At 29.3% G+C, this 53,711-nt stretch carries 35 protein-coding genes (1 of these 35 running past the window's edge); 15 read left to right on the forward strand and 20 right to left on the reverse strand.

Annotation, left to right across the window (positions count from 1 at the left end; genetic code table 11):
- From QMD25_01380 to QMD25_01395, 4 genes are all read right to left on the reverse strand, one after another.
- On the reverse strand, window positions 1-1,461 hold the 5' portion of the coding sequence (locus QMD25_01380; protein MDI6860654.1) for a hypothetical protein. 624 nt of this gene lie to the left of the window's left edge; only the first 1,461 of its 2,085 coding nucleotides appear in the window; it begins with the start codon at window positions 1,459-1,461; its stop codon lies beyond the left edge, outside the window.
- Window positions 1,462-1,534: 73 nt separating this feature from the next.
- On the reverse strand, window positions 1,535-8,155 hold the full coding sequence (locus QMD25_01385) for a stalk domain-containing protein (GenBank protein MDI6860655.1): 6,621 nt from the start codon (window positions 8,153-8,155) through the stop codon (window positions 1,535-1,537).
- Between the two features lie 76 nt (window positions 8,156-8,231).
- A complete protein-coding gene (locus tag QMD25_01390) occupies window positions 8,232-16,409 on the reverse strand; it encodes a stalk domain-containing protein (GenBank protein ID MDI6860656.1) in 8,178 nt (2,725 codons plus the stop codon).
- Window positions 16,410-16,499: 90 nt separating this feature from the next.
- Entirely contained in the window at window positions 16,500-20,060 is a 3,561-nt protein-coding gene (locus QMD25_01395; GenBank protein MDI6860657.1) for a stalk domain-containing protein, read from the reverse strand.
- Window positions 20,061-20,157: 97 nt separating this feature from the next.
- Here QMD25_01395 and QMD25_01400 point away from each other — a divergent pair, with 97 nt between their 5' ends.
- From QMD25_01400 to QMD25_01445, 10 genes are read left to right on the forward strand one after another with little or no spacing between them, the layout of a single operon-like run.
- Complete coding sequence (locus QMD25_01400) at window positions 20,158-21,705, forward strand: DnaB-like helicase C-terminal domain-containing protein (GenBank protein ID MDI6860658.1); 1,548 nt, start codon at window positions 20,158-20,160, stop codon at window positions 21,703-21,705.
- A gap of 14 nt (window positions 21,706-21,719) precedes the next feature.
- Window positions 21,720-22,997, forward strand: a complete 1,278-nt coding sequence (gene serS, locus QMD25_01405) for a serine--tRNA ligase (GenBank protein MDI6860659.1) — start codon at window positions 21,720-21,722, stop codon at window positions 22,995-22,997.
- Window positions 22,998-23,006: 9 nt separating this feature from the next.
- A complete protein-coding gene (gene scfA / locus QMD25_01410) occupies window positions 23,007-23,162 on the forward strand; it encodes a six-cysteine ranthipeptide SCIFF (GenBank protein ID MDI6860660.1) in 156 nt (51 codons plus the stop codon).
- Window positions 23,125-24,414: an SPASM domain-containing protein gene (locus tag QMD25_01415; GenBank protein ID MDI6860661.1), complete on the forward strand. Its 1,290-nt coding sequence runs from the start codon at window positions 23,125-23,127 to the stop codon at window positions 24,412-24,414. Before scfA ends, QMD25_01415 begins: the two co-directional genes overlap by 38 nt.
- A 37-nt stretch (window positions 24,415-24,451) precedes the next feature.
- A complete protein-coding gene (locus tag QMD25_01420) occupies window positions 24,452-25,714 on the forward strand; it encodes an FAD-dependent oxidoreductase (protein MDI6860662.1) in 1,263 nt (420 codons plus the stop codon).
- Between the two features lies 1 nt (window position 25,715).
- Window positions 25,716-26,951: an NAD-dependent dihydropyrimidine dehydrogenase subunit PreA gene (preA, locus tag QMD25_01425; protein MDI6860663.1), complete on the forward strand. Its 1,236-nt coding sequence runs from the start codon at window positions 25,716-25,718 to the stop codon at window positions 26,949-26,951.
- Window positions 26,948-27,427 carry a (2Fe-2S)-binding protein gene (locus QMD25_01430; GenBank protein MDI6860664.1) on the forward strand — a complete coding sequence of 160 codons (480 nt, stop codon included), beginning with the start codon at window positions 26,948-26,950 and terminating at the stop codon, window positions 27,425-27,427. The genes preA and QMD25_01430 overlap by 4 nt, the downstream gene beginning before the upstream one ends.
- On the forward strand, window positions 27,414-28,271 hold the full coding sequence (locus QMD25_01435; protein MDI6860665.1) for a xanthine dehydrogenase family protein subunit M: 858 nt from the start codon (window positions 27,414-27,416) through the stop codon (window positions 28,269-28,271). The genes QMD25_01430 and QMD25_01435 overlap by 14 nt, the downstream gene beginning before the upstream one ends.
- Window positions 28,272-28,278: 7 nt before the next feature.
- Window positions 28,279-30,600 carry a molybdopterin-dependent oxidoreductase gene (locus QMD25_01440; protein ID MDI6860666.1) on the forward strand — a complete coding sequence of 774 codons (2,322 nt, stop codon included), beginning with the start codon at window positions 28,279-28,281 and terminating at the stop codon, window positions 30,598-30,600.
- Window positions 30,597-31,952 (forward strand): 8-oxoguanine deaminase, encoded by a 1,356-nt coding sequence (locus QMD25_01445; GenBank protein ID MDI6860667.1) that lies wholly within the window; start codon window positions 30,597-30,599, stop codon window positions 31,950-31,952. The genes QMD25_01440 and QMD25_01445 overlap by 4 nt, the downstream gene beginning before the upstream one ends.
- A 9-nt stretch (window positions 31,953-31,961) precedes the next feature.
- Here QMD25_01445 and dcd read toward each other — a convergent pair whose 3' ends face one another.
- The 13 genes from dcd to QMD25_01510 form a co-directional block, all read right to left on the reverse strand.
- Entirely contained in the window at window positions 31,962-32,519 is a 558-nt protein-coding gene (gene dcd, locus QMD25_01450; protein ID MDI6860668.1) for a dCTP deaminase, read from the reverse strand.
- Window positions 32,506-33,129, reverse strand: a complete 624-nt coding sequence (thyX, locus tag QMD25_01455; GenBank protein MDI6860669.1) for an FAD-dependent thymidylate synthase — start codon at window positions 33,127-33,129, stop codon at window positions 32,506-32,508. Before thyX ends, dcd begins: the two co-directional genes overlap by 14 nt.
- A gap of 3 nt (window positions 33,130-33,132) precedes the next feature.
- Window positions 33,133-34,479, reverse strand: coding sequence for an acetate kinase (locus QMD25_01460; GenBank protein ID MDI6860670.1), 1,347 nt, complete (start codon window positions 34,477-34,479; stop codon window positions 33,133-33,135).
- Between the two features lie 22 nt (window positions 34,480-34,501).
- Complete coding sequence (locus tag QMD25_01465; protein MDI6860671.1) at window positions 34,502-34,918, reverse strand: archease; 417 nt, start codon at window positions 34,916-34,918, stop codon at window positions 34,502-34,504.
- Window positions 34,905-37,319, reverse strand: a complete 2,415-nt coding sequence (gene gyrA, locus QMD25_01470) for a DNA gyrase subunit A (protein ID MDI6860672.1) — start codon at window positions 37,317-37,319, stop codon at window positions 34,905-34,907. The genes QMD25_01465 and gyrA overlap by 14 nt, the downstream gene beginning before the upstream one ends.
- The gene (locus tag QMD25_01475) at window positions 37,309-39,210 is read right to left on the reverse strand and encodes a DNA topoisomerase subunit B (protein MDI6860673.1); all 1,902 of its coding nucleotides are present in this window, start codon (window positions 39,208-39,210) and stop codon (window positions 37,309-37,311) included. The genes gyrA and QMD25_01475 overlap by 11 nt, the downstream gene beginning before the upstream one ends.
- A complete protein-coding gene (locus QMD25_01480) occupies window positions 39,194-39,502 on the reverse strand; it encodes a DUF721 domain-containing protein (GenBank protein ID MDI6860674.1) in 309 nt (102 codons plus the stop codon). The genes QMD25_01475 and QMD25_01480 overlap by 17 nt, the downstream gene beginning before the upstream one ends.
- The gene (gene recF, locus QMD25_01485) at window positions 39,499-40,560 is read right to left on the reverse strand and encodes a DNA replication and repair protein RecF (protein ID MDI6860675.1); all 1,062 of its coding nucleotides are present in this window, start codon (window positions 40,558-40,560) and stop codon (window positions 39,499-39,501) included. Before recF ends, QMD25_01480 begins: the two co-directional genes overlap by 4 nt.
- Window positions 40,557-41,648 (reverse strand): DNA polymerase III subunit beta, encoded by a 1,092-nt coding sequence (dnaN, locus tag QMD25_01490; protein ID MDI6860676.1) that lies wholly within the window; start codon window positions 41,646-41,648, stop codon window positions 40,557-40,559. The genes recF and dnaN overlap by 4 nt, the downstream gene beginning before the upstream one ends.
- 115 nt (window positions 41,649-41,763) lie before the next feature.
- A complete protein-coding gene (dnaA, locus tag QMD25_01495) occupies window positions 41,764-43,068 on the reverse strand; it encodes a chromosomal replication initiator protein DnaA (protein ID MDI6860677.1) in 1,305 nt (434 codons plus the stop codon).
- 192 nt (window positions 43,069-43,260) lie between these two features.
- Entirely contained in the window at window positions 43,261-43,866 is a 606-nt protein-coding gene (gene recR, locus QMD25_01500; GenBank protein ID MDI6860678.1) for a recombination mediator RecR, read from the reverse strand.
- Window positions 43,850-44,908, reverse strand: coding sequence for an Mrp/NBP35 family ATP-binding protein (locus QMD25_01505; GenBank protein MDI6860679.1), 1,059 nt, complete (start codon window positions 44,906-44,908; stop codon window positions 43,850-43,852). The genes recR and QMD25_01505 overlap by 17 nt, the downstream gene beginning before the upstream one ends.
- 12 nt (window positions 44,909-44,920) lie before the next feature.
- Entirely contained in the window at window positions 44,921-46,300 is a 1,380-nt protein-coding gene (locus tag QMD25_01510; protein MDI6860680.1) for an MATE family efflux transporter, read from the reverse strand.
- A gap of 107 nt (window positions 46,301-46,407) precedes the next feature.
- Between QMD25_01510 and rplS the strand changes: the two genes are divergently transcribed.
- From rplS to QMD25_01530, 4 genes are read left to right on the forward strand one after another with little or no spacing between them, the layout of a single operon-like run.
- Window positions 46,408-46,827, forward strand: a complete 420-nt coding sequence (gene rplS, locus QMD25_01515; GenBank protein MDI6860681.1) for a 50S ribosomal protein L19 — start codon at window positions 46,408-46,410, stop codon at window positions 46,825-46,827.
- 3 nt (window positions 46,828-46,830) lie between these two features.
- Window positions 46,831-47,355: a signal peptidase I gene (gene lepB, locus QMD25_01520; protein MDI6860682.1), complete on the forward strand. Its 525-nt coding sequence runs from the start codon at window positions 46,831-46,833 to the stop codon at window positions 47,353-47,355.
- Entirely contained in the window at window positions 47,342-48,010 is a 669-nt protein-coding gene (locus QMD25_01525; GenBank protein MDI6860683.1) for a ribonuclease HII, read from the forward strand. Before lepB ends, QMD25_01525 begins: the two co-directional genes overlap by 14 nt.
- Window positions 48,007-49,239 carry a hypothetical protein gene (locus tag QMD25_01530; GenBank protein MDI6860684.1) on the forward strand — a complete coding sequence of 411 codons (1,233 nt, stop codon included), beginning with the start codon at window positions 48,007-48,009 and terminating at the stop codon, window positions 49,237-49,239. The genes QMD25_01525 and QMD25_01530 overlap by 4 nt, the downstream gene beginning before the upstream one ends.
- Here QMD25_01530 and QMD25_01535 read toward each other — a convergent pair.
- Both QMD25_01535 and QMD25_01540 read right to left on the reverse strand, forming a co-directional pair.
- The gene (locus tag QMD25_01535) at window positions 49,211-50,092 is read right to left on the reverse strand and encodes a DMT family transporter (protein ID MDI6860685.1); all 882 of its coding nucleotides are present in this window, start codon (window positions 50,090-50,092) and stop codon (window positions 49,211-49,213) included. The two genes, QMD25_01530 and QMD25_01535, sit on opposite strands and share 29 nt — an antisense overlap.
- 39 nt (window positions 50,093-50,131) lie before the next feature.
- Window positions 50,132-50,974, reverse strand: a complete 843-nt coding sequence (locus tag QMD25_01540) for an EamA family transporter (GenBank protein MDI6860686.1) — start codon at window positions 50,972-50,974, stop codon at window positions 50,132-50,134.
- Window positions 50,975-51,008: 34 nt separating this feature from the next.
- Here QMD25_01540 and mnmG point away from each other — a divergent pair, with 34 nt between their 5' ends.
- A complete protein-coding gene (gene mnmG / locus QMD25_01545; protein ID MDI6860687.1) occupies window positions 51,009-52,895 on the forward strand; it encodes a tRNA uridine-5-carboxymethylaminomethyl(34) synthesis enzyme MnmG in 1,887 nt (628 codons plus the stop codon).
- Here mnmG and QMD25_01550 read toward each other — a convergent pair.
- The coding region (locus QMD25_01550; GenBank protein ID MDI6860688.1) for a hypothetical protein at window positions 52,892-53,711 on the reverse strand (820 nt) is incomplete at its 5' end. The two genes, mnmG and QMD25_01550, sit on opposite strands and share 4 nt — an antisense overlap.

Here is a 53,711-nt window from a genome sequence, read left to right on the forward strand (position 1 = left end):
ACCAACTGACATTGTAGTAGTTTGAGGAGTAATTACTATTGTATTTATATATGGATAATAAGGTGGATATGGTTGTTGAATTGTTGATATTGTTGCATAACCATAAATTATTTTAGGAGGAGATCCATAACTTGTAGAACATGAAACTATTGCAGTTCCAGAAAATGAGGAATTTAAATAAAATGTTGCAAGAGATGTATCAGAAGAAGAGATAGTTAAATTACCTGCAACAGATGGGTTTAAACTCCAACTAAATGTAACTCCTGATAAAACATTACCACTTGAATCATAGGCAACTGCTTTAAAAGTTTGAATTGGATTTGAATAAGAAAGATATACATTGGATGGTGTAATGATAATTTTATCAATAAAATTTGGCTGTATAGAATTTATATAAGCAAAATTATAAACATTTGTTCCTAAAACCTCACATTTTATAGTTACAACACCATAATAAGATCCTAAAGTGAAACTTAAATTTTTTGTATCAGGGGAAACAGTAAAGGTGCCAGAAGATATTGGAAAAACTGTCCATATATATGTTAAATTTGGTATAGGATTTCCAAGAGAATCAAATGCTTGTGCTGAGAAAATTTGAGTTGCTCCTTGTGATAAATTTACATTATTTGGTGTAATAATTAAATTACTTATATAATATGGATAGTATGGATAAGGATAAGTGTAATATGAATTTACATATGCTAAGCCAAAAATATTTGTTCCTAAAACCTCACATTTTATAGTTACAGAACCAAAAGAAGTTAAAGTAAAATATCCATTCTGATTTATAATTCCGTTTCCAGTCCCGGGAAGTACGCTCCAATAAAAGTTAACATTTGTTAAAATGTTTCCATAAATATCATAAGCTCTTGCAATAAAAAGTTGAGATGAACCAACATTTAAATTAACTAAATTTGGAATTATTTCAACTTTTGAAATAGTAGATTGAGGTGGTTGAGTAGCAGAAACAATTAAAATTGATTGAGAATAAGTTGGTCCATCAAGAATAATTCCTGTTGAAGTGGTTGTCCAAACCCTACCCATATATGTTCCTGAGGGTGTTGAAGGATTCCTTACACCACCAATTCTCACTTTAAAACTACCAAGTGATGTCTGATTAGAAGTTATTGGTATAATAATTTGTGATCCACCTATGATGACTCCACTACCTGTTGCAGAAATTCCACTTGCAGTTATTGGAATCAAAGAAACAAAATTACTATATGTTAAATCAAAACCAGAAGGAAATTCAATGTAAATTCTATCACCAGATATTAATAAGTTTCCTCCTGTATTATCAATCAAAATCTCCCAATTTGCGTTATTGTTATTTATTAAATTATCAACTTGAGGATTAACGGGTATAAATTTAACCTCTCTTAAGTTATTGGCAGAAACTGTAAGAATATTAATTGAGAATAGCAAGATAAAAATAATTGAGAAAATTAAAAATTTTTTCATTATCTCCTCCTTTAGGTCAATTATAACATAAAAGGGGGAGAGACCTCCCCCTTTTAATTTTTACTCTCCAAAACTAAAGAGTTATAGTTATCTTTCTTTCAGTTGCGTCCCATTTAACATCTGCACCAAATGCTTCAGAAATGAATCTAATTGGAACAAAAGTTCTACCTTCTCTTATAATTGGAGCAACATCAAGTTTTACATCCTTTCCATCAACTTTTGCTATGTAAACTCCAATTGTAAGTTTTATAGTTTTACTACCCCATGTAATTGTTACTGTTTTTGTTGTCCCATCCCATTCAACTTTTGCACCAAATGCTTCAGATATAAATCTTAAAGGAACCATTGTTCTACCTGGTGGCAAAATAAATGGAGTTACTGCTTTATTATCAGGGTCAACATACGTCTGTTCATTATCAATTTGTGCTTCAGGTTTTCCAACCCAAAGGAGTATTGTTTGCTTGTGTATGAAATTAAGAGTACCTTTTCCAATATTACCTGCTTGATCTGTAACCTCAACTGTAACTCCAATAAAACCTGGTGGAAGATTTTTAATTTCAATTTCAAATGCACCTTTTGAATCAGAAATTAACTCCTCTTCTTTAAATGTTCCAATTACTCCACTGACTTTAACTTTCATTTTAGAATTTGGTTCTGTTTCTCCAGTCACCTTTATACTTCTTGTAGTTATAATTTGACCTGATGTAGGAGATGTAAATTTGACTTGAGGTGGTGTTTTATCAAGATAAATTTTAAATGTAATCTCTTGAGTGTTACCTGCAAGATCTCTACCTTTTATAACAAGAATATTTTCACCCTCTTTTACTGTTATTGTTATTGAGTATCTAAATCCGGTTTGCTTAACCATTTTATTATTGTTTAATGTAATATCTAAAAGTTCTTCTTTTGATTCAACAACAACAGTAACTTGTTCTATTTTTACAAAACCACCTTCCTTTGGTTCAATAAGAGAAAGTACCGGAGGTGTTGTATCAACTTTTATTTCAATTGTTCTTTCGTCTTCTTTATTTCCAAATTTATCTTCAGCATAAAAGTAAAGTTTATTAATTCCCTCTGGTGCTGTTAATGGCCCTGTGTAAAGTTTATATTGTTCGTTTCCCCATTTATAGTATATTTTTGGAGTTGGATCATAGTTTGACACAGCACTTAAAGTTATTACAGGTTTTGTTATGTAAAATCCTGATAAGCCATTTGGATTTGCTGGATCAATTTTGTATGAGGATGAGGGTGGTTGATAAATTGTAAATGGATCTGATTCAACAGGAGTTTGTTCTGCTGTTGTTGAAAGTTTTATTTTATATGTTGAAGATGGAGAACTTGGATTTTTAATTCCTGCATCCTCGGTTATAACAATATTCACTGTAGAATTTGGAAGAATTTCTTTTGGAGTTGTAATTTCAATTTTAAGTGAAAGTATTTTTTGTGTTATTGCTGTAAGTCCATCAATAGTAACAGAACCAGAAGGAATTGTTCCAGGAATAGTTGTTCCAGATGGAAATTCAATCCAAATTTTTCCACCTATTCCTAAACCACCTAGGGTTCCAGTTTTAAATGAAATTTCCCATCTTGAAATTTTATTAACAGTTGGAGGTGAAACTACACATTTAACATCTTTAATTTGAGATTCAGTTAAAATATCAAATAAAGGAGAGTCAACAGGATTACTATCTTGAGATGTATAAACTGTTAATTTATATTTACCTGCTTTACTTGGATTTTTAATTTTTGCATCTTTACTTATAACTATTTCAACAGTGCCAGCCTTTGCAAAATCTCTTGGAGTTATCATAGTAATTGTCCTTGTGCCAGAATCAATTGTAGGTGCTTCAGATAAGGGTGTTCCACCAACTGTTATTAAATTTGGAGAAATGTTGGGTGGAACATCAAAGCCGGATGGGAAAATAATTGTTATTGTATGAACATCCTTAACAAGAGCGTTTGCTATTTTAAATCCAACTGTTATATCTCCATATGAATTTGCCCCTGGTGGATTAATTGATACAGTTACATTTACAACACTTGTTTTTGATGTAATTGAGTATGCAGTAGACAATTTATGAGTTGGATCTTTATCTGTCCATAATTCAACTTGATAATTTGTACTAGTTGATGATGGGTTTTTAATTTTTGCCTTATGTGTAAACTTAATTGTAACATCTGAATTTGCACCAATATCAACAGGAGTTATAAGTGTTACTTCTCTTTTTGGAACATCAATTGATGGTGGAGAATTTAATGAAACTGTATTAATTAAAATATTCTGAGCATCTATTACTCCTGGAACTTCTGTTCCACTTGGGAATTTAATATAAATTTTATCTACATTTGATAATAATTGACCAACAGTTGATGTTTTAAATGTAATTGTGTATTCTGAATAAGCAGATGCAGATGTTGGATCAAGAGAAACTTTAACATCTGAAACACTTGTTAAGGTTATTGTAACTTTTGGCATTGTTGCGATTGGAGTTAAAGTACCACCTGGACCTCTTGTTTTTACATCAAATGTATAATCGCCAGTAGAAGATGGACAAGTTACTTTCTTATAATTTATTGTTATTGTTCTATCTTTGGGCATAACATTTATTGGAATATTTATTGTGTATCCCGAAATTGTCCAATCTCCAATTGTAACTCCTGTCCCTGGTGTTATAGAAATATATCCCTCACCTGCAGGTGATGTTTTTTGTGGTTGAGAAAAAGCGTTAGGGACTATTATCTGTATTTCTCCTCCATCCATTGTTGCTTTTGATGTGAAGGTTAGAGTAAAATCTTTATTTGTCTCTCTTACAAATGCAGAATCTGGAGAAATTTTACACTCACCACTTCCATCAACAGATACTCTTATTGTTTGATTACCATCTCTTAAACCTGTCGCTTTTGCAGTGAGGGTATGAACGCCTGGAGTAGTATCTTTATAATAAAATGTTACTTGATTTTGGCCAGATTGAATTGTTACTGTAAATGTATTAGATGTACTCCATGTGTTTTTATCAGAAGAAAACCTTCCAGTTGTTGAACTTGAAGAGAGATTAACACTAACATTCGTTGTTGCATTAACTGGATTTCCATCTTGATCTTGAATCTGCACCTTTATATCACCTGATGCTGTATCTATAGGAATAACCTGTTCTCCTGAAATAAATACAAGTTTATTTCCTTCCTTAACTTCAAAAGTGTTACTTGTTCCTGAAATTGTTGTTCCATAAATTGTTGCCTGAACTGTAAGTGTTACTCCAGTTGCTCTTTGTGAAATTTTAATGTTTTCTGTGGCTATTCCATTTGTCATTGTTAAACTTGTTTTATCTATTTTATCATTTCCAATTGAACAAGAAAGCGACAAAGTCCCGCTCCATGTTGCTTGTGTTCCAGAAGGTGTCTTTGCTTTAACTGTTATTGAAAATGGCACATCAACATATTGAGGAGAAGAAATATTAGGTTCAAATATAAGTTGAGAGAAGGGAAGTATTGTAAATGGATCTGAAAAACCAGTTTTACTTCCATAAGTTGCTTGAATTCTTATATTTTGACCTTCTGCATTTATCTTTACATTTCCACTCCACATCCCACCAACAAAATTAACAGATGTTGGTGTTATGGTTCCTGCGGTTGATGAAAGATTTACTGTTCCATTAAATCCTGTAACTATATCTCCATTAACATCAATTGCTTGTATGGAAATATAAATATTTTCATTTTTATATTGTGGTGATGCTATTGTTGAAAATTTAAAACTTTCAACTCCACCTGTTACTTGAAATGAATTTGAAGTACCCATTGCAGAAGTAGATGGATCATAACATGTTATAACAACAGATGGATTTGGTGTTGTTAAGGTTACATTTCCTGTCCAAACACCATTTGTGAAGGTAATATTTGTTGGTGATATAGTACCAGGCCCAGTCGATGCTGAAAGTATTGCATTTCCATTATAATTTATAACTGGTGAATTATAATAATCAACTGCTCTTATTGTTATTTGAAATGGAGTTCCAGCAATTTTTGGCGAAGTTATTGTATCAAAAATAAACTTAGTTGGTGCATTATCAGCAACTGAAAACCAATTTGATAAACCATATTGTGGATTTCCTCCAGTCCTTTGACCTCTAATTCTAACTTGAGGGTTTGGAGTATTTATTGCAACATTTCCTTGCCAAACACCGTTTACAAGTTGAATTGGGTTTCCTCCAGACACAGTTAAGGTTATTGGGGTTCCATCGTTAGCTTCTGCAGAAAGTTGTACCCATTCATTATTATTAATTAGAGTATTACCCACCATATCTTTTGCATATACTTTTATAGAAAATTGTAAATTTTTTACTTGAGGACCTATTGTATCAAATTCATAATGATCAATTGATCCAAAAACAGGAAATGAATTTGATGTACCTGTTTTATTTAGAGTTGTATCAGTTGCAGTAATTGTTACAGATGTTCCTGGATAGGTTATAGTAATAGAGGGTGCTACCATACCATCGGTTGGGGTTGCATCATTAAAACTTACAGTTGTGGGAGTAATTTTATCAATTCCTAATGAACATGTAAGATTAACTGTTCCTGTATACGGTGTTGCACCTGCAGTATTATCAATTAAATTTCCCCATTGATCTTCTGCATAAATTGTTACTGAAAAAGGCACATTTTGTTCTACATAAGGTGAAATTGTACTAAATCTAAAATGGTGTAAATCTCCATGCCAAATATCTATTGCAGAAGAGTATCCAATTTGTGTTCCATCATGATTTTGTGCTTTAATATAAGCATCATCATAAGATTTATAAATTGTAACCTGAACTGTTTTTGATGTTTCATTATTAAAAGTAACTGAAGTGGGAGACATCAAAGGAGATGGAGGAGGTGAGATTGGAATACCTCCTGAATCAACTAATGACAAATCAACAGTACCCGAAAATTTAGTTGGATTTTGATATTGATCATAACAACCTATAATTAGAGGAAAAGATTGCCCTGCAATTTTTGTTCCAACAACAGGGAATTGCATCGCAAAGTAATTTAATGAACCACCATTAACTATTAAATTTGATGAATCACCAGAATAGGTTAAATCTGTTACATGAATTATTGTAGTTTCTGCTTTATATAATGTCACATTAATCGCTCCAGACACACCATTTGTAAAATTTATAGTAGGTTGATACGGTGATGAATTATCTCCATGAAAATTTGGTGTTGTTCCATCTGGTGCGGGGTTAGGTCCACTAAATGTTAGAGTTATGGCACCATTCCAAGAAGGTACAACATTAAAATATGCATCGCAATATCTAACCCTAATTTGAAATTGAACTCCTGCGGTTTGTGAAGTTGGTGTTCCTGTATTGCCCTTTCCATTTTCAAAAGTCTCACCAGGTAAAGTTATAACTAACTGAGTTGTTGTACTTGGATTAACAGTTATATTTTGTGTTGCAGAAGTTAAACCAGTTGCAGATGCTGTAATTGTCCAAACACCTGCTGTTTCATCATAATAATAAAAGTTTACTGTACTACTACCATCTGGAATTGTAACTTGAGTTACTGTAGGTCCACCACTTGTTAAACTAAATTTTCCTTTACCATATGGTGAGTTTGTGGATAAATTAACTGTTAAATTTCCACTTGTTACAGGATTACCTGATGAATCTTGCCTTTGAACAGTTAAAGGACCAGCCCAATTTCCAGCAGTTAAACTCCAAGGGGGTGGGGGAGAAGTAAAAACTAATTTTGTTGCTGGAGGTGGTGCAATTACATTAACAGTTGGTTGAACTGAAATATTTGTTAAAGTTTGACCAGATTCAACTCTTGATTTAGTAGTAAATGTTTTAGCCCCAGTCGTTGATGGCGCAGTAACATTTTCGTATTTTATCTTAATCCAACCACCTGTTGTTATAGAAAGAAACCTTACTCTAATATCCATTCCAGAAATAAATACATTTCCTGGTGAAATTAATAAATCATCAATCCATATTGTTCCTAAAGATGTTCCGAAATAATCTGAATTATAAATAAATCCATATGTTTTAACGTTCGCAATACCTACAATTGGAATTTTTACATAAGTCCATGTATTTGCGGAGATTGATCCAATTGAATAAGTTGTTGCTCCTGATAAATCATTTGAAGTTGCAAAAGCGAACTGAAGTGCTCCAGACGGTACATAGGTGGATGATCTTATCCAGAATCCAACAGCAGTATAAGGACTCCAGTTTTCTGTAGACAGAAGTTGATAATAAACTCTTTCATTTGTTGCATTGGCATTAGCAGCAACACTAATTTTTAAAGAAGATCCCTCTTTTTTAGTTGTAGAGTCAGTAGAAATTGTTAAATCTGGATCAGATGAAAACCAACTTGATGATGAATCCATATTATTGATTAATCTCGCAACATAAACATCTGAAGATTTGGAATCAATAGTAACATACCCTGATCCAGCAGGATTAGTTGTTTGTGGTAAACTAAAACCAGTTGGAACTGTTATAGAAATTTCACCACTTTCCATGGGTTCTGCTGCTGTAAATGTAAAATAAAGTGTATTTCCTGTTGAATTTTGTATAACTTGAGTTGGATCAACAATACAAGTTCCTGAACCTGCAGCACTCAAAGAGAGTTTCAATGGATAAGAAAATATCAATACAAATAGTAGAGGTAGAATAAAACATAATTTAATTTTTTTGTTCATAAAATATCCTCCTTTTATCAATTTTATAAATTAATTCTTTATATAAAAATCCAAACAAAATTTCATCTACTTCAAATTATGGTGCAGGATATGTAATTGTTATTTCGCTTGAAAATGGATCCCAATCAACTTTTGCACCAAATGTTTCCATAATAAATCTTATTGGAACAAAGGTTCTTCCATTTATAATAACAGGAGGAGCATCAAGTCTTACTGGTAATCCCTCTACATATGCAATATTTGACCCAATTCTTAAATCTATTCTCTTTAACTTAAATATAATTGAAACTCTTTCATCTCCAAAAGAAATATATCTATATTCTACTGTTGCACCAAAGGCTTCAACTATAACCCTTAGAGGCACCATTGCTCTACCAGATTTTTTATCTATCCAGGGAGCCGCTTCTATTTGAACAGGTTTATCATTTACATAAACTGTTTTTGAACCAATTTTTATTTTTAAAACTGTTCTTTTAATGTATTTAATTGGTAAATAAATTGAATTTTCATTTCCTGCTCTATCAACTGCTACAATTGAAATTGAATTATTTCCTTCCTGTAATCTCACACTATAAGAAAAGTTTCCTTGTAAATCATATGAAACTTCAATACCATTAATTGAAAGTTTTGCACCCACTTCAACTTTTCCCTTTACTTCAAAGGTTTCTGTAAAAACTTCCATCCATTTTGTTATTGAGGGATCAAGTTCAAGATATGGCGGAGTTGTATCAAGTGTAATACTTAATGTAACCTCACTAATATTACCAGCAGAATCAATTGCTTGAACTTTTATTGTATTTAAACCAGGCACAAGTTTAATTAGTAAATTAAATTGACCTTTTGTATTTGATGTTGTTCTTGAAGTTTGTGCTGAAACCAGAATTGTTGGTTCTGTTATTCCTGAAATAACTAAATCTTGTCTGTTTGTATATTCAAATTTTGGTTCTAAAATTGTAATTTTTGGTGGAGTTGTATCTACTTTAAATGTTCTTGATCTAACTTGTTCTGCATTATCTAATCCTTTCGTCTTTGAATAGAAGTATAAAATGTGCTCTCCCTCTTTTGCATAAAACTCTTGTGTGTAAAGTTGAGGTTCTTCGTCGTCCCAGTAGTAATAAGTTTCAATAACTCCTTCTCCCTTTCCCTCAAGTTTTATTTTTGGTTTTGTTACATACCAACCGTTTATACCATCAGGTAATTCAGGAGTTACTGTTATTATTGTATATGGAGTTCCAACTATCTCATAAGGTTTTGATGGAACTTCATTAAGATCTCTTGAGGTGTAAAGATATAAAATATATTTATCTGGAATTTCAGGATTTTTTATTTTCGCACTTTTTGATATTATAATTGAATTTTCACCTTTTACAATTGGTGCTGAAAGGGTTAAAACAAGTAATCTTCCTATAACAAGCGGTTCATATCTTATTGGAACTCCTGAAACTTGAATTGCTGTTGGAAGAATTGATTGAGGTATATTTGTACCCAATGGGAATTTAATATAAATTTTATCTCCCTCAAGTAAGTTTATATTTATTCTAAATAAAATATTATATTCAGCTTCTTTTCCAGCGCTTTGTGGCTTTACATTTACCTCAATATCACTAATCGGTGGTGCTGGAGATAAAACAAAGTTATAAGTTGCAGGTTTTGTTTCTTTATTTGTAGTAACTTCAATTGTATAATTACCTGCTTGTGGTGGATTAATTATTCCTGCTTGAGGAGAAATTTCAATTTTTGCTGTTGTTTCTTTTGGAAGTGGAATTGGGGTTTTAATTGTAATTGTATTTGCAGATTGATTAACAATCGGTGAAGTTGTAATTTGAGTGTCATTTAGTTTTATTAAATTAGTATTTATAGTGGCGGGAATAAATGTTCCTATTGGGAATTTTATATTTATTTCATCAGAAACAGATAGTTCTCCTTTAGTTCCAACTCTAATTATAATTGTATAACCTGCGTTAGTTGATGCAGTTTGAGGAGATACTGTTAAAGATAATATCTCCAAACTGAATCCTTTATCAACTCTAAATTGAGGCTGATTTGCAATAGGTGTAAATGTTCCTCCTTGACCCATTGTGAAGAATGAGAATGTATAATTTCCTTCTATAGAAGGCAATGTAACATTATTTAATTTTATTGTGAGTTTATTACCAGAAGCCATTGTTTGAATATTAATTATTAAATTATTTAATTGAGTTTGTATTGTTCCAAGAGAAACTCCTGTATCAGGAGTTACTGAAACAAAACAATCTCCGTTGGGGTCAGTAAGTTGAGGATTTGGAAAACCTACTGGCATAGTTAATTTAATCGCACCCCCAGATAAACTAAATGTCGCTGTAAATGTAAAAGTTATATTTATTTTTTCATTTGTTAATCCTGATGAAGGATTAATAGATACTTGACCTGAACCATTTGCAATTTTTCCAGAAACAACTATTCTTTGAGTTGCACTTTCATAATTTGTTGCTGAAACAGTAATATCCCAAGCACCAGGAGTAGAGTCTTTGTAATAAAATGATTTTTCTGAACTTCCAGATGTAAATATTATTGATGTTATTCCCCAATTAACTCCATCTTCAGAAAATTTTCCAGTAGGAGAATTAGTTGTAAGATTGACTGTAATATTTGTAGGAGCAATTAATGGGTTCCCTTGAGGGTCAACTAAACCTATAACAATTGCTGAAGATTTTTGTTCAAGATCTATTGTTTGAGGTGATGATTTGAAAATAATTTTATCCCCAAAAACTTTAAATGCATTTGAGGTTCCAGTTTTTCCTGAAACAGGATCTGTGACAGTAATTGTTACATTATCTCCGGCTCTATTTATTTTTATATTTCCAGTATATGTTCCATTCACAAATGGACCTAAAGTAATAGGTTCTATAGTTCCAACACCAAGAGAACATGTCAAATTAACTGTTCCATTAAAACTTGAAACAGTTGAATTATCTTCATCTTTTGCAGTAACAGTTATCTCAAATGGTATTCCTTTGTTTTGATTTCCAATTGTTGATATTAAGAAGTGGTGAAGTCCTTTTGCAACAGTAAATTTATTTGATAGTGATGTTACAGATGGGGTTGTAAGTATAACTTTAAGTTGAACATCTGTTCCATGAGTTCCAAGTTTTACATTACCTGTCCAAACACCGCTTATAAAAGTAATTGATGTTGGCTCTAAAACCGTTGAATTTACAGCAGATAAAGTAGCAGAACCATTAAAGTTTGTACACAAATTTCCAAACTCATCATAAGCCTTAATTGTTACACTAAAAGGAACATTTACTGTTTGTGCACCAATAGTTGAAAATACAAAATTGTTAACTGGTGCTGGAAGTAGAGTTATAGCATTTGACTCTCCTATTTTACCATCTTTTTCAGCAATTAATTTTATATTTGTTCCAGCCTTTGTTAGTGTTACACTTCCAATCCAAACACCATTATTAAAGAAACCAGTTATTTGAGGAGTTATAGTTCCATCTGAAACAGATAAATTAACTTGAGATACAAAATTTGGAATTGTGTAATTAAGTGAATCTTTAGCATAAATTTTTATTGTGAAAGAAGTTCCAGCAACTTGTGGAGATGGTATTGTATCAAAGGTAAAGTGGTCAAGCGCACCGAAAACTGAAAATATATTACTCATTCCCATTTTATGAGTTATAGGATCCTCAGCAAAAATTTGAACAGATGGATTTGGAGTGTTTATTGTGACACTCCCAGTCCATCTACCATTAATAAATGAAGTTGTTGAAGAAGGAGAAATTGTACCAGGCCCTGTTGAAGAAGTAAGAAGCGCTGTTCCATTCCATGTTGTAATCAAAGAACCAGCAAGATCAACAGCTTTTATAGTTATATTAAATGGTATACCTGCGGTTTGATTTGATATTAATTCAAATTCAAATCTACCTAAAACATTTGATGCACAAGTAAATGAGTTTGAAGTCCCAGTTATTGGTCCATTGTTTGCAGTTATTTTCATACTTGAGTGAGGAGTATAAAGTGTGACGCTTCCAGTCCATTTGCCTAATGTAAAGTTTCCTGTTGTTATTGGAGAAATTCCACCTGTTGAGGCAGTTAAATTAACGTTACAAGCTCCTCCTCCATAAATTCCCCATGTATCAGTATTATCCCAAGCACTTACAATATATCCATTTATATCTTTTGCATAAATAGTTATATTAAATGGATTATTTATTGTTTGAGGACCTATAATATCAAAATCAAAATGGTGAATTGTTTGGCTTGCAACAGTAAATGGATTTGATGTTCCTTTAATTCCTGGATTTGAGGTATCAGTCACAGTAATTGTGTGAATACCGACAGTTCCCATTTCCATTGAATTTACAACTCTTACACCAGAGGAAAAACCAGTTAAAGTATAGGGTAAAGGAAAACCAGCAATTTGGGCATTTGGATCAGTGGAAGTAACAATAACTGAATAACCTGCACCTGAATATGTTGTTACAGTATTATCCCATTGATCAACTGCAGTAATTCTTAATGCATTTTCAGGATGAGCTCCAGGATTAAAGACACATCCAACTGTTTGTGGACCAACTGGTTTATAATCTCCAGTAACAGGGTCTAAGTCATTTGAAGTGACTTTAAAGTGGTGAAGTGGCCCTGGTAAAACATTAAATTGATTAGATAATCCATATTTTGATGCATATTCAACTTTAAGTTGTACATTTGTACCAGTTTTATATAAAGTTATGTAGCCACTCCATACTCCATTAACAAAATTTACTGAAGTAGGCTCAATTACAAAATTAGCAGGAACTGTTGCTGAAATAGGAACTGTTGCATTAAAGTTTGAAATTATATTATCTAAACTATCTTTTGCATATATTTTAACTAAAAAGGGAGTTCCTGCTGTTTGAGGCGATGCTATTAAATCAAAAGTGAAATGATGTAATCCTGCAGAAACAGAAAAGTTGTTAGAAGTTCCGAACTTTGAAAGGGCAGATGCTGTAATAAATACTGATGGTGTAGGAGTATCAAGAGTAATATTACCCTCAAAAACTCCATTCACCATATTAACAGAGGTTGGAATTATATTTCCCACTGAAGATGAAAGGGTTAAAGTGGTATTTAAGTCTGAAATTAGATTGTGTTGAGAGTCATGTGCTTCAATTCTTATTAAGAAAGGAACTCCAGAAACTTGTGGTGCAATTGGAGAAAAATGGAAGTGATCTAGTGGACCTACAACTGAAAATGAATTTGAGTAACCATTCATCCCACTTCCCCCTGCATCTGTTGCAACTATTTGAACACTTGAAAATGGGGCATTAATTGTTATATATCCACTCCACTTTCCATTTACAAACGGACCAACAGTTCCTGGTGAAATAGGTCCTGATGGATTTAATGTTAAATTAACATTTCCTGTAAAGTTTGTAACAATATTCTCATTACCATCTCTTGCAGTTATTTCAACAAAGAAACTTTGATTTACCTTTTGAGGAGAAGGAATTAATGAAAAAGAAAAGTGATTCAATGTTCCTTGAAGTGCAAATAAATTTGATTCACCGGTCACACTTCCATAAGTTGCTACAAGTTTTACTGCAGTTGAAGGAGTATTTAAAGTAACTGTTCCAGACCATATTCCATTTACAAATACTACTGGAGAAGGATTTGTTGAAACTCCCATTGTTGGTAAGGAAGAAATTATAACTTGTTGATTGAAAGATGTAACAATCATTCCAAAAGAATCTTTTGCATAGATAGTTACAGAAAAAGGTACACCCGCAGTTTGAGGAGAAGCAATTGGTAGAAATTCAAAATGATCTACCACACTTGATGATACAGAAAATATATTAGATTCACCAAAAATAATATCATATGTACTATTCGAAATTATGTGTTCTGTATGTTTTTCTAATGAATTAAATGTTATTAAATTTATATTTAAATCTGAATCTCCACTTTGAACGTAAGTATTTGCTCTATAATTTCCATATGGTGTTAATCTTTTGTCACCTACACTTACTTTGTTATCACCATCTATGTCTACATAAATATATTCTCCAAAATCAAACAAATTATTTACACTAACATTTTCTGTATGTTTCTCATTAGAAGCAAATGTTATAAGTAATAAACCTATATCTGTATTTCCTGATGCAACAAAAGTATTATAATTATAATTTCTAACATTAGTTAATCTTTTATCACCAACATTTACACTATTACTATTATCAATATCATAATAAATATATTCTCCATATTGTGAATTTGCATAAATTTTAGCTCCTGAATCTGATGTACTTAAAGTAACATTTCCAGTCCATATTCCATTAGTTAAATTTATTATATTTGGTGTTATTGTTCCACCTGGAGTTGAAACAAAAAGTTTTATAGGCCCATTATATGATGTAACTATTCTTCCAGCGCTATCCACAGCCTTAACTGTTATTTGAAATGGAGTATTTTTGCTTTGATTTCCAATTGGTTCAAATTGAAAAGAAATAGGATCTGGATCTGAAACAGTGAATGTATTAGAAATACCTGGATTAATATTTGGATCAGCCGGTGCAGGTGGAAGTGTTGGAGGTGTTTCATCATCACAATAAATATAAGCGGCACTTGATGAAGTAGTTAAAATCACATTGCCTGTCCAAACTCCATTAGTAAATGTTATTGAGGTTGGAGATATTCCTACTGGAGATGAAGCTAAATATGCAACTCCATTAAAAGATGTATTAAGATTTCCAAAACTATCTTTTACTTTAATTGTTATTTGAAATGAATTTCCTACTGTCTGTGGACCTATTGATTCAAATACAAATGTACAATTATCTAAAATTTGAGGTTGAACGTTAAAAGTTGCACTTCCCTTTATTGTTGGATTTGATGTATCTTCAACATAAATTGTTTGAGGTCCAGCAGTTATTAAAGTTGCGTTAAAGGGTCTGTCTCCATTATCTGCCGGAACATATGTAGTGTCAGGCGGAAGAATTAAGGGTGGTGATGAGTAAGTATCTGTTGTTGAAAAGTGAACTGTTCCAGTATAATTTGTTATAGTATTTCCAAATTCATCAACTGCTTTTACTCTAAAACTAAAATTTGTTCCAGCAACAGGTGTAGTTGTAGAAAAATTATAAAACTCGAAATGGTGCAAAGTTGAAACTCCAACTTTAATTTTAGGTGGCATTAAATCTTGAAGGCCAGATCCATCTAAAGCATTGATTGTTTGAGTACCAGAAGTTTTTAAGATTACTCCATTAGTAAAGGTGTGTTTTCCATTGTCTGAAGAGTTAAAGGTATAATTTGAGGGTGAGAAGGTGGCAAGGGGATCACTTGAATTAAAAACAACATTTTTATTATAATCACATACAATATTTCTCCATTCATCATAAATTCTTACTTCATAAGTTATTGGATTTCCAGCAGTTGTTGTATAAAATCCAGGAGTGGTTGATCTTCTTGTATCACCAAAATCTACAGTATTGTTAGTATTAGAATCTAAATATAATAATTCTCCATAATTATACTTTCCATCTGCTTTAACATTTTCAAGATGTTTTAAATTGCTTCCAAAAAAAATAGTTAGAGATGCGCCTAAATCAGTATCTCCACTTTTTACAATCGAACCAGCAGGATATGTAACAGACCCCCAAGTTACTGGTGTAATTCTAACATCTCCTGATGAAACATTGTTGCTTCCATCAATATCAATATAATAATAATCTATTTCTGTAAATGTTCCAGAGGCATCTTGATCCCAACCTTTTTCATTTGCATTGAAAGGTATTAATGTCAATCCGTCATCAGCATCATTTGTAGCAACAACTGAAAAAACAGAATAAGTAGATCCACTTATTGATAAAGGTAGAACTTCAATAAAAGAGGGGTTTCCACCTGTTATTGAAAATCCAGATGAAATGCCGTCTGTTAATCCTGTTTTAGTTGCTTTTATTTGAATTGTTGCCCAGTTTGTTAAATCATTTGAAGAAATTGTAACTGATACTATTTTTTGACCACCTTCAGATCCATTAAAAATGACCTCATAAGGATATATAGCAAAACCCGATTGAACTACTGATAAATTAACTGTCCCACTAAATGATGAATCCAAAACATCGCTTGCATCAAGAGCCTTTATTGTAATATTAAATGGCACTCCAACTTTTGCACTCAAAGGAACTTCCACTTTTAATTTAACAGCTGGACCACCATAAACTCTTGGAATATACATTGATAAAAGTAAAAAAATTATAAATGATAGAAGGACTACCCTTCCTTTTTTCATTAGTTTAAAAACCTCCTTTTCTTGTTTCACTAAATTCCCCTTGTTTATAAACTATTTTTACTATTAAATTTAAAAAAATCAAGGGGAGAATTAACTCTCCCCTGGGTAAGTAATTAAAACTTTCTTTTCTAGAGCCCTCCACTCAACCTTTGCGCCAAATACTTCCATGATAAACCTAATTGGCACATAAACTCTATCATTTTTTATAATAGGTGGTGTATCCATTTGATATGGTTTACCATTTAATGATGCAATTGAAGAATCAGGTGAAAGTTTCAAAATTTTCTTTGTTCCTTCAATATCTTCAATGGTTATAGTTACAATTCTTACTACAGGATCCCACTCAATAGTTGCACCAATAGATTCACTTATAAATCTCAATGGAACCATAGTTCTATTATTATAAATAAATGGTGGATAATCTAAAATTTTTGATAACTCATTTACCTTTGCTTCAACTTTTCCAATTGTAAGTTCTATTTTAACCCTTGGATTCCAAATTATACCAATATTTTTTCTTGTTATATTACCTGCTTTATCAATTAATATAAAATCTAAAACATTCGTTCCAGATTTTTTAAGTTCATATTTTCCTTCAAACCTTCCATCTTCTCTTATTAAAATCTCCTCACCATTAACCGTAAGTTTTCCTCCTACCTCTCCCTTACCTTTTATTTCTATAATTTTATCATAAACAACAACCCATGGAGTTGGATATTCAATAATTAATTCTGGAGGTATTGTATCTCTTATAACTTTAATAACTTCAAAAGATTCGTTTCCTGCAATATCAATTATTATAAAAGTTATTGAATTTGTTCCTTCAAAAAGATTAACCTCTGTTTTAAATGTTCCGTCCTCTTTTATATTTACTCTTTTTCCTTGAATTAATAATATTGAATTAATTTCAGAAATAGAACCAACTATTTCAATAATTTCTCTATTAATATATATATCATTTTGAATATTTATAGACAAAATTTTGGGAAATGTTGTGTCAAGTTTAAAGGTTTTTTCTTTGATATCTTCTTTACTTCCAAGTTTATCTTTTGCATAATAGTAAAGTGTATGAATCCCTTCTGGTGGAGTTACTAAACCTTTATATTCAATCCATGGACCATTATCCCATCTATAAAATACTATTGGCTCTTTGTCATACTTTGATGAGGATGAAAAAGTTATAATTGGTGTAGTTTTATAATATCCATTCATTCCATCTGGTTCAGGTATTGAAAGAATAATTTTTGTCTCAGGTTGAGGATAAACAAGAAAAGATTTTGTATTTATTGGGTTTGTCTCTCTTGATGTATAAATTATTAAAAAGTATTCTCCCTCTTCAACAAATTTTATGTTTGCATCTTGTGAAATGTATATAACAAATTCCTCTTCTTTAGCAATCGGTACAGGTGTTTGAAGTATTAACATAAGTTTATCTTTTGAAATAGATGGCATTTTTATTAAAGGAATGCCTTTCACTGTAATTGAAGATGGTTTGATATTTAGTGGAATCTCAACCTTCTGTGGGAATTTGATATAAATATAGTCATTTACATTTAATGAGCCACCAGGACCAGTTTTTAACCTTATTTCAAAAGATACTGCCCTTTTAATTGATGGGGGCATTACTTTTGTTGAAATTGAAGTTAAAATTGATTCAATAAGTGTATATGATGTTGATATTTCAGTTTTTTCTTTCTCAGTCCATACTTTTAATTTATATTCACCAGGATTATCTGGATTTTTAATTCCAACTTCTTTAGAAATTATAATCTCTACTTTTTCCTCATTTTCAATTTTTATGGGAGTTTTTATTGTTAAAATTTTATTAGAAAAATCGATTATTACACTTTTTGTTAAATTAACTCCATTAACAGTTATTAAATTTTTGTCAATTTCAGAAGGAAGTTTTGTATAGGTTGGAAATTTAATGTAAATACTTTCTCCTTCATTAAGTAAACCATGTTTTCCAGTTTTAAAACTTATTTTATATTCTGCTTCAACTTTTGTAACAGAAGGATTAACTTCAACTTTTAAATCAGAAATAATTGACTCAACAATTTTATAAGAATAGGATGTTACATAAGTTGGTTCTTTACTTGTGGCAACTTGAAGTGTATAATCACCACTTTTTGTTGGATTTTTTATTCCAAAATTCTCTGTAAAAATAACTATTACATTTGAATTATTTGGAATGTTTATTGGTACTTTTAATGTAATTTTTCTTTCTAAAGAAATAATTATATCAGTTGGATTATAACCATTAATTGTAACATCATTCTTATCAAAAGTTATTGGTAAAAATGTATCATCAGGAAATTTTATTGCAATTAAATCATAATCTTTAATTAATGCACCCGCTGTTCCAGTTCTAAATTCAATTGTATATTTTGCTTTAGTATCAACAACATTTGGTTCAACTTCAACTTTAGGTCGAGAAATAACTGAATAGTAAATTGCATAGGGTAAAGACGTAACTGGTGTTGGTTCTTTAGATGTATAAACTTGTAAAGTATATGTTCCAGATTTTGTTGGATTAATTATTCCTGTGTTTATTGGAAATGTAACAACAACAAATGCTCCATTTGGTAATGAATATGGAAATATTAATCTAACAGTTCTTACTGCAACATAATAAATAGTAACTGGATAGCCATTAATGAGTGCTCCAAAAAATGGATAACCAAAAGGAACAAAAGTATCATAAGGAAAAGTAATTGTTACATAATCAATACCACCAACTACACTTCCATTTGGACCAAGATTAAATCTTATTGTGTATTCAGCAGGAGAACCTGCATAAGGTGGATCAACATCTACTTTTGGAGTTGAAATTTGACTAATAATATAAATGTCTCCGACACCAAAATGAGTATATGGTCCACTTGGTGGGAATTCAGCTTTTAGTTGAATATGACCCCAATCAGTCATTTGAATAGTAACATTATCAACATTTGTATTAGGAGTTGTAAAAATTGCAGCACCTGGGTCTGGATCTGAAATAGGAACAATAGACCAATCGAATTTATCCTCCCATCCATATATTAAAAAAACATCTGTCCTTTTATTTCCATAACCATCAAAACTATTTGCTTCAAAATTTCTTATCTCTCCTACAAAACTATTATATGGATTAGGCGAAATAGTTATGTAGTTGATTAAATCTGGTATAACTTTTACATTACCATTAATATTTATAATAAAGGAAAAACCTCTTTTTACTTTTAGATTACCAGTTAAATTTCCTGCTTTTGTTGTATTTGTAGCATTGGTTATATCTACTTGTACTTGACCACCTGAAGTTTGATTTCCTGTTACAGGTATATTAATAATATTTAAAGATTTTGTTATTGTTCCAAATGTTGCACCTGTGGTATTTGTTGTAATAGTAATAATTGCACTGTTAAAATTAAAACCTATAGGAAAGGTGATTATTAAAGTATCTCCATTTTGAAGAAAAGGAATATTATTATCAAAATTAATTGTAACAATCCAATGTGTGTTATTTTTTCCTGCAGTATCATCTCCCTGAGTTACCTGATTTCCTGGTGAGTTTGGTGAAAATGTAACACTAGTAATGTTTGCATAAACTTTTTGTGTTAGGAAATTTAACCCTAATAAAATTAAAAGCATAAAAATTAAAATTTTTTTCATATATTCCTCCTTTTAATTATAAACTTCAAATTCTCTTTTTTGTTTCAAAAATTTAGAGAGTAGATAAATTTATTTTGTTCCATTGTATAATTGTAATATGAGTACTGAAATTGAGAAAAAAATTTTAAAAGGTTTTATTACTGATAGATTTACAATATCAAAATCATTATCAGAAGGTTTTAAAGTAGATTATTTTGAAGATCCAAAAACAATTACTATTCTAAATGCTGTACTTGACATTTATGAAGGAAGAGGTGAAGTAGATTATATTGATTTTCAAACGGTTAAAAGACATCTTGAGAAAAAGGGTGTTTTTGATGATGAAATAAAAAGAACTTTGTTAGAAATTGAAAATTTAGAGACTCCAACTCTCGCAATGATTTTATCTTATATAGATATTTTAAGAATAAAAAATGGAGAAAGAAGATTAATTAACATTTCAAATGAAATAAAAGATTTCGTTGAAAGAAGAGGACCTCATAAACTCGAAGATATTGCTACATTTGCAGTTACAATGTCTGAAGAACTTCAAAAAATTGCTCTAGAAAGATTGCATAAAAAGTTGGTTCCATCAGAAAATATAATTAAGAACATAGTAAGGGATGTTTTTGAGAGAAGAAAATATCATGGCTTTTCAATTGAACCATTTACTTCATTAAATAAATCTCTCCTTGGTTTAAGACCAGGTTTTTATTATGCAATGGCTGGTGCTCCAAGAAGAGGTAAAACGAATTTTTTACTTCATTTAGCAGTCAATATAATTGCGAACGAGAGAGTGCCTGTTCTTTATTATTCATGGGAACAAACTTCAAGAATTCTAAATTTGAGAATTCTTTCTCAAGAATCTGGCCTTAATCCAGTTAAAATAATTTCTGGTGAATTAAATGAAGAAGAGTTTAAAAAGTTTGAAAACGCTTATAAAAAACTCCAAGATATATTTTCATTTCTATATATAATTGAAGGAAGTAGCAATGATACTTTAGAGAAAATTGAGGCGCATGCTTACAATGTAATGCAGAGTCATAGATGTGATACTGTAGTGATTTTTCTTGATTATATTCAAAAAATACCTGTTGAATCAAAAGGATACATAACATTAGAAGAAAAAGTTGATGAAGTTTCGGGTAAGATAGCTATGCTTTCTCTTTCTTTAAAATCTCCAATAGTTGCAATTTCTGCTCTGGATAAAGAAGGATGCAAATTAGATGAAGAGGGGATTGAAAGACCTACTATGTTTCATTCTACTGGTGGTGGAGATATCGAATATGATTCAGATGTCGCTATGGTTCTTGTTAAAAATCATAAAGAGACAAATGAATTAAAAGAAAAACTCATAAATCTTGTAAAAAACGGACAACTTCTGCCAGAAGATATGCCAAATATTGATATAATTGACCTTTACATTGATAAAAATAGAGATGCTCCTGAAGGTACATCAAATGTTATTCAATATCTATTTTTTATTGATTCAAACAAATTTGTTGAGATTGGATATAAAGACCCAACTGAAAAATATACTTATGCAAAAATTAGTGAAATTGTTGAGAGATTAAGAAGAGAGGGATATTTAAAATTAATAACAAAGGATGAACAGATAAAAGAGAAAACAGATAAACCAAAATTTTCTGGTTTTGAACCAATATAAGTTAAGGAGGAGTTATGTTAGATATTAGATTTGTAAGAAATAATCCTGAAATTGTTAGAGAATCCCTTAAAGCAAGAGGCTATTCAGATGAAATTTTGGATGAATTTTTAAGAGTGGATAAAGAAAGATTAACTCTTCTCAAAGAATTTGAAGAATTAAAACATAATTTAAATTTGTTATCTAAAAAAGTTGCAGAATTGAAAAGAAAAGGCGAAGATATAGGTGACCTTCTGCTTGAATCAAAAGAACTATCTGACAGAGTCGAAAATATAAAAGAAAAATTAAAAATTGTTGAGGAAAATCTAAATGAAATTATTTTAAGAATACCAAATATACCACATGAAACTGTTCCAAAAGGAATTGATAGTTCTTTTAATGTTGAAATAAGAAGATGGGGAGAGATTAGAAAATTTAAATTTAATCCAAAGCCCCATTGGGAATTAGGTGAAGAACTTTATATTTTAGATCAAGAAAGGGCAAGTAAACTTTCTGGTTCAAGGTTTAGTTTGTATAAAGGATTAGGTGCTCGACTTGAAAGAGCACTGATAAATTTTATGCTTGATCTTCATATAAAAAAACATGGTTATACAGAAATTTTTCCGCCTTTTCTTGTTAGAAGTGATATTATGATTGGAACAGGCCAACTACCAAAATTTGGTGAAGATATGTATAAAGTTGAAAATGAAGATTTGTGGTTAATACCAACTGCAGAAGTTCCACTAACTAATTTACATAAGGATGAAATTTTAGATGAGAAAGATCTTCCAAAATATTACACTGCATATACAGCATGTTTTAGAAGAGAAGCGGGCGCTGCTGGAAAAGATACAAGAGGCTTAATAAGAGTTCATCAATTTAATAAAGTTGAACTTGTTAAAATTGTAAAACCAGAAGATTCTTATCTTGAACTTGAAAAACTTGTAAATGAGGCTGAGGATGTTTTAAAGGAATTAAAACTTCCATATAGAGTTATGCTTCTTTCAACCGGAGATATGTCTGGTTTTTCAGCAAGTAAAACTTATGATATTGAGGTTTGGATGCCTTCATATGGAAGGTTTGTAGAAATATCGTCATGTTCAAACTGCACAGATTTTCAAGCAAGAAGAATGAATACAAGATTTAGGAGAGAAAATGGAAAAATAGAATATGTTCATACCTTAAATGGATCAGGCGTAGCAGTTGGAAGGTGCTTTGCAGCACTCATTGAAAATTATCAAAATGAAGATGGCTCTGTTTCAATTCCAGAGGTATTGATACCATATATTGGTGTTGATAAAATAAATAAAGATTAGGAGGTATTTATGATAAAGGTTATTAAGAATAAACCTTTTTTGAAAAAGAAAAATTTAAATTGTAGAGAATGTGCAACTCCTTGTAAATCTGCTTGTAAAACATCAATGACTGTTGGAAATCAAATTTGTGAAAAAGATAGAGAAGATAGAAAGTTTGTCTTTTAAACCTCCTTTATTTCACAAATTTTCTTTTTTAAACAGATTTTTTGTTTTTTTTCCAATTACGGGTAGTCTTATTGAAGTTGATAAAGATTTTTATTTTAATTTAAATGAAAATTCTTTAATAGATGAGCCATTTTTAAATGAAGAGAAAAAAATATGGGAAAAATATGATGTAAAATTTAATCCACCAAAATACTTAAAATCTTTATGTCTTCTTATCTCTCAAACCTGTAATATGAAATGTGATTATTGCTTTGTTAATGATGGAACTTTTGGAGATAATGAGAGTTTGATGGATGAAAATGTAAGTTTAAAAGCAGTTGACTTTTTAATTGAGAATTCAAAAACGAAACATATTGAAATTGATTTTTTTGGTGGTGAACCACTAATAAATTGGAAAGTTGTAAGAAAAACAATTGAATATGGTGGTAAAAGGAGCAAAGAGTATGGAAAAATTTTAAGATTTTCTTTAACAACAAATGGAGTTTTATTAGATGAAGAAAAATTAAATTTTTTAAAAGAAAATTTTGTAAGTTTAATTATATCTCTTGATGGTCCGCCTGAAGTTAATAATTTACATAGAAAAATGAAAAATGGATCAAATTCATTTGATTATGTTTATAAAAATATTAAAAATTTAAAAAATTATGAGGGTTATTATATAAGAGGTACTTTTACAAATAAAACAAAAGATATTTTTGAAAATGCAAAATTTTTTTATGAAAACGGTTTTAAAAATATCTCTCTTGAACCGGTTATTTTAGATAAAGAAAATCCTTTAAGTTTAAAAAAAGAAGACCTTAAAGAATTAAAAAAAGAGTATGAAAAATTAGGAGAGTATATCTATAATGAAAAATTGAAAGGAAATAAGTTAAACTTTTATCACTTTAATATTGATTTATCTAATGGACCATGTCTAGGTAAGATGAATTTTGGATGTGGTGCTGGTGTTGAATATTTAGCAGTTGATACAAAAGGAGACATATATCCTTGTCATTTTTTAAAGGAGTTTAAAGAATTTAAAGTTGGTAACATATTTGATGGAATAGATGAGAATAAGAAAAATTATTTTATGTATCTAAATGATATTAATTCAAAAGAAAAATGCAAAAGTTGTTGGGCAAAATATCTTTGTGGAGGAGGGTGTATTGCTCATTCATACTTTATAAATAGTGATCCTTTAAAAATGCCGGATGATTTTTGTGAAATTCAGAAAAAAAGAATTGAAATTGGTCTTTTAATTAATAGTTTATAATTAATTATAATAAACTTAATTTTAAGAGGGGTGATAGATGAATGAAAAGGATTTCGAAAAAATTGCCCTTGAGTGGGCAATAATTGAGGCTGAAAGGTGTTTATATTGCTTTGATGCTCCATGTGAAAAGGCTTGTCCAATAAATCTTCCGATATCTAATTTTATCTATTTTATAAAAAATAAAAATTTTAAGTCAGCATATGAACTTGTAAGAGAAAATCATCCACTGATCTCAATTGCAGGTTGTGTCTGTCCAGAAGAAATTCTTTGTCAAACTGAGTGTACAAGAGGGAAAATTGACAAACCTATCAAGATAAGAGAACTTCACAAATTTTTAACTGAATATTTTTGTGATAATAAAAATCTTTCTCTTCCAGAATATAAATATGAAGAAGTAGCAATAATAGGTGGTGGGCCTGCTTCTTTATCTTGTGCATTTTATTTAAGAACATTTGGTTATAAAACAGTCGTATTTTCTGATACAGAATTAGGTGGAATTCCTCTTAAAGAAATTTCAAATTTGAGATTAAGCGATGAGACTCTAAAAAGAGATTTAGATTTTATTAAAGAAAATTTCATTTTTAAGTTTGTAAGAAAAAGAGTAGAAAATCTTAATGAAATATTAAATAGTTTTAAAGCAATATTTATTGGTATAGGTCTTTCAGATGAAATTGAACTTGAAGTCTTAGGAAAAGATAAAGAGGGTGTTTTTAAAGCAAGAGAGATCTTAAGGAAAATAAAGAGAGGAGAAGAGATAAAATTTGGAGAAAGGATTGGTGTTATAGGTGGAGGAAATGTTGCTTTTGAAGTTGCAAATACATTAAAAACACTCTATCCAGATAAAGAAGTTATTATAATTTATAGAAGAGGTTTAACAGATTTAAAATGTTATCCTGAAGAATTTGAGAGAGCAAAGAAACTCGGTGTTAATTTTTACTTTGAATCAATTCCAATTGAAATAGTAGGAAAGGAGAAAGTAGAGGGTATAAAAGTGACTCAAGTCAGTTTAAAAGAAAAAGATAAAGATGGAAGAAGAGTACCAAAATTAATAGAGAATAGTGAATTTATTATTCCATTAAACAATATTATTATTGCAATAGGACAAAAATTAGAAGAAACCATTTTTCCTGAAATTCAAAAAGAAAATGGTTTAATCAAAGTTGATGAAAACTTTATGACAAATATAAAAGGTGTCTTTGCTGGTGGTGATTGTGTTAATGGAGGGGATACAATAACAAGAGCAGCAAAAGAGGGAAAATTGGCTGCCTTTAAAATTCATGAATATTTAAGGAGGATTTAAAATGTTTAAATTAAGAGATCTTTCAATTGAATTTTTAGGTATAACACTTGAAAATCCATTTATTTTATCTGCTTCACCATCAACAGATGAACTTGAAATTGCAATTAATGGTCTTGAAGCTGGTTGGGCAGGAGTAATTTTAAAAACAACTTCTGTTGAAGACAACCCAGTTCCTTTAAAATATCCAATGATGTCTTCATTTGGAAATTATTCAAAAAGAGTATTAGGACTTGGAAATATTGATTTAATTTCTAAATATCACATTGATGAAGTTGAGAAAAGAGTAAAAATTTTAAAAGAAAAATTTCCACACAAAATGATTGGTGCAAGCATAATGGGGAGTAAAAAAGAAGATTGGCAAAATTTAGTTTATAGATTAAGAAAGGCGGGAGTTGATATAATCGAATGTTCTTTTTCATGTCCTCAGGGAAGTATGGGCGAAGCACCTGGAAGGATGCTTGCTCAATCTGTTCAAGCAACAGAAAAGGTAACATCATGGGTCAAAGAAGCTGCAGAAAATACTCCTGTTTTAATAAAAATAACACCTCAAGTTACAGATATCGTTGAAGTTGCTGAGGCAGTTAAAAGAGGTGGTGCAGATGGAATAACTGCAAGTAATACAATACCCTCTCTTCTTGGAATAGATATTTATACATTTGAACCTTATCCAACTGTTTTTGGTTACTCATCATATTCAGGTCTTTCAGGAAATGCCATAAAACCAATAACTCTTAGAACAATTGCAGAAATAAAAAGAAATGTTGATATTACAATATCAGGAAATGGCGGAGCGTATTCCTCGAGAGACGCAATTGAATTTATGCTCGTTGGAGCAAGTAATGTTCAATTTTGTACACTTCCGATGGTGTATGGTTTTAGAGTAATTGAAGAATTAAAAAGAGGTTTATCTCATTATCTTGATGAAATGGGATTTAAATCTCCATCAGAAATTGTTGGAAAAACACTTGAAAAAATAAAAACAAACGAAGAATTAATTATTTTAGACTTTGTTAAAGCAAAAATAGATGAAGAAAAGTGCGTTGGTTGTGAACTCTGTTTTGTTAGTTGTAGAGATGGAGGACATATGGCAATTGAATTAAAAGAGGAAACAAGAGTCCCAAAGGTAAATGAAGAAAAGTGTGTTGGTTGCGCTTTATGTATGCAAGTCTGCCCAGTTGATGCAATTAAAATTTATGAAAGAAAAATTAATATTGAACATTATTACATAAGAAAATGAAAAAAATTGTTGTAAACTTTAAATTAAATGGAGAAGACATTATTGATGAAGTTCCTGTAAATAAAACACTTGTGGAATATTTAAGGGATAATTTACATTTAACTGGAACAAAAGAAGGTTGTTCAAAAGGAGAATGTGGGGCATGCACAGTAATAATTGATGGAAAAAATTATACATCTTGTCTTGTTTTGATGCCAGAGGTTCAAAATAAATCTGTTTTTACAATTGAAGGTTTAAAAGATAAAGTTGAGTTTATAGATTACCTTATTGATGAGGGGGCATTCCAATGTGGTTTTTGTGCACCTGGTTTTGTTGTAAGTTTGTACTCTTTTCTTGAAAAAAGAAAAGACATTACTATTGATGAAGTTAAAGAGGCAATTTCAGGAAATCTATGTAGATGTACAGGATATAAGAAAATTCTTGATGCAATTAATAAATTTATAAAAGAGAAAAGAGGACAAAATGAAAGAATTTGAATATTTTAAACCAAAAAATTTACTTGAGGCTCTTGATCTTGCAAAAAATTTTGGGAATAATAAGAGATTTCTAGCTGGTGGTACAGATTTAATTGTAAGGTTAAAGGATAATTTAATAAAAGAGGAAAATATTATTGATTTAAAAGATATTGATGAGTTAAAGGGTATAAAAGAAAATGGAGATGAAATTGAAATAGGACCACTTGTCACTTTTACAGAGATAATTGAGTCAGAAATAATGAATAAATATTCTCCTCTTATTGTTCTCGCTGCAAAAAAAGTTGGCTCTCCTCAAATAAGAAATAAAGGAACAATTGGTGGAAATTTATGTAATGCTTCTCCTGCAGGTGATTCAATTCCTCCTTTAATGTGCGAGGAGGCGCGTCTTTTATTAAAATCAAAAGATAGAGAAAGAGTTGTTAATATTAATGAATTTTTTTTAGGACCTGGAAAAACATGTTTAAATCAAGACGAAATATTGGTAAAAATAGTTGTAAAAAAATGGAAAAACTCAAACTTGGGATTTTTTAATAAACTTGGACAAAGAAATGCTTTAACTATTTCAATAGCATCAAATTGTGTAAAAATTGATAAAGAGGGTAAAAACATAAAAGATATTAAAATTTCATTGGGTTCAGTTGCACCAACTGTTGTAAGAGCAAAAAAAGTTGAGGAGGCTATTTTAAATTTAAAAGAAATAAATGAAGATGAATTATTTAAAATATCATCTCTTATTGAAAATGAAATTGATCCAATTACAGATGTTAGAGGTTCAAGAGAATATAGAATAGAAGTTTCGAAATATTTGCTTTATGAAAGTTTAATTTATTTATTTAATTTGTGAGGTAAAAATGAGTGTAAAACTTGAAGAGAAAAAAAGAGAAGAAGAGAAATGGATTGGCAAAAAAATAAAACAAATTTATTCTCAGGAAAAAGTTAAGGGAGAATTAAAATATCCATCAGATATCTATTTTGAAAATATGGTTTGGGGAGAAGTTTTAAGAAGTAAATATCCCCATGCATTAATTAAAAAAATTGATGTTTCTAAAGCAGAAAAACTTCCGGGAGTTGTAAAGGTTCTAACTTATAAAGATATACCTGGCTTAAATGGTTTTGGAATAGTTGTTCAAGATCAGCCAGTCTTATGCTATGACAAAGTAAGATATCTTGGAGATGCTATTGCTTTAGTAGCAGCGGAAACAAAAGAAATAGCGAAAAAAGCACTTGAATTAATTGAAGTTCAATATGAACCACTTCCAGTTGTAGAAGATCCTCTTGAAGCAATTAAAGAATCTTCTCCAAAAGTGCATGAAAGTGGGAATATACACCTTCATACAGTTGTTAAAAAAGGAGATGTTGAGAAGGGATTTAGAGAGGCAGATTTAATTGTTGAAAATGAATATAGAACTGGTAGACAGGAACATGCTTATCTTGAAACAGAAAATGGTGTTGCTTTTTATGATGAAGAAGAAGATACAATTACAGTTATTTGTGGAGGTCAATATCCATTCAGAGATCAAATTCAAATAGCAAGAGTTCTTGCATTTGATCCAAGGAAAATAAGAGTAATAAATGAACCAATGGGAGGTGGATTTGGCGGAAAAGATGAAATTACAACGCAGATCCATCTTGCACTCCTTGCTTATCACACAAAAAGACCGGTTAAAATGGAAATTAGTAGAGAAGAGTCAATAGTTTTCTCATGGAAAAGACATCCAATGATTCTAAGATATAAAACAGGTGTTAAAAAAGATGGAACACTTGTTGCAAATGAAGTTTATATTTATGCAGATACAGGTGCATATGCATCATTGGGAGGGCCTGTTGTGAATCTTGCAATAGAACATTCATGTGGTCCATATAGAATTCCAAACACTCATATTGAAGGATTTTGCATTTATACTAACAATGGAGTATCAAGCGCATTTAGAGGCTTTGGAGTAAATCAAGTAACATTTGCAATGGAGTCACAAATGGATGAAATTGCATATAAACTTCAAATTGATCCATTACTACTTAGAAGAAAAAATATATTAAAAAGAGGAGAGGAAACTGGAATAGGAAGTAAAATTGAAACAAGCATTGGATTAAATAAAATTTTAGATGAAATTGAGAAACATCCAATTTATAAAGAAAGAGAGAAAATAAAATTATCTTCATCTAAATTCAAAAAGTATGGGGTCGGAATAGCATTATCTTATCAAGGAACTGGTCTTGGTGTTGGACTTCCAGATTATGGTGCTGCAATAATTGAAATGAGAAGAGATGGTGGATTTAATGTTTATGCAGGAAGTGTTGAAATAGGACAAGGAGCAAAAACAACACTTAAAATTATAGCATTAGAATCATTAAAAATTAAAGATGAAAATAAAGTATTTATAGTTACTGGTGACAGTTTTCTTGTTCCTGATTCTGGAACAACAACTGCTTCTGGTGCAACATATAGAAGTGGAAGAGCAATTAAAATTGCATCTGAAAAAATTTTAAAGATATTAAAAAGAGAAGTTTCTGAAATTTTCGATATCCCAGAAAATAATATCTATATAAAAGATGAAACTTTTTATGACAAAGAAAATAGAGAACTTATAAACTATGAAAAATTAGGGGAAATTCTTTATGAAAAAAGAAGGTTACCAAAAGTAGATGGTCACTTTAATTTTCCAACATCAAAAACAAAAATTAATGGAGCATTTGGTTTACCTCATTATATTTTTAGTTTTTCAGGTAGTATCGCCCTTGTTGAAGTTAATACTCTTACAGGTAAGGTAAATCTAATTAAGGGAGTTAATTTAATTGATGGAGGAAGGGTAATAAATAAAATAGGCTTTGAGGGACAATCTGAAGGTGGTTTAGTTATGGGAATGGGTTATGCTTTAATGGAAGATGTAATTATTAAAAATGGGGAGTTTTTAACAAAAAATTTCTCAACATATATAATTCCAACAATACTTGATATCCCAAAAGATTTAGAGACTATTTCAATTGAAAGTATAGAAGAATTAGGACCTTTTGGATCAAAGGGCATTGGAGAAACAACAATGGTTCCAATTGCGCCAGCAATAACAAATGCAATATTTCATGCAACCGAAGCAAGAATAAGACAAATCCCCGCTACACCAGAAAGAGTATTCTTTAAATTAAGAGAAAAAGAAAAGGAGGACAAGAGTAAATGAAATTTTTATTTAAAGATGTAACTTTAATAGGGACAATGAATAAAGATGGAAAAGAAATTGAAAATGGATATCTAACAGTTGAAAATGGAGTAATCACATTTGTTGGTGATAAAGAGCCAAAAGGAAATTATGATAGAGTTATTGATGGAAGAGGAAAATTACTTCTTCCAGGATTTGTAAATACACATCATCATTTTTATCAAACTCTTTTTAGAAATATAAAAGAGGTAAATGATCTAAAACTTTTTGATTGGCTTATATATTTATATGAAAAATGGAAAAATATTGATGAAGAAGCAGTTTATGTATCAACAGTTATTGCAATACTTGAAATGATGAAAAGTGGAGTTACTACAACAACAGATCATCTATATCTTGTACCTTACAACAACGTAAAAATTTTTGATGCCCAAATTGAAGCAGCAAAATTAACAAAAATTCGTTTTCATCCAACAAGAGGTGCAATGTCTCTATCAAAAAAAGACGGGGGCTTGCCACCAGATAGTGTAGTTCAAAATGATGAAAAAATTTTAGTCCATACAGAAGATATGATTAAAAAGTATCATAATGGTGAGAAATATTCTATGCTTAGAATTGCAATTGCCCCCTGTTCTCCATTTTCAGTCACAAAAAATATTATGATAGAAAGTTTGAGGCTCGCAGAAAAGTATAATGTGTTACTTCACACTCATCTTGCTGAAACCTTAGATGAAGAAATTTATTGTAAAGAGAAATTTGGTCTAAGACCTGTTGAACTTATGGAATCTATTGGATGGTTAAATAAAAGGGTCTGGTTTGCTCATATGGTTCATTTGAGTGATAGTGATATTGAAAAATTAATAAAAGGTGATGTGGGTATGGCTCATTGTCCTACATCGAATATGAAACTTGGTTCAGGAATTGCTAGAGTAAGTGAACTAAAAGGAAAAATAAGAATTGGACTTGCAGTTGATGGAAGTTCAAGTAATGACACAAACAATTTTATTCTTGAAATTAGAAATGCACTTCTTCTTCAAAGGGTTAAATATGGAAGTAATGCAATTACATCAAGAGATGTTCTAAAATTTGCAACAATTGGTGGGGCGGAAGTTTTAAGGATGGATGATTTTATAGGATCAATTGAGATAGGAAAAGCAGCAGATATTATTATGTTTGATTTAAATAAACTTGAGTTTGCTGGAGGATTAAACGATCTAATTTCTGTACCTGTGTATCTTGATGCAAAAAAAGTTGATTTTCTAATGATTAATGGAGAAATTTTAATTGAGAATGGAAATTTTGTTTCTATCGATGAAAGAGAGTTTATAGAAAAACAAAATAAAATTTCAAAAAAACTTTTAGAAAAAATATAATTTTTATTTTTATTTATCTACCTTTGGCAAAACAATACCAATTTGTTTATCATATTTCCCTTTCTTATCTTTATAACTTACTTCGCACTCCTCATCACTTTCAAGAAAAATAATTTGAGCGATACCTTCATTAGCATAAACTTTAACAGGTAATGGGGTTGTATTTGAAATTTCAATTGTAACATGACCTTCCCATTCTGCTTCTATTGGTGTTATATTTACAATAATTCCACATCTTGCATAAGTTGATTTTCCAATACAGATACCCAAAACTTTTCTTGGCATTCTTAAATATTCAACACTTCTTCCAAGAATAAATGAATTTGGAGGAATAATACATGTCTCGCCCTTAAAGTCAACAAAACTTTTTGGATCAAAATTTTTTGGATCAATTATTGAATTGAAAACATTTGTAAAAATTTTAAATTCATTAGAAAGTCTCAAATCATAACCATAGGAAGAGAGTCCATAAGAAATAACTCCTTTCTTAATCTGTTTTTCTTCAAATGGTTCTATCATTTTATATTGAGTTGCCATTTTTTTAATCCATTTATCACTCTTTAACATCTCTAATCCTTATATAATCTTTCTCAATTACAAAATCCTCAAATACTGTTGGAGCATATTCTTTTAAAATTTTTAAAATTTCAATAAAAACATTTCTTATTTCCCATTGGGCTTCTTTACTACCCCTTAATTTAATCATATGTCTAAGTTCTCTAAAATTTGCAGTTAGAACTATTTCTGTTTTTGTTGCGTTTGGAAGAACAAATCTTGCGTCCTCTTTAGGAATTCCTAAATTTATTAATTTTTTGTAGACATCCCTTGTTCTCTCCATAAAATCTTTATATATTATTAAAGCCTCATTGTTTGCTAAAATAGTATAAGGAATTACATAGTCAAAATTTGATTCATTAACGTATCTTTGTGATTTTTGAGTATATGATGCGATTCTATGTCTAACTAATTGGTGGGTTAAACTTCTTGAGACCCCAGAGATCCTAAAAGAAGCCACTGCATGCTCTAAAACAGATTCATGACCAAGTTTTAAAAGCATTCTAATAAATTTAACATGACTATCTGGTGTCAATCTATCAAATGATTCATGAGCAGTTCTCCCTGCCTCTTCAATTATTTTCTCTGGATTGGGAGTTATATAAATTAATTTAACATCCAAGAATTAACCTCTTTTTGGTGGTCTAACAATAATCTCAGCAAGTTCTGGCTTTTTCTTAAGTTCTTCTTTCAATGCCTCTTCTCTTGCTGGATTAACATAATTTGGATCTTCGAATGAATATTTAAAGTTTGTATGAACATCATATCTTCCTTCAATTAATGCAACTGTATCTTCAACAAAAACAAGTTCTTCATCAGTTGGAATTACAAAAATTCTTACTTTTGAACCTTCGCCTGTAATTTCTGTTTCTGCATTTCTTGTTTTTGATATTTCATTTTTTCTTTTATCATAAATTATTCCAAGATTTTCAAGACCATCAAGTGTTTTTCCTCTTATAAGTGGACTCATTTCTCCAACACCTGCTGTAAAAACAATTGCATCAACTCTTCCTAAAACTGCATAATATGCTCCAATATATTTTTTGAGTCTATATGTTTCAATTTCAATTGCAAGTTTTGCTCTCTCATCTCCTTCTGCTGCTGCTTTTTCCACATCTCTTCTATCTGTATATTTTCCTGTAATTCCTAAAATTCCACTTTTTTTATTAAGTAAATTATCAAGTTGATCAACAGTTAGATTTTCTTTTCTCATCATAAATAAATCAATTCCAGCATCATGATCTCCTGCTCTTGTTCCCATGACCAAACCCTCAAGGGGTGTTAATCCCATTGAAGTATCAACTGAAATTCCATTTTTAACTGCATTTGCACTGGCTCCATTTCCAATATGAAGACAAATTAAATTTGTCTCAAATGGATCTTTTCCTAAGAGTACTGCTGCTCTTTTTGAAACATATAAAAATGATGTTCCATGAAATCCATATCTTCTTACTCTATATTTTTCATACCACTCATATGGAAGAGAATAAATATAAGCATATTTTGGCATTGTTTGATGCCATGCTGTATCCATTATTGCGCAATGAGGAACATCTGGCAAAAGTTCCATTGCTGCTCTAACACCAAGTAAATTTGGAGGGTTGTGAAGAGGAGCAAGATCAGAAAGAGATTCAAATGTTTTTAAAAATTCTTCGTTTATAATTGATGACTTTGCAAATTTTTCTCCACCATGAACCATTCTGTGTCCAACTCCTTGAATACTTTTTAGATCTTTAATAACACCAATCTCTGGATCAAGAAGAGTATCAATAATTAGTTTAATAGCAACTTTATGATCTGGACAATCGTGTTCTACTTTAAAGTTTCCTTTACCATTTGCATAATGATCAATAAAAGAGCCACCAATTGTTACTCTTTCAACTATTCCTCTTGCTAAAATTTTTCTCTCATTCCATCTATAGAGTTGATATTTAACAGAAGAACTTCCACAATTTAATGTGAGTATGTCCATCTAAACTACCTCCTTGAAAGTTTTATATATCAAAAATAATATCAACTTTATATAAATTATCAACTTTTTCTATTATCATATCTTCAAGAGTACAGGCTTTTATAGCATACTTTATCTTATGTTTTTTCTCATCAAAGGTTTCTCCAAAAAGTTTTCCTTTAATGATATTTTCACTAAATTCTTCAATTTTAAAATTTTTTATTAAAAAGAATTTTGAATCAAAAAGGTAGATAAACTCATTTAAAAATTTGTTTAAAAGCATCTCAATAAAATCAGATTTTATCTCAAAATTAATCTCTTCTTTTTCTTGAAGATTTTCTTCCTCTCTCATTAAAAATAATGTACCTTCTCCAGAATTCTCAAAAAGTTCCTTTAAGTTTCTACCATAAACTCTTATTCCAATATCAGCAGTATGTGGAAAAATTTCAAATTTTTTCATTTCTATTAATTGCAATTCCTTTTACTTCATCAATTGAGTCTGTGTTTATTAATCTTACTCCTGAAGCATTTCTCTTTTGAATAGGGATCTCTTTAGTTTTTATTCTTATTATTTTACCAAATTTTGTCACAATAAATATCTCATCACTTTCACTAACACTTCTTACTGCTACAACATTATCATTTTTAAGTTTAATTCCTCTCATTCCAGAAATACCTCTATTTTTTAAATGAATTTCATTAAAATTTAATCTTTTTCCTTTTCCTTTTTGAGTTATAATAAAAAGCGATTTATTTATTTCTTCAACATCAAAACTTGCAATCTCATCATTCTCTTTTAATTTTAATCCCCTAACTCCTCCTGCGTTTCTTCCTTGAGGTTTTAATTTTTTTAAAGAAAATTTTGCTATATTCCCTCCTTTTGAAATCACAACTATATTTTCATCTCCATTAACAACCCTAACTCTTTTAACATAATCATTTTCATCTAAATTAATTATTTTAATTCCATTTCTTCTTAAGTTTTTAAGAAAACCACTTTCTGTCATTTTTATTTTTCCTTTAGAAGTAAAAAGGAGTATATATTTTTTATTTAATTCTCCAGCATAAATTGATGTTACTCTTTCGTCTGGATGAAGTGGTAATAAAATATGTAAAGATTCTCCTTTTGCCTTTTTTTCACCCTCAGGAATTTCATATACTGGAAGAGAATAAACCTTTCCAAAATTTGTGAAAAAATAAAGATTTTTATGTGTAGATGTAAAATATATATCTGAGATTTCATCCTCCCTACCTAGTGTTATACCTTTAACTCCCTTTCCTCCTCTATTTTGTGTTATAAAATTATTTAAACTTGTTCTTTTAATATAACCATCATTTGTTAGAAACACCAACATAGATTCGTCTTGAATTATATCTTTAATTGATAATGCTTCAATTTTTTCCTCTTTTATTTCAGTTTTTCTTGCATCTCCATATTTTCTTTTTATTTCTATGAGTTCTTGTTCAATTACTTTATAAAGAGCCTCTTTATCTGTTAAAATTTCATTTAATCTTTTTATGTTTGCCTCTTTTGTCTTTATATCATTAATTAATTTTTCAATTTCAATTGACATTAACCTTGATAATCTCATATCTAAAATTGCATTACTCTGCTCATCATCAATTTCAAGGAGTGAATTTAATTTTTTTCTTGCCTCTTCTCTATCTTTTGCTTTTTTAATTATGTCAATAACTTCTTCTAATCTATCAATTCCTTTTTTAATTCCTAATAAAATTTTTAACTCTCTTTTCTCTTCTTGTAACTCAAAAACTGTTCTTTTTGTTATAACCTCTTCTCTGAATTCAAGAAAGGAGATAAGGACTTCTTTTATTGAAAGAAGTTTCGGTTTTCCATTAATTAAAGCAACAAAATTAACAGGAAAGGAAGTTTTAAGTTCAGTATATTCATATAATTTTTTCTCAAAAACATTTATATCAACATTTTTTTTCAATTCAATTACAATTCTTATGCCTTCTTTTGAAGATTCATCTCTTATATCATCTATCTCTTTAAGTTTTCCATTTTTTACTAGTTCCACTATTCTTTTAATTAAATTTGCTTTATTTACGTTATAAGGTATCTCATAAATAATATAAGCAAGAGTTTTTCCAATTTTTTCAAATTTTCCTTTACCTTTTATAATTACAGATCCTCTTCCTGTTTCAAAATATGATTTTATGCCATCATAGTTTAAAATTACTCCTTTCGTTGGAAAATCTGGACCTTTTAAAACTCTCATTATTTCATCAGTATTTTTGTTTCTATCTCTTAATAAAAGAAGTAGAGCATCAACAACTTCATTTAGGTTATGTGGAGGAATATTGGTTGCCATACCAACAGCAATTCCTGTTGCTCCATTTAATAAAATATTTGGTATTTTCGCAGGAAGTACCTCTGGCTCAAGAAGAGTACTATCAAAGTTAGGCCTAAAGGGCACAGTCTCTTTTTCAAGATCACTTAACATTTCAAGAGATATTGGTGCCAATCTTACTTCAGTATATCTCATTGCTGCTGGTGGATCACCATCTAAACTTCCAAAATTTCCTTGACCCTCAACAAGAGGATATCTCATTGTAAAATCTTGTGCCATTCTTACAAGTGCTTCATAAACTGGAGCATCTCCATGTGGATGATATTTACCAAGTGTTTCACCTACAACTCTTGCGCTTTTCTTAAATGGAGAATTTGGTAAATTTCCGAGTTCTTTCATTGAATAAAGAATTCTTCTTTGAACTGGTTTCAATCCATCTCTTATATCTGGAAGTGCTCTTGAAATAATAACACTTAAAGCATATGAAAGATATGAATCTTTTAACTCATCTTCTATTGGAATTAAAACCTCTTTCTCTTTATATATCAAGTTCTTTCACCTCCAGAGCATGTTCCTCTATAAAATTTTTTCTTATTAAAACATCCTCGCCCATAAGGGTATCAATTATCTCTTTTGCCCTTTCACCATCTTGAACTTGAACTTTTTTTAATATTCTAGTTTCTGGATTCATAGTTGTCTCATATAATTCTTCTGGATTCATTTCTCCAAGACCTTTATATCTGTTTATCGAATATTTAATACCCCCCTTTTCCAGTTCTCCTATTATTTTATCTTTTTCTTCCTCAGAATATGCATATTTTTTATTTTTTCCATATGAAATCTTATAAAGCGGAGGCATAGCTACATATAGATAACCCTCTTCTATTATCTCTTTTAGATAAGTCCAAAAAAAGGCAAGAAGAAGGGTTTTAATATGAGAGCCATCAACATCTGCATCAGTCATAATAATTATTTTTTTGTATCTTAATTTATTAATATCAAAATTTTCAAGAATTCCTGTACCCAATGAAGCAATAATTGACTTTATTTCATTATTATCTAATATTTTATGAACAGAAGATTTAATTGCATTTAAAATTTTGCCCCTCAAAGGTAAAATTGCTTGAGTAGTTCTATTTCTCCCTTGTTTTGCACTTCCTCCTGCAGATTCACCCTCTACAATAAATAGTTCAGATTTTTCAGGATCTTTTTCTGAACAATCTGCAAGTTTTCCTGGAAGAGTTTCATCAAAAAATACTTTTTTTCTTACAAGTTCTCTTGCTTTTCTTGCTGCTTCTCTTGCTTTTTTGCTAAGTTCAACTCTTTTTAAAATTATTTTTAAAGTATTAGGGTTTTTTTCTAAAGTACTAATTAAATTATGGTATATAAAATCTTCAAACTCTTTCTTAACCCATGAATTTCCAAGTTTTGTTTTTGTTTGACCCTCAAATTGAGGATCAAAAATCCTTATATTGATTATTGCAAATAAACCTTCTGCCACATCCTCCCATGTAAAAGAGTCATCATTTTTTAAAAATTCAAATTTTTTTCCTTCCTCATTTAAAAATTTTGTTAAACCACTCCTAAATCCAGTAAGGTGAGTTCCACCCTCTGAGGTATATATAGAATTGACATAAGATAAAATATTTGTTTTTGTGGTATTTGTATATGTAAAAATTACTTCAAAAAAGAAATTTTCTTTTTCTTCAGAAAAATAAATAGGTAGATGAGTTAAATCCTTGTCTTTAATTAATTCATCAAAATATGATTTAATTCCACCATCATATAAAAATTCTTCTACCTTATTTGTTCTCTCGTCAACAAGTTTTATTCTAACCCCTTTATTTAAAAATGCTAAAGTTATTAGTCTTTCTTTTATAATTTCATAATTAAATTCAGTTGTTTCAAAAATTTCTGGATCAGGTTTAAATTTAATAAAAGTCCCTGTCTTATTTTCATCTATATTCTCTTCTTTTAACTCTCCCAAACTTTTTCCCTTTGAATAAAATTGATAATATTTTTTTCCGTCTCTATAAACCTCAACATAAAGATCTTCAGAAAGGGCATTTACAACTGATATTCCAACTCCATGCAGACCTCCTGAAACTTTATATGCCTTACCTTCAAACTTTCCTCCAGCATGAAGTTTTGTTAAAGCAAGTTCTATGCCTGAAACTCCATATTGTGGATGAATATCAGGTGGAATTCCTCTTCCATCATCAAGAACTGAGATAGAGTTATCTTTATGAATTGTGACTATAATATTCTTACAAAAACCAGCCATTGCTTCATCAATTGAGTTATCAACAACCTCAAAAACAAGGTGATGAAGACCTGAAGCGTCTGTTGAACCAATATACATGCTTGGTCTTTTTCTAACACCCTCTAAGCCTTCAAGTACTTTTATAAAAGTTGCATCATACCTATTTCTTTCTTCCATATCCCTTCCTTTTTAAAATAACTTTTACTTCATTAATTATTTCGTATCCATAAATTTTATTGATCTTTTCTTTAATTTCAGGAAAAAGATTTAAAAAATTTTCGCTCCAAGTTGGGTGATCAGAATAAACTACAAGAGTTCCTTTTTTAATATTAATAGGTATAATATGAGTTGCTAAAAGAGTGCCAACATATTTTTTCCAGTTTAATATTATATCTTTTTCATAAATTTTTTTCTTTAAATCTCTCTCTTCTAAAAATCTATCTAATATTTGAGAAAGTTTCTCAATCATTCTTTATCTCCTAAAGATTTCAAAAAAAAAGTGGAACTTTTATCAATTAGTTCCACTGGAATAATCTCCTTTGAAAAGGAGGTTATAATAACTTGATTAAAATTATACAATAATTCTCCTAAATTTTCAATTTTACTCTTATCTATTGTTTCAAAAAGGTCATCAATTAAAATAATTGCTTCCTTTTTCAAAGTTTCAAGAACTATATTATAGAGTGAAAGTATTAAATATAGAGAGACTTCTTCTATTTCTCCCAAAGAGAAAAGATTTTTAATATCAATTCCTTTATATAAAAAAAGAATATCATCAAGATGTGGGCCTATTAATCCATATCCTCTTTCAATTTCTTCAAATTTAATTTTATTTAGTTCTTGCAAAGAAATAATTTTTGGTTCATAAACTATTTCTACTTTTTTTAAATATAAATTTAAAAAAGTCTCTTTTAACCTTTTAATAAAATTGTCTCTCTTTTCTTGTATTTTAATTCCTATTTCATATAACTTTTCATTAAGTGATTCTAAAAGTATTTCAAAATAAAAATTTTCTTTATCTTCCTTTAACTTTTTTAAAATTGAATTTTTTGATTGGAGTATATCAGTATATTCTGAAATTAAATATTTATACTCTTTATCTATCATCGAGATGTTTGTATCTAAAAAATTTCTTCTTAATTCTGGTTCTTTTAATATAATATCTTTTGTTCTAAAATTAAAAAATATAACTGGAATAACTCCAATAAGTTCTTTTTGTGATTGAATTGGTTTACCATTGATTGAAATTAATTTCTTTTTATCTTTATATATTATTTCGACCTTAATTTTTGAATCATCCTCATAAAAAATTCCGCTTAAGAAAAAACTTGTTTCAGGAAATTTTGGAAGTTCATTCTCTTTCAAATTATTAAAAGTATTACCACTTGAAAGATAATAAATTGCGTTAAGTAAATTTGTTTTTCCACTTCCATTTTTTCCAATAATTAAATTTAATTTATCATTGAATTTAAGAAAAAATTCATCAAAATTTCTAAAAGTTAAAATTGATATCTCTTTTATTATCATTCAGATCTATATGGCATTATAATGTAAAGATGTTTATCACTATCTTTAAATGTTATAGGAGATTCACTATCAAAAAATATTATTTTTATATTTTCTTCTTCCATTGTTTTTAAGCCTTCTAATACCTTTTTATTATCAAGATAAATTTTCTCATTACTTTTACTTCCATCAATAATTTCAATTTCTTCTATTCCTTCTCCTATATCTATTGAACTTCCTTTCAAAATAAGTTTATCTTTTATATCAAATTGAACTTTTCCACTTCCCTCTCTTGTAATTAAAAGTAATCTTTGTAAAGAATCAATTAACTCTTTTCTATTTAAAATAATATATTTCTCCTCATTCCTGGGAAGAACCATTTCATAATTTGGAAAATTACCTTGACCCAATCTTGAAATAAAATAAACTGAGCCACCTAAATATGAAAAACTTCTTGGTGAAAATGACAATTTAACAATTTCTTTTTCTTCTAATTCTAAAATTCTTTCAAGAACCGATACACTACCTTTTGGAATTAAAAAAGAGAAATCTGCTTCATCCTTTTTAAAATTTTTACTGACAAATAATGATAACCTATTTCCATCTGTAGATACCAATTTAACATCATCATTTTTAAACTCAACAAGACAAGAAGAAAATTCTAATCTAGTTTTTTGTGGGTCTCCAATTGAAAATGAAATTTTCTTTAATCCTTTTCCTAAAAAATCTTTGTTTACAAAAATTTCTTTTTCAATATCTTCCATAGAAATAAATGGATAATCTTCTTCTATTATTCTTATTTTATAATCCTTGCCATCAGAGGTTATATTTATAAAACCCTCATTTTTTTCAATTTCAATATCTTCTTTATTAAAAGATCTTAATAAATTTTGAAATGTTTTTGATGAAACAATTATTCTATTAATTTCGCCTTCATAATTAAAGTAATATTTTACACCTACCTCTAAATCGGTTCCTATTAAAACTCCTTTATTTTCTTCTTTATCAATTAAAACATTTGAAAGGATTGGCATAGTTGGTGTGGATTTAATAATTCTATTTAAAATAGTAAATCCTTTTAAAAGTTCTTCCTTTTTAACTTTAAACATACTCTAATCCTCCTTCTAATTTTTAAATTTAATTTAGAATTAATAATATAAACTGTTGAAAAGTTGAAAAATAAATAAAACATTTATTAGTATAGAAAAAATTATAAACATTTTTTCACTCACCTATTAACAACCTCTTTAAATCTTCAATACATGCTCTTAAATTTTCATCTTTTTTTAATTCTTTTTTAATTTTTTCAATTGAATGAAGAACTGTCGAGTGATCTCTTCCTCCAAAAATTTCACCAATTTGTGGAAGGGAGTAGTTTGTTAATTCTCTAATAAGATACATTGCAATCTGTCTTGGGACAACATAATCTTGAGACCTTCTTTCACCTTCAAGATCTTTAACCGAAAGAGAGAAATAATCAGCGACAGTTGATTTTATTTTATCTGGGCTTAAATCAATTTTTTTTACTTTATCATAAATACCAGAAAGAATTTTTTTTGCATAATCAAGTGTTATTTCTTGATTACTTAATGAAGCATGTGCAAGAATTCTTATAAGTGCACCCTCTAATTCTCTTATATTACTTGTAATTTTTTCAGCAATAAAATTAAAAACTTCATCTGGAACAAAAATTTTTTCTTTTTCTGCTTTCTTTTTAAGTATTGCAACTCTTGTTTCAAAATCAGGTGGTGCAATATCAACCATAAGACCCCATTCAAATCTACTTCTCAATCTATCTTCAAGCGTAGGGATCTCTTTTGGTATTCTATCGCTTGTTATTACAATCTGTTTATAATTATTGTGTAAAGTGTTAAATGTGTGGAAAAATTCCTCTTGAGTTCTCTCTTTTCCAGCAAGAAATTGTATATCATCTATTAAAAGACAATCTATATTTCTATATTTTTCGTGAAATTCATTCATTTTATTTTTTTGAATTGAATTAATTACTTCATTTGTAAAGACTTCACTAGTTATATAAACAACTTTAAGGGCTGGTTTTGTTTTAATAATGTAATGTCCAATTGCTTGGATTAGATGAGTTTTTCCAAGCCCGACACCACCATATATAAAAAGTGGATTATATGATCTTCCTGGATTTTTTGCAACTGCTAAACTTGCAGCATGAGCAAGTTTATTGCTTTCTCCTACAACAAAATTTTCAAATGTGTAGTTCTCATTTAAACCAAAAGAGTTCTTTTGTTCTATCTTAAGCTCTTCCCTCTCCTCATCTTTTTTTATAACAACAAACTCAACTTCAATATCCTTTCCAGCAACAGCTCTTAAAACTTCTTTTATTAAAGACAGATAGTTGCTTCTTAGCCAATCTTTCGCAAATTCAGATATTACTCCAATTTTTAATTTTTCATCCCCTTCTTCAATTACCTCAGTTGTCTTAAACCACGTTTCAAAAGATGGTTTAGATAGATAATCTTTTATTATTCCAAGAGTTTTTTCCCAAATTCCTTTCATATCTTTTCCACATTTTCCACAGTTACTTGTGGAAAACTTTTTTTAAAATTTCTGAAAATTTTTGTAAGTTTTCCACAAGTAATAAAATTGCTTTATTAGTATATAAAAATTTATTTTTATTTTCAACAATCAGATTAAAACACATAAGAAGCACTTTTTTGATATTTAATCGTTTAAAATTTCTTAATAAAGTTATTTTTCTTCTTTTCTATCAATTAATGCTTGTATTAAAGATGAATCATCTATTGATTCAAAATAAGTTGCACCTGATATTCCCCTTGCAAGTGATGAAATTTTAATATTATATTTTTTAAGAATTTTTTTGATATACTCTTTTGTGATATCTCCTTCCCATTGAGGAGATAATGCAAAAATTATCTCCTTCACTTCTCCACTTTTAACCCTTTCTTCTAATGAATCAATAGTTAAATGTTCTATTCCAAGACCTTGTGAAGTTGAGATATGTCCCCCAAGAACATGGTAAACACCCTTATAATAACCTAATGACTCAATTCTAATTAAATCTTTAACATCTTCAACAACAAGGATAGTGAACTTATCCCTAGTGTTATCTTTACAAATTGAACAAGTGTCATCATTTTCTGTTAAATTAAAACAGACTTTACATGTTTTTACATTTTTTTTAAGGTTTTTAATACCTAAAATTAATTCTTCAATAAACTCATCTTTTGTTCTGAGCAAAAAAAGTGCAATTCTTTCTGCACTTTTTGGCCCAATTCCTGGTAGGTGAGATAAAATTTCAATTAATTTATTTAAACTTTTAGGATACTGATACATTTAAAATTTTAAGAATTAATTCTGTTATTTTATAAAATTCTTTTGAAGATGCTGAATCGGGCTCTGAAACAACAATTGGAAAACCAGTGTCTCCACCTTTTCTTAAATTTATTTCTATTGGAACTTTCCCCAAAAGTGGGGCTTTTAAAATTTTGCTCATCTTTTCACCACCGCCACTTCCAAATATTTCATATTTTTTACCTGTATCTGGACAGATAAAATAACTCATGTTTTCAATAACACCAATAATTGGAACATTTAATTTATTGAATGCTATTGCAGATCTTGTTGCATCAAGAATAGATACATCCTGTGGTGTAGTAACAATAAGGACACCATCTAAAGATAAAGATTGGCCAACTGTTAAAGTTTCATCACCTGTTCCTGGAGGAAGATCTATTAAAAGAAAATCTAAATTTTCCCATAAAACATCTTCAAATAACTCTTCAATTGCTTTAGATATAAGTGGGCCACGCCATAAAACTGGAGAATTATCATTTTCCATAAAAAATCCTATTGAAATAACTTTTACACCATATTTTTCAATTGGTAGAATTTTTCCATTCAAAATCCCAGGTTTCTCATCTATCCCAAACATAAGAGGAATATTTGGTCCATTTATATCTGCATCAAGAACTCCAACTTTAAATTTCATTTTTGAGAGAGTAACAGCAAGATTTGTTGTAACAGTTGATTTTCCAACTCCTCCTTTACCAGATGCAATTGCAACAATTTTTTTAATTTCACCCTTTCTTTTTTTAAAAGGAATATTTAAATTTATTTTTAAATTTTCAAGTTCTTCTTTTTCCATTATTTTTAAATTGATATTTATCTCTTCAAAACCAATTTCTTTAAGTTTATTTTCAATACTTTCTTTAAGTTTATCTTTAAGCGGACAATTAGGAATTGTTAAAAAAAGGTCAAGCGAAATTTTTTTATCTTGAAATTCTAAATTTCTAATCATATTCAATTCAACTACACTTTTATTGATTTCTGGATCTTTTACTTCTTTAAGTTTTTCAATAATATATTCTTTGTTCATAATATCCTCCTATTAATCAAAAACATACCTTCTGAAATTTGCTCTTTTAGAAAAAATAATATATAAATAAATACCCTTAAAAATAATATCACCTGCCATTGCAATCCATGCGCCAAACATTCCAAGATAGAAAAGTTTTACTAGAATATATGCAAATGGAATCCTAATTAAATACATTCCAAATGTTGTAGCCCAGAATGGAGAAGAGGTGTTTCCACCACCCCTTAATCCTCCCATAAAAATTAAAACCATAGCAAAAAATGGTTGTGCAATTGAAATTATTTTAACTGCAATTCTTGCATAATTAATAACAGTTTTATCATCTGTAAAAATTCTAATAAATAGATCTGGAAAAAAGAACAAAATTACACCAACTGAACTCATAATTAAAAGTGTTATTTTTAATGAGTTATATGTGTATCTTTTTGCAAGGTCTTCATCATCTCTTCCAATAGCCTTACCAACGAGAGTTGTTGTTGCATGTGTAAAACCAAAGCCTGTATTAAAAGATAAAGATTCTATATTTATTGCAATTCTATGCGCTGCAAATGCCTCTGTTCCAATACCTAAAACTATATTTCCAAAGAATAAATTTCCAAAAGAGAACATAAATCTTTCAAGAGAGGCAGGAAATCCTATTTTAAACATATTTTTAATTATTTCAAAATTTAATTTAGATAATTTAAATTCAATAAAAAAGGGTCTTTTTTTATTAAAAATTAAAAATAAATATATTAAAAGAGCAATTCCTTTTGAAATTGAAGTTGCAATTGCGGCACCTTTAACTCCCATTGCTGGAAATCCAAATTTACCAAATATTAATACATAATCTAGGAAAATATTAATTGAGTTAGAGATAAGAGACAAATAAAAAGGAGTTTTTGTGTCTCCAATTCCCCTAAATATTGCCCCAAAAATAAGAGGTGTAACAAAAACAATTGATGGAGTTATTATGTAAAAAAAGTAATCACCAGCAACTTTTTTTAAAGCAACTTCACCGCTGAAAAGATAAAAAACATTATATGAAAACAAAATTCCAAAAATAAAAAATAAAATAGATAAAAAAAGAGAAAAGTATATTCCTTGCCACACAATCTCTTTTGTCTTTTCAATTTTCCCTGCACCATAATTTTGAGCAACAAGAACATTTACACCAATATTTATTGCGATCATAATGGCAAGGAAAACAAATATGAGTTGGTTTGCTAATCCAACACCAGCAAGAGATAGTGCACCAAGTCTTCCAACAAAGGCCATGTCAACGAATGAAAATACAGTTTGTAATAAGTTTTCACCAACTGCAGGAAGTGAAAGATTTAAAATTTCTCCATTAATTTCTTTATCTTCTTTTTTAAAGAAACATTTAGTATGATTCAACAATAAAAGATTCATGTCAATCTTTATTTATATTAATTCAAAATAAAAAATTGTCAACTTTTAAAAAGTGTGATATTATATAAAAGATTGTCTTAAGTTAAAGAAACTCAAGGAGGAATGAGATGAGAGAGATTAAACTTGTTGAGAATAGTTTTTTAAGAAATGATATACCTCAATTTAAACCAGGTGATACATTAAGGGTTTATATAAAAATAAAAGAAGGAGGAAAAGAAAGAATCCAAGTTTTTGAAGGAATATGTATTGCAAGAAAAGGCGGAGGCACTAGAGAAACATTTACAGTAAGAAAGGTTTCTTTTGGTGTTGGTGTTGAAAAAATTTTTCCACTTCACTCTCCATCAATAGAAAAAATTGAGGTTGTAAGATTTGGAGATGTAAGAAGAGCCAAATTGTATTATCTTAGAGAATTAAAAGGTAAAAAAGCAAGAGTTAAAGAAAAAATTAAAACAAAGAAAATTTTTGAAGAAGTTATAGGCGAAGAAATTCAAGAAGAAACAACAAACAGTGAGGAAAATGTAAGTTAATTTATGAATAGAGTTTTAAAAGAGATAATAAGTTGGATTTTAACATTTTTAATTGCTTTTGCTTTAGCATTTACCATAAGGACATTTATTTATGAGCCATACAGAGTTCAAATGTCATCTATGAATCCAACTTTATATGAGAATGATTTAATAATGGTTAATAAATTTATATACAGATTCAGAGAACCCAAAAGAGGTGAAATAGTAATTTTCAAGCCACCCTATGGTGATAAAGATTATATAAAAAGAGTCATAGGGCTTCCAGGAGAGATAATTGAGATTAAAGATGGTTATGTCTATATAAATGGGAAAAAACTTAATGAAAGTTATATAAAAAATACTACACCAGGTAATTTAGGACCTCTCAAAATTCCAGAAGGAACTATCTTTGTTATGGGAGATAATAGGGGAAATTCGCTTGATTCAAGAGAATTTGGTCCAATTGATATAAAATCGATTGATGGAAGAGCAGATTTTGTTTTTTGGCCAATAAACCACATTAAAAATTTAAATAATGTTAAGTGGTGAAAAATTAATTATTGGAATTGACGAAGCTGGAAGAGGAGCATTGGCAGGACCACTAGTTGTTGCGTCTTTTTTAAATAATAAAAAAATTCCCGAGTTTGTAAAAGATTCAAAAATATTAACTGAAGAAAAAAGAGAAAAAATTTTTAAATACTTTTTAAATGAAAATCTCTCTTTTGGCATAGGAATTATAAATCCTAGTTTTATAGATAAAAATGGCATTGTAGAATCTTTAAAAAGAGGTATTGAACTTTCTATAAATTTTATTTTAAATAAAGAATCTATTCTTTTTGATGAAAACTTCTTTTCACATTATGAAATTTTTAATGATTACTCTCTTTATTTTGGTGAGAAAATACTTACCAATGATTTTTTAATATTAATTGATGGCAATACTCCCTTTTTAGAAAATTATAAAATAATATCTATTATTGATGGAGATAATAGGATTCCTTTAATAAGCGCTGCATCAATTGTTGCTAAAGTAATAAGAGATAAAATAATGAGAAAAATAGGCACTATTTATAAAGATTATGAATTTGATATAAATAAAGGATACGGAACACAATCTCATTATGAAAAAATAAAAATATGTGGCATATCAAATTGTCACAGAAAAAGTTTTTTAAAAAATTTAATAATAGGAGGTAATAGATGAAAATTGGACTTATTCCAATAAGTTCAGATGAATCAAGAAGACCCTTGGAGGTAAAATTTTTAAATGAGGTAAAGTCGTTTTTAGAGAAAAAAAATTTTTTATCAGAAGAGTTTAATGAAAATGAAGTTTATGATTTTAACATATTTATTGTTGTAACTGGTGGAAGCGAAAAAAAATTTCTTGATCTACACAAAAAAATAAAACCTCCATATATTTTTATTGCAAATAGATTTAACAACTCCCTTCCTGCAACAATGGAAATAATTGCGTATTTAAAAGGGGAGGGAAAAGTTTTTTTATGGGATAAAAAAAGTGAAAAAAAGGATTTATTACGAATTCTTAATACACTCTCCATTAAAGAAAAAATTAATGGTAAAAAAATTGGTTTAATAGGAAATCCAAGTTATTGGTTAATTTCTTCAACTCCAGATTTTAAATATGTAAAAGAAAGATTTGGAATTGAAGTAGTAACTTATCCAATTGAGGAAATTATTGAAAGATATAAAAATGAAGAGATAAATCATGAAGTTGAAGAGATAGTTAAAAATATAAAAAGAAAAGCAATCGAATTAAAAGATATAAATGAAAGTGATCTTAAAAAGGCAATAAAATTTTATAAAATAGTAAAAGATACTGCAATAAAGAACAACTTTGATGCTATAAGTGTAGAGTGTTTTAGAATAATAAAACCCCTTGATACAACTGGTTGCCTTGCTTTGTCTCTTCTAACAAGTGAAAATATTATTTCAGGGTGTGAAGGAGACATTCCATCAACTATAACAATGTATATTATGAACAAACTATCAGGAAAGTCACCTTTTATGGCTAATATCGCATCTATTGAAAGGGAGGGAGAAAAAACATCTGACATTGTTTTGGCTCATTGTACTGTCCCAATTTCACTAGTTAATTCTTATTTACTTACTACACATTTTGAAACTGGTAAGGGTGTTGGAGTTAAAGGATTTTTTAATAAAGAGGTTGGAACATTAGTTAGAATAGGTGGAGAGAGGTTAGATAAAATTTTCTTTTCAAGAGCAAAAATAATTGATAATTTAAGAGAAAATTATATGTGTAGGACACAGATTAAAATTAAAGTTAATATAAAATCTGATTACTTTCTAAAAAGGCCTTTAGGAAATCACCACATTTTTGTTCCAGGAGATTATACAGAAGAATTGGAACTTTTCTCAAAAATATTTAATCTTTCTCCATCTTTAGAGGATTAACAAGGAAAAGCCCAAGAATTATAAAAAGTCCACCAATTAAAGAAAGAGTTGACAACTTTTCTTTTAAGAAAACTAAACCACTTATTGTACCAATTATTGGATTTAAATAAATAAAAGAACTTGCAACTGATGCTTCTTTATATTTTAAACCTTTATACCAAAAGATATACCCAAAAAGAATTGCAAGAAAACCAAGATAAAAAATTGCAAATAGAGTAATTTTACTCATATTTAATATTTCTGTAATATTTGATTCTCTTATAAATGGAAAAATCATAAGAGTTCCAATAAAAATAATCCATATTGTTGTATCAAGTGGGTCGTATTTCTTAAAAAGAGGTTTTGAGATTATTGTTGAGGTAACCCATGATAACACAGAAAGGAGACTAAAAAATGCACCAACAAAATTCTCTATTTTAAATCCATACGATATTCCATAAGTTAGAATAATTACACCTGAAAAAGAAATAAATAGACCAAAACCTTTTTTAAATGTAACTTTCTCTTTTAAGAAAATAGATGAGAAAAATGTTGTTAAAATTGGATTTAGACCTGAAATAAGTGAGGCAGTTGATGCATTTATAAGAGTTTCTGCCTTATTAATTGACAGATGATAACCTGGAACATTTAAAAAGGAAAGAATCAATATTTTTAAAATATCCTCTTTTTTTAAATTTTTAATTTTGTAAAGAGAGGGAAATAAAAATAAAAATGGAAAGATAATTAAAAAACGAGAAGCCACTATTGAAAGAGGGGTTAGTTCTTTTGTTGCAATTTTAATCATTACATAAGAGTTTGCCCAAATCAATAAAACAATAAAAAGAGACAAATTTATTGAAAAAGATCTTTTCATAATTTCTATATAATATAAAAAAATATAAAAATTTAAAATTTACTCTTTATCTGCAATTAATATAGCAGTAATTATAAGTAGTCCACCCAAAAACTCTAAGCATTTTGGGATCTCTTTAAAAAAAATTACTCCAAGAAGTGTTGCTCCAATAGGTTCTCCAAGAATAGTTAAACTTATAAATACAGGCGAAAGAAACTTTAATGCATAATTAAAAATTGAATGACCTATAACTTGAGGAAAAATCGCTATTAATATCAAAAGAAAGTATTCCCTTTTTGGTAAAAATATTAAATTTTCTTTTAATACAAAAGAAATAATAAGTAAAACTATAAAACTTATTGAATAAACTCTAAATACAATGTTAATTAAATCATATTTTTTTCTTAAAAAGTAATTAGTGGTAATGTAAAGAGAAGCAAAAATTGCACCAAGTAAAGCAAGAGAATTTCCTTTTACATTTGTAGAAAATTTTCCACCATAAGACATAAGTAAAATTCCTAATAAACAGAGAATAATTGCTAAAAAGGTTTTTATTTTTAATCTTTTTTTAAACAATAGATAAGATAGAATTGATACAAAAATAGGATTTGTTGTTACAAGAACTGTCGAACTCATTATTGTTGTAAATCTTAAAGAAGTGATCCATGTATAAAAATGTAAAGCAAGAAATATGCCAGAAAGAACAAAAAAAACTTTCTCTCCTTTCACAACTTTTTTTCTATTAAAAACAAATAAGGGAAGTAAAAAAATTGTACTTAATCCCATTCTATAAGTTGAAATAACAATAGGTGTTGATTTAGACATCCTAATTAAAATTGATGAAAAGGAAATTGTTATAACTCCTATAAAAAGTAAAATAAAAAGAGAGAATTTTTTATTCATAAATTAAATTATAATATGTTATAATTTAATTCCTATGGAGAGTTTTGACGTAATTGTAGTTGGTGGAGGTCATGCAGGTTGTGAAGCAGCACTATCTTCTGCAAGATTAGGTGCTAAAACACTTTTATTAACAATTACCATTGAATTTATAGCACACCCTCCATGTAATCCAGCAATTGGAGGTGTAGGTAAAGCACAAGTTGTTAGAGAGGTTGATGCTCTTGGAGGAGAAATTGCAAAAAATGCAGAAAGAGCCCTTACACAAATAAAACTCCTCAATACAACAAAAGGTCCGTCTGTTTGGTCATTAAGAGTTCAAATAGATAAATCTCGCTATAGAGAGGAGATGAGAAAAGTTCTTGAAAATGAAAAAAATTTATTTTTAAGACAAGGTCTTGTTGAAGAGATAATTTTAGAGGGTGATAAAGTAAAAGGAGTTATTACAAAAACTGGAGAAGTATATTATGGAAAAGCAGTAGTTTTAACACCAGGAACTTTTCTTAGAGGTATAGTTCACATTGGAAAAGAAATGATTGAGGCTGGAAGATGGGGTGAACTTCCCTCCATTGGTTTAGCAGAATCTTTAAGAAAATTAGGGTTTTCAATTAAAAGATTCAATACTGGAACAACCCCAAGAGTTGATTTAAATTCAATAGATCTTAAAAAATTAGAAATTGATGAGGGGGAAAAAATTCCCCTCTCTTTTTCTTTTGAAACAAAACCTAAAGTTTGGGAAAATCAACTTCCTTCTTATAAAGGAAAAACTAATGAGAAAACAATTGAAGTTACAAGGAAATATTTAAATTTTGCTCCATCTGTATTGGGTCTTATGGTTAAGGTTGGTCCAAGAACTTGTCCATCAATAGAGGAAAAAGTGAGATGGTTTCCAGATAGAACAGAACATACATTTTTTTTGGAAAGAGAAGGTTTTAATACAAACGAAACATATGTCCAGGGAATGTATATGAGTGTTCCATATGAGTACCAAATTGAAATTTTAAAAACTCTACCAGGTTTTGAAAATGTGAAAGTTATAAGACCAGGATATGCAATTGCATATGATCTTGTTGATCCAAAAGAACTTTTACCAACTCTTCAAACAAAAAAATTTGAAAATCTTTTTTTAGCAGGTCAAATTAATGGAACAACTGGATATGATGAAGCAGCAGGGCAAGGTATTATTGCTGGAATAAATGCCGCTCTTTTTGCACAGGGGAAACCTCTTCTTATTTTAAAGAGAGAAGAGTCTTATATTGGAGTTATGATAGATGATCTGATTCATAAGGGAATTGAAGAGCCCTATAGAATTACACCCTCACATGTTGAATATAGAATTCTTTTGAGGCAAGATAATGCAGATTTAAGATTGACTCCAATTGGATATGAGGTTGGATTAATTAGTAATGAAAGATATAAAAAAGTTTTGGAGAAGAAAGAAAAAATAAACACTTTATTAAATATTTTAATTAACAAAAAGATCACTCCATCAATTGAAAACAATGAACTTTTGAGATCAATAGAAGAAGACACAATAAATACCCCATATTCTCTTTTTGATCTTATGAAAAGGCCATCTTTTACCATTGAAAAACTTAAAAAAATTTTTCCTGAAGTAAATAATTTTTCAGATGAGATAATTTTTGAGGTAATGATTGAGGCAAAATATTTTGGATATATTAAAAGACAACAGAGAGAGATTGAAGAATTAAAAAAATATGAAAAAATTAAAATTCCAGAGGATATAAATTATAATCTTGTTCCAAATCTTTCAAAACAGGCGATTGAAAGACTTTCTTATTATAAACCAAAAACTCTAAAAGATGCAAAAGAAATAACAGGTGTTACACCTGCGGATCTTATAAACTTAATAATGTATATAGAGAGAAAAAATTATAAACCACAAGAGGAAGACTCCTATTAATAAACATAAAAATCCTTTTCAAAAGTGCCTAATTTTACACCATAGATATTAAAAACTTGAAAAGTTATTTTGTGTTTTCCAATTTTCTTTTCTTTATATTTAAATATAAACGGTTTTTCAGTTAACACTTCTTTCATTAATCCATCAACAAAAACTATAACTGAAAATGCTTCTTGAGGAGGAGAATCTAATGTGAAAAGAATTAATTCATTTGCTTTTGGCTTTTCAGGTTCTATTTGAATAGATGTTGTTTTTATTTCTAATAAAACAGAAACTTTAACTCCACTACTCCCTTTAAGAGTCCCATCTTTTCCCCAAAGATAAACTGAAATATAATAGTTACCACTTTTTTCTGGATACCACATATATTTTAAAGGTGGAGAGTTTATAAAAGTTTTCTCTCCATTTATATCGATTTCAAGAGTATCACCAATTTTAAAATCTGTTTTTATTTCAATATCAACAACATTTCCTAAATAGATTTTTTGAGGAACTAAAATTTTTATTTCAGTAAATCCACCCTTGATGCTTGTACAATAATTTTTAGGAATATCATCTGGGTCATAAAAAATTTTTAAAACTTTTTCATTTTCTAATGTATCTTTAGGAGCAAGAAGATTTTCATTTTCTTTACACACATAAACTTTATATTCTCTATGATAAGAACAAATTGGAATATTTTTTCCTAAAATAAAGAGATCCACTCTTCCGCCTTTACAATATGAATTTTTAATGAGTCCTGTTTTTGAACAAAAAGTTTTATAAATTACTTTTTCTGGTCTTTCCCAATCAGTTGGTTTTTTTATTTTTATTAAT

Source organism: Caldisericia bacterium (assembly GCA_030018355.1).
Classification (GTDB): Bacteria; Caldisericota; Caldisericia; order B22-G15; family B22-G15; genus JAAYUH01.

Excerpts from the sequence above, each read along its gene's own strand:
- QMD25_01385 (MDI6860655.1), bottom strand. The coding sequence starts at position 8,155 with ATGAACAAAAAAATTAAATTATGTTTTATTCTACCTCTACTATTTGTA.
- QMD25_01390 (MDI6860656.1), bottom strand. The coding sequence starts at position 16,409 with ATGAAAAAAGGAAGGGTAGTCCTTCTATCATTTATAATTTTTTTACTT.
- QMD25_01395 (MDI6860657.1), bottom strand. The coding sequence starts at position 20,060 with ATGAAAAAAATTTTAATTTTTATGCTTTTAATTTTATTAGGGTTAAAT.
- QMD25_01400 (MDI6860658.1), top strand. The coding sequence starts at position 20,158 with ATGAGTACTGAAATTGAGAAAAAAATTTTAAAAGGTTTTATTACTGAT.
- serS (MDI6860659.1), top strand. The coding sequence starts at position 21,720 with ATGTTAGATATTAGATTTGTAAGAAATAATCCTGAAATTGTTAGAGAA.
- scfA (MDI6860660.1), top strand. The coding sequence starts at position 23,007 with ATGATAAAGGTTATTAAGAATAAACCTTTTTTGAAAAAGAAAAATTTA.
- QMD25_01420 (MDI6860662.1), top strand. The coding sequence starts at position 24,452 with ATGAATGAAAAGGATTTCGAAAAAATTGCCCTTGAGTGGGCAATAATT.
- preA (MDI6860663.1), top strand. The coding sequence starts at position 25,716 with ATGTTTAAATTAAGAGATCTTTCAATTGAATTTTTAGGTATAACACTT.
- QMD25_01430 (MDI6860664.1), top strand. The coding sequence starts at position 26,948 with ATGAAAAAAATTGTTGTAAACTTTAAATTAAATGGAGAAGACATTATT.
- QMD25_01435 (MDI6860665.1), top strand. The coding sequence starts at position 27,414 with ATGAAAGAATTTGAATATTTTAAACCAAAAAATTTACTTGAGGCTCTT.
- QMD25_01440 (MDI6860666.1), top strand. The coding sequence starts at position 28,279 with ATGAGTGTAAAACTTGAAGAGAAAAAAAGAGAAGAAGAGAAATGGATT.
- QMD25_01445 (MDI6860667.1), top strand. The coding sequence starts at position 30,597 with ATGAAATTTTTATTTAAAGATGTAACTTTAATAGGGACAATGAATAAA.
- dcd (MDI6860668.1), bottom strand. The coding sequence starts at position 32,519 with ATGTTAAAGAGTGATAAATGGATTAAAAAAATGGCAACTCAATATAAA.
- QMD25_01460 (MDI6860670.1), bottom strand. The coding sequence starts at position 34,479 with ATGGACATACTCACATTAAATTGTGGAAGTTCTTCTGTTAAATATCAA.
- QMD25_01465 (MDI6860671.1), bottom strand. The coding sequence starts at position 34,918 with ATGAAAAAATTTGAAATTTTTCCACATACTGCTGATATTGGAATAAGA.
- QMD25_01475 (MDI6860673.1), bottom strand. The coding sequence starts at position 39,210 with ATGGAAGAAAGAAATAGGTATGATGCAACTTTTATAAAAGTACTTGAA.
- QMD25_01480 (MDI6860674.1), bottom strand. The coding sequence starts at position 39,502 with ATGATTGAGAAACTTTCTCAAATATTAGATAGATTTTTAGAAGAGAGA.
- recF (MDI6860675.1), bottom strand. The coding sequence starts at position 40,560 with ATGATAATAAAAGAGATATCAATTTTAACTTTTAGAAATTTTGATGAA.
- dnaN (MDI6860676.1), bottom strand. The coding sequence starts at position 41,648 with ATGTTTAAAGTTAAAAAGGAAGAACTTTTAAAAGGATTTACTATTTTA.
- dnaA (MDI6860677.1), bottom strand. The coding sequence starts at position 43,068 with ATGAAAGGAATTTGGGAAAAAACTCTTGGAATAATAAAAGATTATCTA.
- recR (MDI6860678.1), bottom strand. The coding sequence starts at position 43,866 with ATGTATCAGTATCCTAAAAGTTTAAATAAATTAATTGAAATTTTATCT.
- QMD25_01505 (MDI6860679.1), bottom strand. The coding sequence starts at position 44,908 with ATGAACAAAGAATATATTATTGAAAAACTTAAAGAAGTAAAAGATCCA.
- QMD25_01510 (MDI6860680.1), bottom strand. The coding sequence starts at position 46,300 with ATGAATCTTTTATTGTTGAATCATACTAAATGTTTCTTTAAAAAAGAA.
- rplS (MDI6860681.1), top strand. The coding sequence starts at position 46,408 with ATGAGAGAGATTAAACTTGTTGAGAATAGTTTTTTAAGAAATGATATA.
- lepB (MDI6860682.1), top strand. The coding sequence starts at position 46,831 with ATGAATAGAGTTTTAAAAGAGATAATAAGTTGGATTTTAACATTTTTA.
- QMD25_01525 (MDI6860683.1), top strand. The coding sequence starts at position 47,342 with ATGTTAAGTGGTGAAAAATTAATTATTGGAATTGACGAAGCTGGAAGA.
- QMD25_01530 (MDI6860684.1), top strand. The coding sequence starts at position 48,007 with ATGAAAATTGGACTTATTCCAATAAGTTCAGATGAATCAAGAAGACCC.
- QMD25_01535 (MDI6860685.1), bottom strand. The coding sequence starts at position 50,092 with ATGAAAAGATCTTTTTCAATAAATTTGTCTCTTTTTATTGTTTTATTG.
- QMD25_01540 (MDI6860686.1), bottom strand. The coding sequence starts at position 50,974 with ATGAATAAAAAATTCTCTCTTTTTATTTTACTTTTTATAGGAGTTATA.
- mnmG (MDI6860687.1), top strand. The coding sequence starts at position 51,009 with ATGGAGAGTTTTGACGTAATTGTAGTTGGTGGAGGTCATGCAGGTTGT.